Genomic DNA, 57,671 nt, shown 5'->3' with positions numbered 1-57,671 from the left:
ACAGCCAAAATCTTGGCGTAAGCCGAACCAAAAGAAGCACCTAAAAACATTGCTGGTGCAAACAAACCGCCGACGAAACCACTACCTGTACTAATTGCAGTCATTAGTAGCTTCACCACCAACAGCACCACCAACAGGTAGAGGGGAAATTCCACATCCTGAAGCATTGCTTCTACAGTTTCATAACCGACGCCCAGAATTTGCGGAAAGTGCAAAGCAACTGCGCCAATCATCACACCACCAATAATTGGATGAATCGGCTCAGGAATTCGTCCCAAAAAGTCAAAACCTGGAACCTTCCCAGCAAAGCAGGCTTTTGCTAAACGAATTGATTCAGTATAAGTGACAGAAACTAGGCTGGCCCCTAAACCCAAGCCAAGGTAAAGGGGTAATTCCAAGGGACTGCGAACTTGGTAAACAGGTAAATCAAAAGCAGGTTGTGCCCCCAAACCAATTTGGGCAATTAATGCTGCTACCACCGCCGCTAGCAGCACCACACTCACAGCAGAAGTAGCGAAAGATGTTGCTCCCATCACCACCTCTAAGGCAAAAAATACTCCAGCGATGGGAGCGTTAAATCCAGCAGCAAGTCCAGCCGCCGCGCCAGCGCCCAACAGCAAACGTTGCCGTTCTTGAGATACATTCAGGATCACAGACAACAACATCCCAAAATTTGCGCCAATTTCTACACTCGGCCCCTCTGGCCCCAAAGAAGCGCCGCTTCCCAAAGAAACAGATGCGGCCAGCATCTTGGTAACTGGTCGCAGTTGTTGCTTAATCTCTGTTCCTTGGGAGGCGGCAATGAGAGATGAAAGTCCAGGGCCAAAGTCTTGAGTGCGCCAGCGCATCAAACCAACGATTAATCCGCCAAGGGTGGGAACGCAGGCTAAAGTCCAAGCACCCCAAACGCCAATTTGACCCATTAAATTTTCCAGCATCAGCTGGTGAATCAACTGGATTAAATAGTGAAAGGTGACTACGCCCATACCAGTACCACCGCCAATGAGCATGGCTAAAAACAGGACAACGGTTTCTGGGGATGGTTGAAAACGATTAATTAAGTGAGCTAAACGAGCGGAAGGTGTAGGAAAGGCAGGTTGTTCCGTTACCTTCCTCAGTTGAGTGGGAGGCAAGAGAGTCATTGAGAGGCGGGGTAAATGTAAGAAAAAATTTAAATTTTTATCTGTTACTTCTCATTGTGAGCCATTATTTAGCAACCAGACAAGTAGACTTTATTTGCTTGATTTACAAAGCTTTAGCTAAAAATGTCATTGTGCAAAATTTTTGTGGTGAGAATGGTTAAATGGGAGACAATTGTTATTTGAGGGTTAAGGATACCTACGGTGGGCTACGCTTACGCTAGTGGGGTGCGAGTGAGCGCCAACGCTATTCTTTCTAGAGACAACAAGTTTTGTCGGCTGGGTGGACGCATCGGCAAACAAAAACTTGGAGTCATCCTTGCCTAAATCTAGCTATACTCGTGTTGCGACCATTGAGCCATCCTTGGTAGTAGTACAATGTATGTATGATTTATGGCTGATGTCAGACCATACTTGGAAGTCTGCTAAGTAGCGATCGGAATTCAATATAGCTATTGTTATAGAGCGAGTAAATGGACTAGGCGGACGAGGTAAATGAATATACACACCTTTGATAATCATTATGTTACTTGCCCAATTTGCCAAAGAAATGCTACGCCAAAACCAGTGAAAACGCGCATGGGCTTGTTTTGCTGTCCCTATTGCCAGGAAAGGCTAGTAGTTTGCCAAAGCGGTCATTATGTCCGCGATCCGTTTACTTGGAGACAATTGATGATGTCTTCGGCGTTACGTCGGCAAAGCCGACCTTTAGCTAGGATTATCAGAGATTTTGTCCTGCTGAAGCGTCCTATGGTAGCCTTGGCTGTAGGAAGTGCGATTTTCTTTGGTGCGATCGCCGTGACTCAAGAAAGGACAAACTACGATCGCCAAGGGTTTCCCCTAACAGAGAAAGTGAATAAACCAGAAAACAAAACTCAGTAAATGGATTATTTTGGTATAAATCAAATCTAACTTTGATTTTTGTAATATTATAACTAAATACTTTGTAAAACCGTGTCTTATTGCCCCAAATAGGACACGGTTTTACATTATGTACCCTTAAAGACCCATCCTGGTGTCTGAGAATTCAGGTCATGTGGAAAAATCCACAAAACACCTAACCTGATAACCCCTTCCCGACGCTCTAACGGAGAAAATTCAAAATCTCCTTCCTTATAGGAACCAATAACCTCAAGCAGCCTAACGACCAAACTGCGATCGTTAAAAGATTTAGAACAGGCGTTTGATGAGATGAAAGGGCCTAAAGTAATTAAGGTAGCGCTGACTCCTTAGTTCTTGCACCTTATCGATTAACCGAATTTTTATACAGCGGATTTTACTGCCTCATTGTCTATAGCTGCCAACATCGTGCAACAAGAATAAGACAACGATCTCCCATAAAAAGGTATGGTGCAAAACCACAATTTGAGTCATCATCATTTTCCATCTTGTAGAAGATAATTCCTTCTCCTAACCAAGATTGCACAGACTTGAGCCATATATTGAGTGCTTCCTCTTCTGACTCATCTGGACAGAATGTATCTTGCATCCAAATTGCAAAATCAAGCGGATCGAGCACCTCAGCCGCATTTTGCATATCTTCCTCAGTCCACCATTCAGGTAATTGGGAATAATGATAGTCATTTGGATAAAGATTTCGGCAAAGTGTCAATAAATCAATAATTTCGATTTCTGTAGTCTCTTCGTCGCAATCAAACAGTCTAAAGTCTTCAGGTTTTGTAAAAACTCGAATATCAACCACTCCGTGGTTCCAGGTTTTTCTGCCACCTAGCAGTAAATCTAGATAATTCTGCATTGCTGCATCAAAACCAAAGTTTGGAATTATGTATGTATCGCCAATTTGGATAGCCTCATTTGCATAAGATTTAGCAGCTTCACCATGCTGCTGAATTAGTTTTTTCAATTCTTCAGTACACATATCTACAACTTACATAAATTTTGCTTCAATTGTGTTAAAAGCTGATTCACAAAAGTTTCACCATCAATTCCTTCTCGCCTTTCAAGTGATGCTATGCCTTCATCAATTTTGGTGCGAGTTTCTTCAAGCGATCCTTGGTAAGAAAGAGTCTCTTCTGCTAAAAGGCGTAATGCAGTTTGAATTAATTCATCAACACTGTTAAATCTACCTGTTGCTAGTAAAACTTGAATTATTTGTTCTTGTAATACTCATAATGATTCCATTCCTTGGCTTTTTCTATGATAGAGCCGTGATAAGTAAGATCCCTGATGTTTAATTTGGGTTGATGCTTGAAATAATCTTGCTGAAAAACGGGAAGACTATGGTTACTCCCTAATGGGCAAATTTCCATGAAAATCCTGAACAGCAAAATGCTCAAAAAATCTCTATTTAACTGTTTGATTTTGCCTTTTTCTCTAGTGCCCTGGCTGTGTGTAGGAACGCTTTTTGATTCTCAAGCCAATGCTTTACCAGGGCAAAGTACAGAAGAAGTAGGCACCTGGATTCAAGCACATCCCACACTCCGTCCCAGGAGTGGGGAAAAATTATTTGTGCAAAAAACTGATACTGCTGCTCAACGATTTACTTTTCAAGCGTCGGTATTGCCTCCCGGTAGAGTGGAATTTTCCAAAGACCGTAGCACAATTCGCAGTGAGCGCATTTCTATGTATGATGCCATTAACGGCATGACATTTACGCGTCTCCAGGAATCTTTGCGGGTGATTTATGGCTTGGAGATTTATCAAGACTACGATCGCGCCCAAGTCGCGTACCAGTATCCCAACCAGAACGTCGTTAACTCGGCGCGTCTTGCCAAAACTCCAATTCGGGAAGCTTTAAAGGGAGAATTACGAGTAGGCGATCGCTATGTATATTGGGTGGAAATTGCCCAACCCAAGACTGGCAAAGCTTTTACAGGCCAAATGACGATTTTGCTCAAAACTGACCTAGACAAGTTAGAAAATGAATTGCAAACTCGTTAATGGGCATTGGGCATGGGGCATTAATTATTCTCCCTCATCTCTTCTCGTTCAAAGATGACTGAATTTGTGTTCTAGAGCTTCCCCAACCCTACAGGAGCTAGGGTTTGCCATATACCCGAAAAGATACTTTCAGATGCTAAGGAAATTCGTAGCAAATCTTCTTTCAGTAGTGGCGGCCAATCAACCCCGGCTTTACGCCCTGCGGCAAATAGCTGTTGTGCCTTAATGCTTAACTGATAAAGGGCCAAAGCCAGCTCTCGGTCTAGGCTCTTTGCATCTTTGAGGGCTTCAAACACTACTTTCAATGCCAATAAAATTGAAGTTATCTGACCGGGTACCGGTGGTTTTCCCTGTTTCATACGCGTCAACAGCGCATCTGGGTTTTCCTCGGTTGTGATTGTCTGATCTATGAGGAGTTTCCGAGCTGTTTCGTAATTCATGTAGTCAGTTTAGCGTACATTTTGCTTCAGCAGGAATACGTAATTAAAAAGTTATCGAACTGGCTTCTAGTTATTTATAGCAATCTCATTTGATTTGTGAAAAGATAAACTTGGGGAAAATATGCGGGATTTGCGATACTCTAGTTAACCAGATAGACTGACATATAATATCTTTGAAAAATACGCCACGCTTGGAATCAGAAGCAAAATGATCTCACCGAATTTACAAGAAATTGAACGCTCCGTCCGTGCCTTGTCTGTAGAAGAACAACTGTGGCTACTAGAAAGTATTGCTCGACAAATCCGAGAAACTGAGTATAAAAAAGATAATTTTGCTGATGCGAAAACTTCAGAAGATCAACTGCATGTGATGGCTAATGAGGTAAAAATGCCAACAGAAATTGCTGCGATAAATGATGAGTTTGCGATTTCTGAAATTCTCTGAAATGTAAAAGTAAAAATGATGAGTTTGCCAGATTTAAAAAGTTAAACATACAAGTTATCGGTGAGCGATCGCTTAAAATTGCTGACTGCGAACGCCTGTTGACAGCAACACGATCGTAAAAAGCAGTCTTTAAATTGCTCGTCTGTGGTGTTTGGCAGTAATAGCGATCGCATTCATCAGATTATTAGCACTATAGTTAATTTGGCAATTTTGATGGAAAGTTAACATTACATTATTGGTTTTATTTAACGATATATAGTTGCCAATCAATAACTACCATAGATAACTTCTGCATCTAGTCTTGTAGATTTACTTTTGTTTCATGTATATTTACGATTCACCCCAACTATGGTATACAACTGCGGTAAATACGCTCCAATGATGTTGCTAATTAATAGAGCAATAGGGACAATCTCGGAAAAACAACTTATCAAGGGTGCTCATTACATTGTTTGAAGTTATGTAGCCTTTTGATTACGGCCTATCAACCACTGCGGTAAACTATGCGTTGATTATGATTCTTTCGCAGAGAAGAACACCTCGAAAGGAGCGGTTTTTTCAATGTCTCATACTGTAAAAATCTACGATACCTGCATTGGCTGCACCCAATGCGTCCGCGCTTGCCCTACTGATGTACTGGAGATGGTTCCTTGGGATGGCTGCAAAGCTGCTCAAATTGCCTCTTCACCCCGTACAGAAGACTGCGTGGGCTGTAAGCGCTGCGAAACCGCTTGTCCCACCGACTTTTTGAGCATCCGGGTTTACCTGGGCGCTGAAACAACTCGCAGTATGGGTCTGGCTTACTAAAAAGCTCAGTGCTAAGTCACCGAACTTGCGATCGCAATGCAGGTCTACTGCCCAACCGTTCTTTCCAGAAGGGTTGCCTGGTGTCCCAAGGACACAAGGGAGAGGCGCAAGCCTTTGCTTTGCTCGGAGTTCTCGCTGAGTTCTGAGTCTTGAGTGCTGAGACAAAAGAAGTAAATCAAAAAAACAATTTCTTGATTCTTCACTCAGCACTCAGAACTCAGAACTCAGTGTTCAAAAGTTTTAAAGTTTCTTAATAGCAAGCATCTTTACAAATACCTAGTGGTAGAGGGAGTAATTTACTCCCTTTTTTCTTTGCAAAACGTCGAGTTTGTGCTAAGAACTATACTGGATTTAATCATCCTGAAAAAAAGTGGTGTGAACAATGTGCGGAATCGTTGGATATATAGGCACTCAAGCGGCGACAGACATTTTATTGGCTGGGCTGGAAAAACTAGAGTACAGGGGCTACGATTCTGCTGGAATCGCCACCGTTTGGGAAGGTGAGGTTAATTGTGTGCGGGCAAAGGGCAAATTGCATAACCTGCGTTCTAAACTGGAACAAATAGAAACGCCCGCCCAGATTGGTATTGGTCACACACGCTGGGCAACTCATGGTAAACCAGAAGAATACAACGCCCATCCCCACATGGATACGGCAAAGCGAGTGGCGGTGGTGCAAAATGGCATTATCGAAAATTACCGCGAGTTGCGCGAGGAACTCAAAGCAAAAGGTCACCAATTTCTTTCTGAAACTGATACAGAAGTAATTCCCCATCTCATAGCCGAATTTTTAAAGAATCTTCCCCCTTCATCTCCTTTATCAGCTTTGTCTCCCTTCCTAGAGGCAATTCGCCATGCGGTTAACCGCTTGCATGGGGCATTTGCGATCGCAGTTATTTCTGCTGACTACCCCGATGAATTGATTGTTGTTCGCCAACAAGCGCCTTTGGTAATTGGTTTTGGTCAAGGGGAGTTCTTTTGTGCCTCTGATACGCCTGCGATCGTTGCCTACACCCGTGCAGTGCTACCTCTGGAAAATGGCGAAATTGCCCGCCTCACACCTTTGGGCGTTGAGATTTACAATTTTGCTGGCGACAGGTTGAAAAAACAACCCCGGTTGCTCAACTTCAATCCGGCAATGGTAGAAAAGCAGGGATTCAAACACTTCATGCTCAAAGAAATCCATGAGCAACCAGGGGTAGTAAGAGCTAGTTTAGATGCTTACTTTAATCCAGGCGAATCTACTGAATCGCCAATCAATCTTGGTTTACCTGCGGATTTATACACTGATTTAGAACAAATTCAGATCGTCGCCTGTGGTACCAGTTGGCACGCAGCATTAATCGGAAAATATTTACTCGAACAACTAGCAGGAATTTCAACTCAGGTACATTACGCTTCTGAGTATCGTTATGCACCATCACCATTAACATCTAATACGTTGATCGTTGGTGTTACCCAATCAGGTGAAACCGCTGATACCCTAGCAGCTTTGGCAATGGAAAAAGAACGTCGCCAGGGGAAAGAACCCAAATATCAAGCGCGACTACTAGGCATTACCAATCGCCCGGAAAGCAGCCTTGGTGATATGATACCGCATGTCATCAGTACTCTAGCGGGAATTGAAATTGGAGTAGCCGCGACAAAAACTTTTACCGCTCAACTGATGGCGTTTTATGCTTTGGCATTGGATTTAGCAGCTCGTCGCCAGACAGTTTCAAAAGATATTTTAGAGAACATTATTAATGGGTTGCGGCAGATTCCTAAAGAAATTGAGGCAACTTTAGAAAGTCAGGAACGTTTAACCGAACAGCTAGCCCATGAATTCGCTGAAACCAAAGATTTCATTTTTGTAGGAAGAGGAATTAACTTCCCCATTGCTTTGGAAGGGGCATTGAAATTAAAAGAAATCAGCTATATTCACGCCGAAGGTTATCCGGCTGGAGAGATGAAACACGGCCCGATCGCGCTTTTAGATGCGAAAGTACCAGTAGTTGCGATCGCAATTCCTGGTAGTGTGTACGAAAAGGTTATTTCTAATGCCCAAGAAGCCAAAGCCAGAGATTCTCGCTTAATTGGCGTGACTCCCGTCAACGATGGCGAAGCTGCGGAAATCTTTAACGATCTTCTTCCCATCTCTCATGTAGAAGAATTACTTTCTCCGATTCTGACAGTAGTACCTTTGCAATTGTTGGCTTATCACATTGCCGCCCGTCGCGGTTTGGATGTCGATCAGCCTCGTAATCTTGCTAAAAGTGTTACCGTTGAATAGTATAATTATATACTTCAAAATGTGTTGTACAACAATAAAAAAGTCGTATAACAAATAAAAAAGTTATACAATATATAAAAAAGTTGTACAATTTATCCTCTAGGTGTATATGATAAGCATCTACAGGAGTTTTTATGGCTAGAAGCAAGCAAGATTGGACGCAAGCCAAGTTTGAGCGTTACTTGAAGGAAGGCCGTGGTCAGGGTAGCGGGAAAGGCTATCAACCTTGGATAAAGATTCAGGATTTTCCCTCAAAGGGTCGTGTTTCTAGACCTCCAGGTTGGAAAACAAACCGAGAACATCATCTGCTTTCTGATAACGAGAAGCGGCTGTTTTACGTCTTTGAGTGGTCAGATACGATTGTAGATATAAGAGAGCAGTTTCCTCTAATTGACCTTGACTTAGCAATAAGTATTGCAGATGAAATGGGTATTAACTATCCTAAAGATCCGCAAAGCAATACTCCCCGTGTTTTAACAACGGATTTTATGCTTTCTGTCAAGCAAGGCAAAACGATAGTCCAGCAAGCACGAACATTTAAGCTAACTAAGGATTTCGGAAGTAAGTCTGTAGCTGAAAAATTTGAGTTAGAAAAGCGTTACTATGCTGCCAAAGGTATTGATTGGGGAATAATCACAGAGAAAGAAGTCTTTAAGCAATTAGCAGAAAATGTTGAGTGGGTTCATACTGCTTATAAACTAGAAGAAAATGCAGATATAAATTTTGAAGAACTACGTAACATCGCCAACATTTTAAAATCCAGACTTCAGGAAAGTGATGCAAGCATCAATCGAATAACAACATCTTTGGATAAAGACATGAATCTAGAGTCTGGTACATCCCTCTATCTTTTTAGGCATCTTATTGCTAAGAAGGAAATCATTATGGATATGTTAGCCACAAAAATATCTAGTTGTCCTTCTTCCAGAGAAATTAAAAAAATTATTTTTTAGACAAAAATATGTGGTGCATTAAACTATATGACTAATGATTTATTTGTCAATGATCTGATTGAATGGATTGATGAATCAGGTAATAACTTCATAGAACGAGTTCTCTGGATTGATGAAGGCTATATTTTAGCATTTGTTTTTAATATAAATACTAAAACAGGGTTTCCAGAGCTTAAAAAAGTTTCGGAGATTATAGAAGCTTTTTCTGATGGTACCGCATTGAAACTTAAATCAGACCCGTGGGCAAGAATAGTAACAGAGGAAGATTTGTCTGAGAAAGAAAAGGAACTTAGAGATAGAGCTTGGCAAATAATTTCATTTATTGTTATTCAAGAACCCTCAATATATTATCGGGATTATAGAGGTGCTTTAGTTCAGCAGACTATTGAAAAATATAATACAGGTAGAAGTAAAGGTAAATTAGTAGAAATAAGTGTTTATAAATATTTAAGAAGATTTTGGCAAAGAGGTAAAAATAAAAATGCCCTTTTGCCTGATTATGTAAATTCTGGTGGTAAAGGAAAGCCTAAAGCCTCTGGAGAAAAGAAGAGAGGAAGACCAAGAAAATACGCACACGATCAAGAAATTGGTGTTGGAATAAATGTCACTGAGGAAGATAAAAAAGTATTTAGATTTGCAATTGCGAAGTTTTACAATAACTCCAAAGAAAATTTTTTAACAACTGCCTATGATTTAATGATAAAAAAATATTACTCCGAAGATTTTTATTACGATGAAAATGGAGTCAAAAAAAGTATTTTGATTCCTCCAGATAAACAACCTACATTTGCTCAATTTAAATACTGGTATGAAGTAGAACAATCGGATATTAGAAAAACCATCATATCTCGTAAGGGTTCGACAAAATACGCTTTAGAACATCGAGCCATTACGGGAACTTCCCAAATGGAAACTATTGGCCCTGGATCTAGATATCAGATTGATGCCACAATTGCGGATGTATACTTAATATCAATGTACAATCGCAACTGGATTATTGGTAGACCTGTTATCTATGTGGTTATTGATGTTTTTAGTCGCATGATAACGGGGGTTTACGTTGGATTAGAAGGGCCATCTTGGGCAGGGGCAATGATGGCTTTAGCCAATTCAGCCATAGATAAAGTAAAGTTTTGCAGAGAATATGGTATAGAGATTTCTGAAGATGAATGGCCATGCAGACATATTCCTGATGCTATTTTGGGCGATCGAGGTGAATTAGCAGGGATGAAGGTAGAAACATTAATCCCTAATTTAAATGTTCGCATTGAAAATGCTGCTCCTTATCGAGCAGATTGGAAAGGATTAGTTGAAAGACAATTTAGGACTATTCATGGGTATGTCAAACCATTTGTTCCCGGTTATATAGATACTGACTTTAGACAGAGAGGAGGGCATGATTATCGCCTTGATGGTAGGCTTAACATAGATGAATTTACTAAAATAGTTATCTTTTTCATTCTCCAGCACAACAATGATGATTATTTAACTAAATATGCTAGAGATGAACTGATGATCACTGATGATTCAATAAGTTTAACTCATCACATACCTCCGAAGATTATCTACTTGCTCAACTTGCACAAATAGCACATACTCATCATTTAGGTGTTGTAGTGATTGATGAAATACAAAATTTGGTAACGACTAGAAGAAGTAGAGATGAAATTTTAAATTTTTTAGTCAAACTTGACAATATTATTGGAATTCCAGTAATTCGTGTGGGTACAAATGAAGCCATTAGTATTCTTCAAGGTAATTTCAGAAATGCTAGGAGAAATACCGGAGAAGGAAGTGTAATCTGGGACAGAATGATAAATGATAATGAATGGTGTTTCTTTTTAGAAGGAATGTGGGAATACCAATGGACAAAAACCCCGGTTTTTTTGTCTGATGGAATAAAAGAAGTTTTTTATGAGGAAAGTCAGGGAATTATTGATATTGCTGTCAAACTTTACAAGATGGTTCAATGGAGAGCGATTTCAATTGGCGGCAAAGAAATTATTACTACTGAGCTAATTCGTAAAGTTGCTGAAGATGGATTATATTTAGTTAAGCCAATGCTGGGTGCAATTAGGTCAGGAGACAAAGAATGGATGATTAAGTATAAAGATATTGCTCCTCTTGATACTACAGAATATCAAAATAAATGTTTATCTGAGCTTGAATCTAAAGATTTACAAGAGATTCGGAGATTAGCTAGAAAGCAACAGACTTATCAGAAAGTATCACCGAAGCTAAATTATGTAATTCTTGAGCTTTTGAAGTTGGAAGTAGAACCTGCTAAAGCAAAGGAATGTGCTGAACAAGTAATAGTTTCTAGTGATGAAGATGCAGACATTACATTGTTAACAAAGAAAGCATATACTCTTGCTTTGCAAGGAGGACAATTAAATGAGAGCCTTGTTAAGGCAAATACAAGCAAGATTAAATTAAAGCCAAAGTATCAAGAAAATGACATTCGACGAATTGTTGAAAATGCCAAGAAGGAGAAAAAATCTCCATACGATGATTTGAAATTAGTTGGTATAATCAAAAATCCAGTCGAAGATTTTATAAATATTTAGCTTTTTGATGCTTAGTTTTTTCCCAACTTTGTATCCTGACGAGCTTTTGTATAGTACTTTAGCTCGATACCATATTCGGAGTGGTAATAAAAGTTTCAAACAAACTGACTTAGAGCTATTCGGTTCCAGTTCTCAACAAGTATGCAAGGTTACTTTAACTAATAATTTAAATTATTTAGTTAAAATTTTACCTTTACGTTCTCAGCAGACAGTTGATAATTTACTGCAAAATCATACTTTATATCCTTTTTACGCAACTTTCTTAATACCGCAGGAAGCTTGGTTATTAAAAGACTCAATGAGTAAAAAACTTAGTGGGTCTATTCTAGAGGTTGCTAAGGTGGCTACTGGTTCTAGTGGTGAGTCAAAAAAATTTTTAAAATTTTGCCCTAAATGTTTAGAAGAAGATACCCAGCAATATGGTGAGCCTTACTGGCATAGAACACATCAAGTACCAGGAATTTTATTTTGTCCAATTCATGGTGTCGTTCTTTGTGATAGTTGTGTAGCAGTTGAGTCGAAAGGTATACATTATTATGCTGCGAGCCTAGATAATTGTTTAGTAATCATAGATGTCAAAAGTTCTACAAATCAGGCTTTAAAAACGCTCTTAACACTGACAAATGACATTAATTTGCTAATCCATAGTAATTTTGCCTTTAAAGGTTTAGTTTGGCTTCGCACTCAGTACCAGCGTTACTTAGTTAATAAAGGACTGTTGCAAATCTTTCCTGGTGGAAAACTTAAGTTTGATGAGTATGCTTTTTCAAAGCTTATATTTGATTTTTATGGTCAAGAATCCTTAGAAGCCCTTAATCCAAAGTTAACCCAACATCAAGGTAAATATTTTTCTCATTGCTTGCTTGGATGTGACTTAAATCCAGCAATTGACCGCATCACTCATATCTTAATGGTAAAATTTTTAGCAAATTCTATAGAAGCATTTTTTCAGTAATAAAATTTCCATCAAAAAATTGTTACGAACATTAATATAAAGCAACAATAACTTCCTAAAAAGTATTATATTTGCTTGGTGTTTTAAAGTACTCTCACATTAATCACTAAGGTAGTCTAAATAATAATTAGTTGCCTCTATCGTATATCTGCTTAAAGATAGGGTGGTAAAGATGGTTGTTGATTGCAGCTTACCTACACAGATTCTCTCAGAGTCACCTTTAAATCTAATAAAGCCAACGGAGGTTTTAACACCTCAGTTACCATACATAAATTTAATTTTTAACCTGATTGGTGAGACAGTACCTCTCGATCACGGGTATGAGTTATTTTCTGCGATCGCCCACTTTGAACCTGAACTTCATAAGTTAAATACAGTTGGAATTCATACTATTGCAGGTATTCCCAAGGAAGGCGTAATTCAGCTAACTAAAAATTCTAGGCTTCGCATTCGGCTACCAGTAGATCAAGTGCGTTTGGTTTATCCGTTAGCAGGTAAGTCGCTGAAAATTGGCAGGCATACAATTCGCTTGGGGATTCCTGAAATTTATTTGCTTGAGCCTGCTGAGAGACTGCGATCGCGTATAGTGATTATCCAGGGTTATCAAGAACCGGAGTCATTTTTAGCAGCAGCACAGCGTCAGTTAGAAAAACTGGGTATCCAGGGAAAAGCCTTTATTACCAAAAATACTGATGGTAGCCCAAAACGTAGAAGTATCAAAATTAAGCGCTTTACGGTTGTGGGTTTTGGGTTAGAAATCATTAATCTCAGCAATGAAGATTCGCTAACATTGCTGAGATACGGCATTGGAGGAAAACGTAAGATGGGCTGTGGCGTTTTTGTGCCTGTGAAGAGAAAGAAAAACGCAAGTTAAAGCTGGTTTTGACTCCAATATAGGTTTGAGAGTATTTCCCAGAAATAAATAAGATGTCCGTAGTAGCTAGTGTTGTCAACCCCAAAATTCAGTTAAATTTGGGCGATCCAAGCATAACTTGGATACATCGTGCTGGCATAGCAGGACTTTGGATGACGCTTAGGCAACTAGAAAAACTATACCCACTACCTGCGGAACGACCTGGTAATTTAAGTTGGTTGCTGACTCCTCGCAGCATTAGCCTTGAATGGCAAGGGCAGGATGTCGTAGTTTTAGACTGGCTGCTAAAGCAATCTTTTCAGATTAATGAAGAAGGTCTAATTTTGCTGACAGGCTTAAATACGCATTCAATCAATATTGAAACTCAAATTAATATTCATTTGGGAATAACAGGAACGTTTCTCCAACATAACCAGGTTTTTAAATTTGACGGCGGTAAATCCTGGTCATTAATAGTTGATGGTATAGAAATCGATGTCGAGTATAAGAAAGCAGTTTCCTATGCTCATCAAGATTTTGCTAAACAACTGTGTGATAAACAAGGTCAATTATTTGGAGAATCAATTGGTGTAGCAGGGTGGCTATATCCGGGATCTGTAGTTCGTCATGTCGCTTTTACAAAAGAAACTAAGTTTGAAGAGAAACCACAATTGGCTTTTGCTCTTTTATATGCTCCTGTTGCTTGCCACTACTTTGTTTTGCGATCGCACATCAAACTGGAAAACACACAATATGCCCTAGTTATACCTGAAGTCATTGACTTAGAAATTTATGCCGAGGAATACTGGAATTTGGGAAACTTAGATTACAAGGATTTCTATGTATCTAGCTTAGGAGATGCTGCATTAAGATTCCTTACTTACGAAACAATTATAGAACTGACTATACCCGATCAAGTAAAACGATGCCAAGTAATATTATTTGGAACGGTAGTTTGGTCAAAGCAGCAAAAAACTCGCATAGAAATAGCAGTGGTAGAAGCGACTGAAATAATAGATTTTATCTATAAGCTTAGTCGGATTTATTTTCCAGAGTACCAAATTATTCAGTATAAAAATAAAAATTTTATCATTAGCAATATCTTTAGGGGAACAATTGCCGATAACTTAGTAAAGGGCTTTCCTTGGTGGGCTAATTTATATAAAATTTCTAAACATAAAAGTTTATTGAAACTCATTACTAATGATGGAGTTTATAAGATGATTCAAAATTCTGAATGGAATTTAGAAAGTCAAAAGCTATTTATTAAAGCTTGTCATGAGGCATTGAAGAAAATATACGCTAAAATTTATGGGCGAACAAATGAAGGTAAATATGCTCAAATTGAACGAGAAAACACACGTATTTTATCGCAGCTAGGACGTTGTACAAATGCTGAAAATTTTCGGAAATTTATTGCGGAGTTTTGGGCAAGAGCAGGTCAACTTTCTATTTTAGAAAAACACTGGGAAGAATTACTGCCATTAACTTCTGGGATAATGAATTGGAAAGTTGCCAGAGATTTAACTTTTATTGCTCTTGCTAGCTATCCAAAAAGCAATATGATTGAGAAACAAATATTGGAAATCTCTGATTCTAATAGTGAATAATTACACATTTTTTTGCTTAATAAAACACAAAAAATGAATTTAATAGGCAATTTTAAATGTTTCATTTATTCGGTAATATTTTGACTAGCTATGGAACGGCAGCTAATAATCGTGGGGGAAATGAAGGTAATATAACTCCCTTACAAAAATTAATTTGGAAAGGTGAAGTTCATACTACCATTTCATCTGAGGCGATTCGTTGGGCATTAAGGTACTACTGGCAAAATGTTGGCTATCCGGTGAATCGACGTTGGGATGAGAACGCTCAACCAGTAGCGGATCATGTTTGGCAAGACCCCAACTTTGATGATATTCGCTTCATTGATGATGATGTTTTAGGATTTATGCAGGCCGAAGCAGCAAAAGTGGAAGCGTTAGATGAGTCTGAAGGCGAGTCCGAAGGAGCATCTCAAGATGAGAACAAAAAAAGTTCTAAAGGTAAGGATAAACAAACTTCTCCACGTAAGGGCAAGCAAAAACCTAAAGGAAAAATAACTGCTAGACGAGGTGTATTAGAAGTTACCCGTGCAGTATCAATGATACCCTTTACGGGAGACATTACCTTTAATGCTGTCAGTGGAGTCAAAGGACGAAATTCCCTTTATGCCACAGAGATTCATGCTACTCGTTATCAATATGGTTTTGCATTGACACCCGATAGCCTCAAAGATAAATCTCGCATCCATGCTGTTCTAGATGGTTTGATTTCGATTGGTGAAGTGGCGGGAAATCATGCCCGTTTTTTGTATGATTTCTCCCCTGAAAGTATTGTAATGCGGTGGACACAGGATTTTTCTCCTCGTTTTTTATATTGCTTTGAGCAAGACGAACTGGGAAATATGTCAGTATCAAACTTAGTGCGACAGGTAGAAGTAGGAGATATTGACCCCAAAGAATTATGGATTGGAGGCTTAATTTCTCAGGGTTTAGAAGATTTGGGAGCAAATGTGTTTCCTGGAGTGAAGTCGGCAGTTAAAGCATTAAAACAGGTCATTGCTGAAGATTTGCAGTTGTCATCAGGGAGCGACTAACGTGACGACAATTGCTTTGAAAGTTGAAGTACCTATTGCTTGTTTTCGTCACTCCCGTGCTAGAGAATACGCTGAAACGTATCCAGTACCTCCACCTTCTACAGTGTACGGGATGTTACTTTCTCTGATTGGTGAGACAAATCGTTATAAGCATTGTGGAACTCAATTAGCGATCGCGCTCTTGTCTAAACCAGAAAAATCTATTGTAATTCGGACTTTTCGCAGGTTTAAAACAAAAGATATCCACGACCCTAAGAATACTAAACCTGATTACCAAGAGTTACTAACGAACGTTGAGTTTGTAGTTTGGGTGAAAACAGATAAAGCAAAGCCTACTTTACCAGAACTTTTGCAGCAGGCATTTGCGAACCCAGCTTCTATTAATCGATTTGGTGGACTGTGTTTAGGTGAAAGTCGGGATCTAGTCAATACCGTTACCCTTTTACCTGAGAAGTATCATGGTGAGTCTTTGTGGTGGTTAGTTAAAGATGAGGATGGTTCGCTAACCCTACCTCACTGGGTTGACCATGTTGGGTCTAAGAGAACGCACTGGCAGTGTTATGAGCTTCAAGAGTCCCAAGTCTGGCAACCACCGGATTTATCGTGGACTACAATTCAAACTAGTTGAAAAATGAGGATATTTAGATTTTGACAAGGATATCTGTTTGTGGCGTCAACACAAAGTGATAAAAAGCCGCTATTCATTACTGAATCAGCAATCTAGCGTTTTCACCATGACTTAGGATACTTGCAATTCCTCAAAAAGTTCCAATAATAAGCCTTTTGGGCGTTGTTAAGCTAGCCTAGCCTATTAAATTTTGCAAATTTAGTGTCTTATAATGACAGGGGCTTGTAAGATTATCTAGAAGACCTGATGGATTAATATGTTTAACCATCGCCATTCTTTAACATTAGATGTCGTCAGACGTTGAGCAACAGTCATTTTTTGAGGTAGTCGTCAGCAGCCCACACTGTTCTTTAACATTAGATGTCGTAAGACGTTAAGCAAGATTATGCTGCTCTTTATCATAGGTTATACTTCAACTACCCTTTTCAATGGAAATTTTGGTGCGGATTTGTTCCCATTGATAAATCTGCTTCTGTAGTTGCAATTTGCGATCGCACTCGAATCGCCAGCCCGTTGTGTCTAATTCTGTATGGGTATTCTTCTGTAATTCTAAATGTAATGACAGTGAGTTGAAGAAAAACTGAAGTGCGATCGCAGTATCAAAAAGTATTAATTGCCAAGAAGTCAAAATACCACGAATTAGTTGACTAAAAACTATACGTTGATTAGGATTCGAGTAATTTAACAGTTAAGCTTTCGGAATTAAATGTGATTTCATAAATATTATTTAAATCTATTACCTCATCAACAATCGGGGATAAAGGGCTACCAGATGACCATAATTCTGTACTTCCGGGATGTTGATCAAAGTAATCAGGTTTAGTAGTAACTCGCAAAGTTTCTTTCATTCCAGGCATAAAGAATTTATATTCGCCATCCTGCATTAATGGCAGTTTAAGGATATGCAGGGGTGTAAGCCGCATCAGTTAAGGTTATTGTCGGAGTGTCCTAATTGTGGAGCGAGATTTAAGATTCCGGCGTTGTGGGTAGATGGGTGGTGCCAGAGGTGTTTTATGACTTTTGCGGAAATGATAGAGTATGAGAAGCCTATAAAAACATTAAAAGAATAAATATTTAGTAATGCTGAGGATATATCTACCAATTTAGAGGAAGCTGTTTTGCAATTAATTTACAACCTAAACTTAGCTAATTTAATATAAATACTGATAATTAATTGTGAGTTTTGGATTTATACTGAAGATGTATTTGTAGGAACTGAAGCAATTATTTTTAATAGTAAATGATGACAACGAAATTCAGCAGGATATGATTTTCCTGATGGAACTAACCGATGGTGATCCGAAGTTTTGTGATCACGATTTGGAAAATCTGGATGTTCGCTTAATGTGCATGGTACTTTAGTTGCAATATTCGTAAAAGCGTTGTTTGAATCACCAGACAAAAGATAACCTAGCATTCCTCCTTGGCTAGAAAAGGGTGCATATCGGCAAGTTATAAAATTTTGATTTATCTCTTTTATATATTCACCTACTGCCCCATCTGATTTCAAAACCTTAGCTTCTAAAGGCCAGATAATCCTCTCATTAGAGATTAGATAAAATGCAATATCATATTGTGGTGGTTGTGCTTGTGCTGATTGACTACTTTCTATTTCGTAGACTTCATGTTGAACATCAAATGGCTCATCTCCCGTCATATTTCTGCGAATTCTGCGCTCAAGAGATTGAGTGATGCTCCTTTCTATTTGCTCCTCTGCTTCATCACAATTAATTTGTGATAGAATCTCGGCAACCAGCAAATCATATCCTTCCCAGACAAGTTTGACGAGAATTGTTATTGCATCATTGTTCCAACCTTTTGCTACTTCAACAAAGTCCGGTGTATCTTTCCAGCGTAATTCTGGAATTGTTTTACCTCTTCTACCCACTGTATGACTCCTGTATAACCGCTGATTCATTATCAAATGATGTCCGCCACATCATAATATCTGCGGCTACTTCATCAGCATCTCTTAAAGCCATAGAGCGAGTCCAGTAACGAATTTTGTCGGGTTTTATCAAATAAATAGTAGGAATTTTTAAACCATTTAATTGAACTGAATCATAAACCCTTGCAATACGTTGATAAAATATTCCACCATCTTCTGTATTCCCTTTTTTCAAACATAACTCATTTAATTTCTGTAAGAGTTCTACTAAATCAGGGGAGTCGATAGACTCAATATGAACACCTTGATGGTCGGATATGTTGAGATAAATTGCAACTAGACGGACAGGAAATTTAGTGTTACTTTGCTCCTGAAATATAGTGGCGCTAACTTGTTTATCTTGTCCAAATCCTGCTTTAAGAACTCGCAAGAAATACTCGCAATACATTGTCAGTTCTGGTTCAGTATTCTTTTCTAAAGAACCATCATCTCTACGGTGAGTTCTTTTGCGTCCTGGGGAAGCACTATCTCCTTGAAAATCTGGTAAAGTGTAATTAAAGAGATCATTAATTAGTACCCATTCACTATCTTTGAATTCAAAAGCTTGGCGTATGCGTTCATCTACATCATCAATTGTTTTTATATTTTCTAATACTCCAAGCTGGGCTTCAGGTATTGGCACACGCAATAAATCATCTACATTCACTTCTGGAATATAAGAAGCAAAACGTCCACTAGAAAGTAGTAAATAGTATACAGCTAATTTACTATTATATGCTAGACAAGCAGCATTTAATAGTGAAATATACTCTTCAGAAATATGTATGCTCACATAGCTTTCAGAGCAGATAATTCCTTCATTTGTATGATTAATTTCAATTATTACTGAACGAAATCTGCCAATATTTTTCTGCCAACTTAGTTTTAAAATCATTTGTGGCAATTGAAAGGCAGCAAAGTTAGTCGAGTCTCTGGAGTGAATGTGTGCATCATCATTTATAGGAAGTTCTTCAGCCTTTAGGTAGATCAAACTTTTATTGAGAAATTTAGGAGATTTTAGAATTCGCCTATTTTGGATATCAGCTTGGAATTTTGTTTTATCTCCTCTTACGACTCCTTGACGTGTTTTAGCAATACCACGCTCTTTAAGTTTTTCAATACTTAATTCCTGATTCAATCTTTTTATAAGTGATAGATCGCGTCTTCCTCCCCACATTAATGCTGTCCAAACTAAGGGATTTGCTATTGCTTCTTGTGGGTATATATGATTAATGTCATGTGGCTCTACAACTATGTGATAATCATCTTCATTAGTCATAACTGGCTTGGGACAAATGTATGTCAAAGGTTCACCGTCAGGAGGTGTTACTGACATTGTGATAATACAAGCTGGAGAAATAGCATCTTTGAACAGTCCAAAACGCAATGCAGATAAGTTAACTATCTCATCAATTTTAAACTCTGAAAAAAGCTTGGCTCGGAATTCTTGAGCAGTACTAACCTGATTAAAAATCAAGGCAAGTGCAGGCTGCATCATTGCTACTTGTCCACCTACCTTGGTCAAAGCAGCAGCTTTTGGCAGAAAAAGCGGCCCAATATTACCGTAGGTTATCTTCCAATTATCTCCAGCCCAAAATTTAGCTGCTGGAGTGACAGTGTTTTTTCCCCACGGTGCATTGCCAACAACTAAATCATATTTATTTGCATCCTGAATCGAACGAAAACCTTCTTTATCTTCCTGAAAAAAATCAGCAGCTACTAATTGACGTTCACGCAATCGGGGAAAGCGAAACTCATTCTCCCAATAATCTTGAGGCTGAACTTTATCAAGCATAGTTAGATAGAGACTAAAAGAAGCTACTCTTACTGCTTGAGTATCTACATCAACACCAAATAAATTATTTTCTAGTAAATATTTTAAATCGCTCGGCTTAATTGTTTTTGCATGAGCTTGTTCCCATCTATAAATTAACCGCTGGAATGCTTTTACGATAAAAATTCCTGAACCACAAGCAGGATCAAGAATCTTGATATCCCATTCCTGACTATCCCAAGGTAAAACACCATCTAGTACAAAATCAACTATGTGTTCTGGTGTGTAATGAATTCCTGTACCAGATTCCTTACTTACAAATTCTTCATATATACTGCTAATAAAATCTAAAGGTATAACGTCAAAGTGGTAATATGGCCAAAGGCTTATTTGTCCACTTTCCATATCTACATCACCACTGACGAAATCAGCAAGTATATTGAGATGATTCTCTTTTACTTTGTCTTCTTCTGTTTGCCATTCCGCTTCACGTTCTTCTTCGGTAGCTCCTTTACCTGGGAATAAATCACCATTGAACTTACCATTTAGCCAACGGAAAAATTTATAAATATCTCTATGATTTCTTAATATTTCAGGCAAATTAGAGTATCTAGCTGATAATTCTCCAATCCTATATAAATGATCCAGTAAGTTTGTATTTAGACCAGGATTTCCTTCAGAATCTTGGCGATCAAAAAGGAATTGAATAAAAATAATTCTTGCTAATAAATCATGAATAGTGTCGTCATCAAGTTCATTTTGTTGAACTTTCTGCCGAACACTTTTCAGGTTTCTCAATAGCATCTGGTCAGCGGCCTGGCTTCGTTGAAATCGCTGACTATGTTCTTGAAAAAATTGACCTGATACCAAATCAGCCCAGTGTAAATGCAGAGTTTCGGCAGCTTGTACTGAAAGAGAAGGCTGATTGAATAATTCAAGTTCCTGTCTAGAAACTTCAATTACTGGATTGATAGTATCTTCTGTTGTTGGTGGTTCTTCGTAGCATGTCCAAATTCTTAAACGGTTAGGTTCTGTTGTAATTAATGATGGTGTACGAGAAAAACTCCAAGCAAGTCTATAAGTTCTTCTCAATGTATCTTCTGATACTTCTTGTTGAAAGTCGCACACCAGAGCAATGGGTGCTTCTGTTGAGTCACCTTGAGGATTTGCAGCCAGCACTCCTATTTGCACACCATGACCATCTGAAAGCTTGCTGATAGTCCTGCCTAATTTTTCCCTAGCGATTCGTGCATAAACACTAGGCCCAGCACCAGATGGCTCCAAAATTTGTTGTGGAGTTGGCCAGTGAAGCTTTTCATGTGCTAGTTCAAGTAGTCCAGACTGTGACATTCGGTTTTTTAAGGTGCATTAAAGTGCAATTCCACATTTCAACGATCGCATTGTTATGAATTGATTGACATTGATCAACAGTACATTAGTATTACTGGCTGCTGCAACAATATTTAACTGGAGTTCACAAAATCTTTTTGAATGCGAACACAATTTCATTAAACGCAAGCGATGCTCATAACATACAACATAATATCGTGTGACTTCAGTTTTAATCAGCCAATCTAATAGTCAACTACTGATAAATCACGTCTAACCACACCGGAATCACTGGTTTACCTTCAACTAAGGAAGCGATCGCTTTTTCTCGGTCAAACTCCACAAGGGAAAGCATCAGCCCTGTTCCTCTTTTAGCAGCTTTTTCTCCTACTGCTCCCAACAACATAAAACGCTTGCCCTCACAGATTTAAACAACTCCGGCTCTTTGTCTTTCAGTGTTTTGAGCGTTTCACCACCCAAATCAAAACTCAACCCCGCAGATAATAAATATACCATCACAGCCAATTCCACGAAATTGGCTTTTGAGTAATAAATACTACGTCCAGTTCCCGTTTCACTGATAACAGGAACAATCACCCGCTTCTCTCGCCAGTACTGGAGCTGACGCGGGGTACAGCCTGTTATTTCAGCCGCTTGTTTGCTGTAAAAAATGTGTCCTGCATGAAATAATTTTACACATGGCTGTTTATAAGACAAAAATATTTTTATTAAACATACATGTTTTAAAATGCCATGAACCAAATCACTGTTCAGCGCCGTTTGGTGGCCAGTGCATCTACCCGCCAACACTTATGGAAGTTAATGGCAGAGCAAAACACGCCTCTGATTAACGAGTTACTGGAACAATTGGGACATCACCAGACCTTGAAAATTGGCGACAAAAAGCTAAAATCCCTGCTGATATCGTCAAGCAACTATGTCTGACAGTTAAAACTGACCCTCGCTACAGTGGTCAACCTTCTCGGTTTTATGCAAGTGCGTAGACGCGAAGCGGCTTGCCGAAGGCATCGCATTGGTGAATTACACCTATAAATGGTGGCTGGCTTTAATGAAGCGGTTACAGTCACAACTGAGCAGTAAAATCTACTGGCTGGAAATGCTCATAAGTGATGCTGAATTAGTCAAAATCACTGGCGCATCCTTGGATGAAATTTGCACCAAAGCAACTGAAATTTTGGATCAAATTAGCTTCAGTCGATACAATTAACACTCAACAGCCAAAGAGTAGCAAAGTCAAAAAGAGCAAAAAGTCTGCACTTTCACAGACTGATGATGTGAAGCACGCACTTCAAATAGGCGATCGCCATGTATTTAACACCTTATTTGAAACTTACCGCAATACCGAAGATATCCTGACTCGTTGTGCCATTAGCTATTTACTCAAAAATAGCTGCAAAGTCACTGATAAAGAAGAAGACTGCGAAAAATTTACTCAACGCCGACGTAAACTTGAGATTTAGATTGACCGCCTAAAATTTTCAGATACGCGTAGGCGTAGCCTGTTGTAGGCATCGCTTTTTTCAACAAGCCTCTATCAAGTTTGAGTTGAGTAAACTTCGACATATTAAGCTTTTAGTAGTTGTGCTAAAGCTTTGCTAGATTTATGGTGCGTTGAAAGGTAAGGCAGAGGTCTGCCATTGTGATAGTGTGTCTGTTTGTAGCTGTGACAAGCAATCTGTTAACAGTGACATCATTTTGTTAAACATGACATTAATCTGTTAGCAGTGACAAATAATTAGTTAATGTATATTTTCTAACAATACATTTGTTTCAAGTAAAAACCATTCAACTGAGTTTAAAGGGACGAAACCCCATCATTAATCCCCCTTCCTTTTATTAGTTGAGGAATTTTCGTTTTCCTCAGCGTCTAGCCATGCTCGAATTAACTCAAGTGCCTTCTGACTCATCGTGGTTCGATGCTTGGCACAGGCAACCTTGAATCTGGTTCTCTCAGGCTCCGGCAGAAAAACTCGGAAATTTACTGTCTTGTCTTCTTCTGACACAACTGCCCTATCAACACGAATTAGCCTCATTGTGGCATTTGGTTTGTTCAGATCAAATACGGCAGTTAGCGCAGTTGCGGCAACTGACCCAGTTGGTTTATCCTAATTTCCATAGTCTATTTGCAACATTTAGACTTCACTGCTGAATTGACTAACCAAAAAAAACACCAAAAGCCAGCGCCGAACTTTCCACGGCTGACGCTGGCTTATGGTTTCCCCATTCAAGGAGATTTTATCTATGGTAAAACCTGTGAGCGCTCAACGCGATCGCTTGGATACTTATCAACAGGCTTTAGATGACTTTGGCATTACAGAGCTACTATCACGGTTAAGCAATTTTTCCGATCCAGATTTTGATGCAGCATACTTGGTGGAGAAACAAGAGCTAGAAAACCTAGTAGCCATACTCATCCAAAGGCTAACTCATAGCCTAGAAGATAATCTAATTGCCAGTTATTTAAGTGCCATTCAGCAAGGCAAATCAGATTCACTGTTGAGCCAAATTAATGTAGAAATCCCGCCACAGTCGATTGATTTACCAAGCCATTTCCCAAACGTCGAAACACCTAGCTTTTTGTACGGCGACAAACTACGGTGGGTTTCGTCTGATGATCGCACAGATTGGGGGATTGCGATCGGGAGATTTTACAGTTTTGCACCTCATCGCTGCTGTTGGATGTGGCGCTACCTGATTTGGTTAGCTAAAGATAGCCCCAGCGTAGCCTGGACAGTTGCAGACACTGCTTGGGAAGAAGACTTGGAGCCTTTAGCATCAGAAAAAGATTTATGAAAAATGCTCGTCCTTTAACAGAGCGAGAGCAACAACTAATCCAACTCTACGCCAACTGTGAACTAGGAATGACTCCCCGACAGTTTTACTCCAAGTGGCAGGTGAATTACGAAATACTTGCCTTGATTTGTTCGCGATCGCTTCCTACGGTGCAACGCTGGTTTAGAAGAGGTCACAACTATCGGCCTCCGCTAACACTAGACTTACGTAATCTCGCTTTAATGGATTTCTTGCTAGAGCATTTTGAACAGATTCCTCCTAATCTCTTCAACAAACTTTGTTCCTCAAGTCAAACTCAGCAAGACTCTCATACAACTAACTCCCAAAGCTAGGTCAGTGAGGAAACTAGCCTCATATTTTAATCTAAATGTCAATATAATTCTGACATTTCTTTACTAGCCATTCTTAATTAGGATGGCTATTGTCTAATCCTAGTTAAAGAGGGATTTACTGTGGAATCCTCTTAAAACAACAGATTTACAGGCTTTTACAACAGAGAAATTAAAGATTAAAGTTTCTTATGCTTTCTAATCCTGGTGAACTTGTAGCAAAACTTCTAGACATAGATGAAAGAGAATTTTGGAGAGTATGCTTACCTGGAGCGCAGCTTCAAGGAAAAGACCTAAGCGGAGTAGACTGGTATGGCGGAAATATGAGCAAAGCCTGTCTAGATGGTGCAAATTTACAGAAAGCTGTTTTATTTCAATGCAAGCTGACGGAAGCATCTTTTAAAGGGGCATTACTCACAGAGGCGTGTTTCAGAGCCGCAGACTTGAGAGGAGCATTTTTTCAGGGCGCTGATTTGAGAGAAGCAGATTTTGTGAATGCAAATTTGACTAACGCCAACTTAGCAGGCGCTGATTTGAGAGGGGCAGACCTTTCTGGTGCAAAACTTAATGGGACTAACTTGTGTGGCGCAATATTGGATGGAGCAAAAATACCTGGAAAGGTTGTTAATAACCAAGGTATTACATTCAACCCAACTTGGCGAATTTACCATTGGGAAGGGCTAAGGTTTCGCTCGAAGAACGAAATAGAAATTGCAAAGGCGCTTGATGAGGCTGGTGTTCTCTTCTTACCCCTTTGCCTAACTCGGCTCAATACGCCAACAGGGAGACGTAATCTAGAACCTGACTTTTTAGTTTGCCATCACGGAAAATGGGGCCTTATGGAAGTTGATGGCCCCTACCACACTCCATTGACACGAGTAGATGAACAAGGGCGAGAACGCTTTTTTCAGCATCATGGTATCAGAGTAATTCAGCGCTTTGATGCTAAAAGCTGTGAGGATAAACCCCATGAAGTGGTTAGGGAATTTCTGCAATTAATTGAAAAAATGCACTAGTTATTCAATTCTTGGCGTTAATTAACCTGTAATTAATCAATAATCCTAACTGGGCAAAACTAAATATCTGAAATTTATAAAAATATTCTTTTCAGGTTTCAACATGAGAAAGAATTTATGCTAGGCTTTTTTCCAGCCCCTTATCCAGATGAAATTTTATACAGTATCTTGGCTCGTTACCACATTAGGAGTGGTAACACGAGTCCAAAAATAACTCTAAGGGAGCTATTTAATTCTCAAGATGTAATAGCTACTGTTGACTTACCTTCTAACCTTAATTCGTTGATTGAGAATCTACAATTTATCTCGAATTATCAAGTAGAAGATTTGATATATAAATATACCCTCTATCCTTTTTACAGTGTTTTCCTGCCACCGAAAAGAGCTAGTCAGGTGATGGAGTCTATGAAAGCAGATTTCGGAGGAGATATTCATACCAGAACCGGAATTATGGCGAGTTCGTTGAAGATGCAGAGGTATCTGCGATTTTGCCCAAAATGTTTGGAAGAAGATTTGCAAAACTATGGGGAGTCCTGCTGGCATAGACTACATCAAACACCAGGGGTTCTGGTTTGCCCAGTTCATGGTGTGACTTTGCAAGATAGCACAATTCCCATGCAAGGTTTTAACAGGCATGAATATTATGCTGCAAGCCAAGAAAACTGTCCTGTTGTATCGATACAAAAGACTTACACTCAAGAGACTTTAAAGAAGTTGCGACTGCTGGCTCAAGATATTTCATGGTTAATAAATAGTAATCTTTTCTCTAGAGAACTAGAGTGGTTTCAAAGAAAATATATAGCTTTATTGATTGAAAAAAATTTTGCAACGGCAACCGGGCGAGTAAACCAGAAGAGACTATTAGATAATTTCTTGTTCTTTTATGGTACTGAAGTGCTTGAGGCTGTTAACTCAATGGTGAATTACGAAAATGAGCAAAACTGGCTATTCACCATTTTTAGGAAGCATAGAAAGTCATTTCATCCCATCAGACATCTACTCATAATTAGATTTCTGACCAATTCTATCGAGGAATTTTTCAATACGGATTACCAGTATAAACCTTTTGGTGAGGGGCCTTGGCTGTGTCTAAATGCTGCGGTAGACCATTATCTTAAGCCAGTAATAACTAATCTTGTTGTCACTCACTGTTTGGATAATAAAAAGCCATTAGGCACTTTTTCTTGTTCCTGTGGGATGGTTTATTGCAGAACTGGCCCTGATGAAACTGATGAAGATAAGCAGCGAATTGGCAAAGTCTTGACATACGGTCAAGTCTGGGATCAAAAGCTAAAAGAACTGGTAGAAATCCAAAAATTAGGTCTACGAGAGACAGCAAGACAACTCAAGGTCGATTCCAGAACAGTAAAACGCTATACTGCCATACTTAAGCTAAAAACTTTTTGGAAATCTTCAGAGGAAAATCAGTTAGTAGACTTCGAGGAAGTTTTAGACTCTAATCTAAATTTAGCCAATGATCACAAAATCAAATACAGGGAAGTTTGGAAAGCTTTACAACAGCAGTACCCAGAAGCGTCAAAAACTACTTTGAGGGGATTAGCTAAGGGAACGTATATTTGGCTATACAGAAACGACAAAGAGTGGCTTAACAAAAATTCGCCTTCTTTAAAAGTACCTCTCCCCTGCGTCGGTAAAGTTGACTGGATAGAAAGAGACAAGCAAGTTCTCGAAAAGGTGAAAACTGCTGTGCGAACATTTCTGAGTGCAGAAAAACCCGCGAGAATCACTATTTGCAGGATAGGGAAAAGTATTGGCTTACTTGCACTACTCGAAAAACATTTGACAGGAATGCCACTGACTAAGGTTTATTTAGAATCAGTCACAGAAACTGTAGAGGATTTTCAGATTCGGCGTATTCAGTGGGCGATTAAGCGGCTTGATGATTGCGGAGAGGAAATTCAGCCTTGGAAGGTGATTAGACTGGCTGCGCTACGAGAAAATTGCTCTGAGAGAGTACAAGCGGTTCTAGAAAGTGAGCTTTATAAGCAACCGGATTATAATAAGATTAGAGAAAAATAATTAACTAATGCCGGAGCATTACCATATTTTCATCAAGACCTTGACAGAAAAATTCTAGTCTTTGATTTTTCTCTAAATCTCTAAGGTTGATGGAACTGACAATAAATGGAAACAATGCAGGTGTTTGGCTAATTACGCCTAAAGCTTGGGAATTAGAATTACTTGCTATTAAAACTGCTTCTATTAACCATGCTACCAGTCTCCTGTTATCGACTAATTGCACTGATGCTGGTTGATATATACCTTTTTCATTAGTATCTTGCAAGACTCCCCAATCTACAAAACAGCGCATTAGACGTTGAGTTGCGCGTGATACTGTTTCTCGTTCGCCTAATTGTTCTTTTATGCGTCTTTGCACAGAAGCTGCTGCAAATAAACCCTGTAATCTTATTAATCGCCCAACATTTTCTGCAACAGTCCCGAAAAATGGGTAAACAGCCATAGCCATACCCCAATGGATAACTATGTGTTGATTAGATGGGCTGATCCTTAAAAGTTCCAAAGCTTCATTTCGCAGAGGCTCTAGGTTTGTTGGCACTCCAACCCAGATTTTCAGCAGTATCGAAATGGTTTTTCTGCGGCCACTAGATTTACTTTGACTGCCAACTGAAACCTTATCTTGTAAAAATTCATTAAGTGCTGTTTGAATTTCTGAGCGTGTAGAACCAGCTAAAAGAAGGTTGGCTGTAAGTTCCAACCAATTTAATTGAATACGCTGACTAAAACCAACTTCTACCCGCCTGCTCATTTGGATCAAACTGAAACGCTAATAAATGGTACTACTAACTCTTCAACAGAAATACCACCATGAGCAACAATTTGTTTCCCTTCTTGAATAAAAGCTTGCCGACCCGGTGCTAGAAGCGGTAAATATTTTTCTGGTAATCCCAAAGGTTGCCACTCAATTGCATTGGGGAATTCACTTTTAACTTTTGCCCTCAAAATAGAATCTGAGTATATTCTTACTCTTTCTCCACGTAAATCAGCGATCGCACCTTCTCTAGGCTGTCCGATACCTGTTGCCTCAATGTTACCGTGGTCAGATGTCAGAAAAATTTTAAATTTTTGCGCCAGTAGAAGGTCTAACAAATTCGCCATCCAACCCAGTTCTGCCCATTGGCGTACTTGGTTATGCATCCCCGCAGTACCAAGTTGCATCCCATGCATGATTTTATCGACTTTATCCACCACCAAACCTACTACCCGTAATCTGGGGGATAGTTTCTGTTCTACCAACGAAACACTATCTGCTTCGCCTAGACCTTTAGCATAGGCAACTTCAGCCAGATTTAAGCCCTGATCAGTCCAAAATTGTTTCCAGAGAAATTCTTCCTTAGCTGTGGTTTCTAGGCTATTGGGAAAAAGAATTGGAGGTTTCCCTGCAAATATTGCTTGCCTAGAAACGGAAGTGATTGTAGGTAGCCATGCAAATACTGTTTCTTCGCGGAAATTTAACTGAGGACGTTGTGCAAGCAGCACATCTTTCAGGACTAACCACTGGTCTAAAGCTAGACCATCTAATACTACTAATGCTACTTTATTGGTTTTTGATGCTTCCAAATACCGTGCTAGAAAACGCGGAATTTGATGTAACATTACAGGCACAATTGGTGGCTGATTGTAAAGTGTGCCATAGCGCGAATTTATCCAGCTAAAAAAGGCATTGTCTACCTTTTCTTGCAGGGTAAGAAAGTGTTCATGAAAATCTGATATCTTCTCTTGATGCCACAAAACTATCAATTTTGCCCAAGCTTCACCAAACTTCAGCCACTCTTGGTGCTTGGCATCACTGGGAGGAATGGATGAATCTAGAGATTCTAATAAACCTTGTAAGCGTCTGTGTTGGTAAGCTTTTGGGTCAAAACTCAAACCTACTTTTATCCAAGAATTTGACTCCAAGCTTGTGGTTGTTATTTTGAGTTTGTCAGCGTCTATAGGCTGGAGATAACCTTCTAAGAAAAGATGGTTGATGTAGATGCGAATATCTTGATTGTCGAAAGGCAATTTAGTTACAGTGGCGTAAGTACCAGTTGCTTCAGAAACTTGGCTTGACTTTACTAGGTGCTGACGAACAAATTCTGGCCAAGCTTGCTGCAAAAAGGCAAAGAAAGCTTGACGATCGCAAATGATCGTTTCTAGGGGTAAGGTGGAAAATAATTGGCGATCGCGCAGAGTTTGAATGAAGCGATCGCATAAAATCTCTGGTAGTCGTTGTCCCCGATAGTGCCAACGCAAAAGAATTAGCAGTAAATCAGATGTTTGCTGGATTAAGTCGGGATCAATGTTGTAAACATAGCGTATAATAAAATCCTTAGTAGCATTTTCACCTAATTGTTCTGGCTTATGTTGTGCCTGTGCTTTATATAGTGCATCAAAATTGCTGCGGTCTAGGGAATTAACTACGCTGTAGCTGAGATGGGGAAATAAACTGCCTATATTGAAAGCAAGCTGCCGTCCTGCTTGTACTAAGTCATAGGGCAGCAAGCGTACCTCTTGTGTATCCTTGTTGACAACAACAATTAAATCTAACGCTGCACCTTGTTGTTGCTGGGGACGATATTGGGATTCGTAGATGTAGCGGAAGGCGATCGCATCTTCAAAAGGGACTATTTCAAAACCTCGTGCTTGTATTGTTTGCAGCATCTCTGCTTCCGTTAGCAAGCCGTCTGGATCTGCAACTAACGTCAGATTTGCTACCTGTGGTGTAAATTCTTTTAAAATTTGATTACGCCAGTTCACGAATAATTCTCCACGCGCATTAGCAACAAGGGTATTAATTCCGGTGTGATTTCAGATTTTTGCTGCATCGCTTTACGCCAAGTTTGTTCCTCTTGGGCCAGCTGCGTCAATCTGTAATCTCTCACTTGAGGTAGTCCAATACGTTCTATCGCACGTCGTCTTGCTGCAAAAGCGTACATATTTTTTTCACGTTCTTTCTCAAGCTGTTGGTGATGTTTCCGTAGCAGTTCCTCATAAATGCCCTTACCTTGAACTAATGCCGTTTCCCAGACTATGCCAAATGCTTTTGTTGCTTCTTCTCCACAGAGGTGTTTTTGAATCTCCACTTCCTCTGTTAATAATTGTTCCCAAATATAACGGGCTGTAGGTAAGAAAACTCGCCCATCATCATTAAGAAATAAGGGCATCATCCTTTGCTGATTCCAATCTTCGGTATAAATGGCTATTCGCCACAGTGACCAAAATCCTTGGACATCTTCTGGTAAGCCTGGGATGGAAATACAAGGGATGGGTTGCCCTTCGGCGAAAACTTGTTTCGCCATAACCATGCCTCGAATTTGAGAATCTTCTAAGGTTAAGTGTTGGGCATTGGCTGTGACTGTTGCTTGTGTTGCATTAAACACAGTGTTTTTTAACTGTTCACCTGTAGGTAAAGTTAAATTCCAAGTGTCACCTTGTTTTTCAGCTATGCCACCATGCGATCGCAAATAATTGATCGTCATCCGTTCAACCCAGTGGGGAATGGGATGATCTATTAGTTGTTGTGCGGCGGTAGGATCTAGTTCCTCGTTTGTTTGGTAAATTGCTGTACTTTCTTTGGCTACTACAAGCTGTTGTTGTACTCGACTAACAACTTCTTGGACTTTGGTATCTAAAATTTCTGGGTTGATCAGAGTTTCGATATACAAGTCGTCAAATATCAGTCCGGCTTGTGCTGAATCAAGGACATCGCCAGTTTTGTCTACACCAAATTCACTAAGAATAACTGCCAGCTTTTCTTCCAGTACCTCACGGACGCGGTATTCTACCGTGTCTTCAAACACGAAGTTCAAAGCGCGGACGGAAAAAGTTTGTCCAATTCGGTCTACCCTACCAATGCGCTGTTCCAATCGCATCGGGTTCCAGGGAATATCGTAATTAATGACTACATGGCAGAACTGTAAGTTTAATCCTTCTCCACCAGCATCAGTGGAAATTAAAATGCGAACATCTTTGGCAAAGGCTTCTTGAACTTGTTTGCGTTCCTCCATACCCATTGAACCGTTGAGACAAACTACAGAGATACCGCGCTGAGTTAAAAATTCCCGCAGCATTTTTTGGGTGGGGACAAATTCAGTAAAAATCAGAACTTTGATGTCAGGGTCGCTTTCTTCCTGTTGCAAGCGATAAATCCAGTCTAGTAACTCTTCCGCCTTGGGGTCTGCACCTGCGGCTTCTGTAAGTTTGGCAGCTTCTAGTAATAATTCCACCTCGGCTTTTTCGTTTTTAAATGCTTTGAGTCGGGTTGTCAGGAGTGAATCAACCTGTTCCTGTCCGTCCATTTCTGACCATTCCTCTGCCGCAAACATGGGGAAGAGGGTTAATTGTTCTTCTGGTTCGCGCAGGACTTCTAACCGCCTTTCTAAAGTGGTGCGAATGGCATGGGTGGAAGATGTTACTAACCGTTGCATTAAAATCATTAAAAAGCCAACATAACTTTTTTTCTGTTTTAGTGCTTGGTTGTAACCTTCACGCACGTAGTCGGTAACTGCTTCGTAAAGTTCGCGGTGCTGGCGATGTTTTCCTGACCACGAAACTGGTATAAGCTGAGTTTGTCTTGGTTTAAATAAAGGTTCTCCTTGGGCGTTTATGGCACGGCGTTTTTCGGTGCGGATGACGTAAGGTTGTACCCGTTCCCGCGTGACGCTGGAGATATCGGGGAAGGCAACAGGATCTAACAGAGAAATGAGACGATAAAAAGCATCGGTTTTGCCTTGATGCGGTGTGGCAGAAAGGAGTAGAAAGTAAGGTGCAGCTTCCGATAGTCCTTGACCGAGTTTATAACGGGCAACTTGGTCGCTACTACCGCCTAAACGATGGGCTTCGTCTACTATGACTAAATCCCAAGCTGCGGCGATTAAATCTTCAAAGCGATCGCGGTTATATTCTGCTAGTTGTTCTTTTGTCCAGCCCCGGCGTTTATCCATTGGTTTTACTGAGTCCATTGGACAAACTACTTGGTTAAAAAGACTCCACGGATTTTGGTTTTCTGGGTTGCTATACAGACGCTGCAAAGTTTTGATGTCTTCGGGAAGGATAAGCTGAAATTCTTCGTTAAAATGCAGCCGCATTTCGCTTACCCACTGGCTGACTAAACCTTTGGGGGCAACTATCAGGATACGTCGCACCATTCCCCGCAGTTTCAGTTCCCGCATAATTAGCCCAGCTTCTATGGTTTTGCCCAGTCCAACTTCATCAGCTAGCAGGTAGCGAACGCTATTACTGGAAACTGCTTTTGATAATGCTTTGATTTGATGCGGTAAGGGAATAACAGCAGATTCAATTGGTGCTAGGAGTACATCTTGAGTTAGTGCATCTGCTATGCGGGCAGATGTGGCAATGTAGGCAATACCTGCTGGAGTGGTGATTCCTGCAACAGATAGGGGTTTTAGTGTGTCTGCGCGAACGCGAACTACAGTTTCTTGGTTGGGTAGCCAGATGCGATGGAAGGTATTCCCCCAAAGGGTTTGGGTTTCAATAACTTTGCATAATTGGCGATGTTCTTCACTCCACAACCAAGCACCATCCATCATGGTGCCTCTCTCGCTAAATCTTGTAAATGAGGTTTGAGATGGTACACCTCAGCTTCAAAGTCAATCAGCATATCTTTTTGGAGAGATTGACACATTACTATTACATCTTCGCTGTTAGTACCTGTCCCTGAACAAATAGCGGCAAGAGTCATTCCCGCAGGAGCATTACCCAAAAGTCCCAGAATTTTTGCAGCTTCGGGGGTAACAGTAGCTCCCAAACGCTGTTTCCAAAAAGTATCGGCGATAATTTTTAACGGACGAGAATCAAGTTCGATACGGAAGCGGTTGTGTTGTTCATCTGTTAGCACAATTGGAGGACGGCGTTTAGCATTGCGCCAAACACGGGAGACTTCCCGCAAACCAGAACCACCAAGTTCGGCAAAACCTATTAATTTCAAAGCACGAGCAATTAGTGGGTTACGGGCGGTGCTAGTTCCACCGTTCATCAGGTCTTTTTCTGATACTAGTGATGCACCTGCATTAACCATAATTGTACAATGTGGTACTAGTTCGATTTGTGCAACTGTGCGTTGGTCTGTGTAGTCCTGGTGAATAATTAGGTTGATCAAAGCTTCGCGGACAGCAATATAGTCAGCAGAACCGGTGGGTGTCTGGAGATTATCTGTAGATAACCCTTCAATAGGGTTGTGCTGGGTAATAAAATCAATAGCTTTCCGCAGTGATTGGAGTAAGTTTTCAGTTAATTCTTCTCGTTTATCCCAACGTCCTTCAGTTGTTAATCTTGCGCGTAAGTCGAGAATTTCCCGTCCTATTTTGCGGTGAATTTCTTTACCATTGCCAAATAGCAGCGTTAACTGGTGCAAATCGTCGGGTGTAACTTCTCCCCTTCCATCAAGTAAAGTTTGGCGAATTACTTCTATTGGGTTGTTCCAGTCAATTTCTATTCCCTGCTCATTTAAGATTTCTAAGTTAAGCTTTGCCTTTAAAATCTTGCTGTACCAGTGCAGAGTTTGCTGGTCTAATTCCGTCCAACCCACGTTCCGGGAAACGTTTGTTTTACCTGTAATAATAAGTTCTTGCCGTTCTTTCCAAGCCTCTAAAAAGCTTCTGCCATCATTTAGTGTTATCGCCTCAATCGGCACAGGTTCACCTTGCAGTACTCGCAACAAATCATCTGGTATTGGTGGTTCTGTTGGTGGACTGACAGCAGCCAAGGATTTATACGTAAGTTTTTCTGTAGCAACTTTATCTATCAGGTAAATACTTTGGGCAGCGCGATCGCGTTCTAAACCCCACACCAACATCGGGTAAAGTAAAAGTGCGCCCTCTTTTGTACCAACATATAACCTTTTTTCATCTGAAAACCACTCACAAATAGCAATCTCCTCTGGCATAGGTTCGCTTTGTTCCCCCATCAGCAGCAGCCGAACCATGTGCATAACCCGGCGAATTGGCTTTTGAGTATCAACTAAAAATAGAGGTAACTCGCATAGGCTAAGAATTCCTTGTAGTAATTCTTCGAGTGTTGTAAGTGGGTCTTGTGAATTTAAAATTGTAGTGGCACTGGTTTCATTTAAGCCTCTTAAGTCGTGACCAACATCGTTTCTCAGGTTTAGTAATTTTTCTAATTTACCTTTGGCGATACTCTTTTTATTCTGAACGCACTGGGAAAATAGAAGCTGTAACGGATGGCGAGTACTAAGGCTAGAAATTGCTTGGACAACACTGAGAAAGTGACCAAAAGCTAAATTGCCACGAAATTCTGTTAAAGCCGGAGGTGGTGAAACTGTTGTATCTTCTCGTGCGGCAAAGGATGCTATGGCTAACGCACAGAGGTAACGGGTAGTAACTTCAGCACAACGGAGAATTTGGTCTAATTTTTCTGCTTGAGAACGGGTACGGTAGATGTTGGCATAAGCGTAAGCGATAGGCTGGGGGTAAGTTTGCAGTACTTGGGTGAGCATAGATAATAAGGTTTTACCCGGAAAATACTGCTACATATTATACGAATATACCTCGTAATTAGGGTGGAGCAGACACATATAATGTAGTATTTTTTACTATTTATTTGCATTTATCCATGAAAGGGCAGGTAATACCCACCGAATAAGAGATATGATTTCTCTGCAATAACTTACAACCCAGAATCCAAAATTATCTTATTCCTCTAATCTGTTAAGAGCGTTGTCATACAACATAATTAATTTTTGGTCTTCTTGCAGTACAGTTTCTGGTATTTTCTTGGCTACATCAACAATTAGTTGATAATTTCGCTCCTGCCATGCTTTTTTAAAACCTACACGTACAGCTTCTAAACGAAATACTTTGAGTTTCTTTTGCTTACTTTGACGATATTCCTCGAATTCTTTGAGTAAAGCTTTTTCACGTAACTTTTCTAAATCTATTGCTCTGTTTGGGTCAGGGACATACCATCTATCTTTGGCAGCACTGATAAGAGTCAGGTGATCTGTTTCCAACCCATTTCCTGAAAGTACGGCATTTTCTTCGATTTTGTTGATTGTATCGCGGTGGAGAGATGAAAGTTTTAACCAAGAGACAATTTGGTTAGGAATTGCGTCTTTCCCTTCGTAAAGGATAAAGTTTTGTTTGAGAATTTCGGATAATTCTAAGCGTTGTTCTGCTTTCGACCATGCGGCTGTTACTTGCATGAACTGGGGCTGAATTTCTTGGAAAGTTTGGGGTTTTTTAATAAGTTGTTGTTTTAGCCACTGAACGGCAGTTTCTTCATTAATGATAACTAGTTCTAGTTGAAGAATTTCTTTTACTGTCATGCGTTTTTTATCGTACTCCGCTATTTGTTCTTGCAGAAAGTACATTTCATCACGTTCATTAAAACGCTGTGTAAGTCCAGCGTAAAATTCAGAAGCGGAAAGGGGAACAGTAAAACCGCGTTGTATATGGAAGGCTACCATGCGGTCAAATAATAAATAATTTTGGCGTTCAGCGATGGTTTCAGCTATTCCGTTTTTAGCGACGAATACAGGGAGTTGTTGTAAATGGTTACGGATAAATTCCCAACAAGCTTCTTCTGTTCCAGCTTCTAGTTGGAAGCTTTCTTCTAGTGCAGTAGTAGGTTTATAGGCAGAAATAATTAAATCTTGTTTTACTGCATTACTGTTATTTACTTGCTTAAAAGTACCTTGCTGTTTATCTAAAGTACGTACATCTGCAATTACAAAACCTGCTTGTTGTAGAGATTCTTGAATAATATTCCATACATTATTTTTTGAATTGTGAAATTCAACAGTTAGCCAACGTCCAGGTTTTAATAAACGATAGTACTCAAGAAAACATTGAAACATCAGTATTTGATAATCTCCAAGGCTTTTTCCTTGGATTTTATTTTCAATGGCTTCTGCTTTATTATTTGTAAAAACTTTCAGCCATGCTTCTAATAAAAAATTTAACTCTGAATACATTAAATTCCCTCCAAATGGAGGATCTGTAAAAATATAGTCAACAGAGTTATCAGGAATATTTTTAATTTTAGAACTAGATGAGTTATTAATTAAGCAGTTACTATAAGTTTGTAATCTTAAAGAACGAGAAAATGTAGATAAACGGTTTTCTAATGCAAATATTGCTCGTTTCTCAGCAGATAAACTGGAGATATAAAGAGTACCTGCTAACCCCGGAATAAAAGGGCCACCTCCTCCCTTAAAATAGTGGCTTACTTGGACTCGTGACATTTTAGATATATCAGATGCAACTGCTGTCAATAGTGCTAAATATCTAGAATTTTTAACTAATTGATAGAAGAGAGCAGCTGTAATTAAATTACGGCTACTATAAAAATGATGTACGTGAGTGATACCATGTGATATTTTAGGTTGTTCAGTATTATATCCATCAGGAATTTTATTAACTGGATATGTATTAGTAAAATTGGTATTTTTAATGTGTTCTATATTTGCCAAATCATAAACATCTGGTATTTTATCAAACCGTTTATTACCGTATATATAATTAATAATAACTGGTACTTGTTTAGCCTGTTTAATAGGTTCATTAATAATGGAATCAAAACTATTTGACCATGCTCTTTCAAGGTGACGTTTTGTTACCTGAGCCTTACAATGAGGGCAGGAAAAATTATCTAAAACTTTGCCAGCTACTTTATCTATAGCTGCTTCCCAGTAAATTATTTCTCCTGTACATTCAGGACAAATAAAAACATCAGACCATACTGTATAGTTAATTTTACCAAAAGGCAAACATGACTTATTAAGTTCAGATTTTGGGTTGGCAGATTTAAGAAGTGAAACTGCCATTTCTATGTTTGCAAAATTCGGATTGTGTAGAGTCAAATACATCCATCCGCATTGTTTTTCTAGTTCTGCTAAGATTTGCTTTGCTTGTATTTCAAATTCCACCAAGTCAACAGGTGTATTATAGTTATAAGCAATAAAAGTAGCTACTGGTGAAATATCATTTAAAATTGCGCGTCGTGTACCTATTTTAGAAAAAACTTTCCCATCAGTATCCAAAATATTGCCATTACCCAGTACCTTATAACCCAAAGATTCAATTATTGCGGTATCTCCAGATAACTGGGCTGCCACACCTGTCATTCCAGAACCACAAAAACCGTCGAAAATAAGATCGCCAGGTTCAGTATAATGTAACACATAGCGCATAATGGCTTTGTGTGGTACTTTCGTAACGTATGAGTGCGTATTATAAATTGGATCGTTTCTTCCTTCACTTACATCTGCGGCAAAAGGTTCACGGTGATAACGATCAGCTTCAACTACTGAATTATTTTGTTTTATTTCTAGATTCCAAGAATTAATAAAATCTTCAATAAACGGATTAGGACAGGCAGTATAGTAAGGTGGATCAGAAAGTGCCAAAATATCTTCATCTTCACCAATAGGAAATCCCTCTATCTGGCGAAATTCTGGGTCTTGTAATTTCTCTCGCAACTTTTCTGTAAAATAAGCTCGGCGTGCCTCATCACTTTCAAAAGTCATACCAAGGCACTCAACTGCACCTTTTTCTTCAGAATTTGTATTAAGTTGAATATCTAGTGGTAATTGCTGTCCTTCCATTTGATGACTCTGCTTTGGTTTATATTGTCTTCTCTCAAGCACTCCCAATTCCTAGAGAAAATTCTCTCAGAATAAACTCCCCCTACCAGGAAGCTAGAAGGGAGTTAAGCCTGGGGTTATTTTATTCAACAACAATCCTGACCTTACTTAAATCCTTACCTCTTGCAAGGTCGCCAAGATAATCATCAAAACGCTTCTTCATTTCTTGTACAGTACAAGGTGAACCACCTGCAAGTAAAACTTTTTGTAAGTCTTGCGTGTTCACTACCACTTTCGCCAAACCGGAAAGGACTTCCTTAACCGCATGAATAAACTCCTTTGTCAATGGATTAGGTAGAATCCGTGATGCCAAAAACTCATCAACTAACCGTCTTTGCTCAGTTTTGAGCAAATTCAAATTTTCTCGCGTTGTCGGGTCTTCTAAATTTGCCAGTAGTGTCTGCGTCCAGTTAGCCAAAATTTGGTCTAGCTCTGTTTCAATCTCCCCTAACCCACTGCTAGCAGGTATGTCTATTGCCTCAGTTGCTGGTTTAAACTGACAGTGGGGACAAATCGCTGTGGCTTGCAATTCCTGTTCAGTCAATACTGCACAAGTTTTCAAACTTGCCAGATTATTTTGCCAATCTCGGAACTGACTAGCCGGCATTAAATCTATTGTCGTCAATTTCTGTAAACTTTGCGATCGCACATCCTGAAGCAATTGTACTTTGAGCCTGTCTTCATTTACACCCAATCGCGCACTGGTATGCAATGCCATGTAATTTTGGATGTAATTCTGCTTCAGGTCTGTTAGTTTTTGCAAGCTTTGCTGGCGAAAACTAACCCCAGAACGCTTCTGGGAATTTAAGATATCTGTCAGAATTTCTCCCTGTATCTGTCGCATTTTAGCTAACCAAGGATGTTCACTCGGTAACACTGCCTCGGCTATTGTCAGGTAAGATGCAATTGCTCCCAAATTAGTGAGTAAATCTTGCAGTGCGGTAATTTCTGCCAGGGTTTGCAAACCACTACGGTGTGTAGTGATTTCTTGCTCTTGATAGCGGAAGTTTTTCAGCTTACCTGGAGTAGTAAAAGATTGCAGTGACTCCAGAAAAGTTTTAGTTCGGTCTAAATTAGAGCGATATTCATTCTGTAATACATCAGTTAAAAGATTCCGTCCCCAGAAAATTAACCCAGTTTGTAATTTCTGCCGTGCTAATACAATTTGATTAACTGTTTCAGTAACAGCTTTCTGCAATTCTTGAACTGCTTCATCTTTACCCTGAGTTATCAACTGAGCCATTCCTGGTGTCAGTCCCAATAGCTCAAATAATGCTCTCAGTGCAGGTAAATTCCAATCTTTCGGTTGTTCAAGGTGCTTAAAGTTAATTAGTTCCTCAACAGAAGTAGTTACCAAAGTATCCAAATTATTAGCATCAAACTTATTCCCTGGAACTGCTAATACTATATCCCCGTTGTAAACTAATGCCGCAGACAAAACCACAACCCACTCCCGTTCTAGGCGATATTGACCAGGAGCCATATACTCCACACCCAATACATCCTGAATAATTTCTACACGGTTGAGAACTTGACCAGAACCCTTTTGCTGTAGAAGAGACAAAATATATTTGGCATATTTGGAGCTATGAACGTCGAGTCTATCGCCATCAAGTAATTCTAAAGCATCAAGAACTGCGATCGCTTGCTGGGTTTTGCTGCTACCCTTAATAAAACGCAATGCGTCCTGTGCAGCTTGGCTTCTGTTCGCACTGGTAATCAGCACATTAAAAGTAGGATATTCTGGTGCTTGATCGGTAAAATGACCAGCCAAACAGCCAGAACTAATTGTATTGAGAAGATCGCGTACATTTGCACGCGCACCACTCGCTGTTTTAACACCCTTCATCCATTCCAAAAAGTATTTAGTTTTTCCTTGGTGAGTAACTTCAAAGGCTGTTGTTATATGTTCTTGCAGCCAATTAACCAAATTACGTAGAAAGCCTTTTGCTTTATCTTCATAACTTCTCTTCGCTTGTCCCGATGAAGTTGAACCTAACTCTAATGCAGCAGCATACTTGTTCAAATTCTGTCGAAAGGTATCATCAGGCTTTGCTAATTCAAAGAAAACCTCGTCAGCATTTTTTTCTTTTTTATAAGATGGCGGTGGCGGGTCAAAAGGTGGAATAAAGTACAGATAAAAATCTCTTGATGGAGTTGCGGTAGAACGTTCATTTGGCGCACCAAAAAACAAATAGCCTTGGCGAGTAGCTTTTTTGGTTGTCCACTCTAACTCATGCTCCCAAATGCGATAACCAGTGACATAAGTTTGGTCTGTGCATTCCAGCACCTGCTGGAGTGCTAAAAAATAATATTTGTCTAACTGTGAACTATCCAGACTCTCAGATCGCTTCTCAATCAAAGCATCATAATCATCTGTTTTCTTTAAATCAATATAATATTGACGATTATTAGTGTTAGAAGAAATAAACTGCCCACTGACCGTTTTATAAATTTCCCGTAATACCGTTTCAATTTGGGAGAGCAAATCATCCGCAGGCTCACCCCCTAACTCTGCTACTACTGGGTCATAGAGACATAAACTATCTCTTAACTCATCTGGTGTTGCACCCAAAGGTGAGTAAATATCTCCTACAGTTAAACGATGTACTGATAGCGCGGCGATAATTCGCAATGCTATTGGTTTATAAATAGGACGAGTCAAAGCTTGCTGAATGCGTCCTTCTAGCACCTGGGAACAATCAATCACTGCGCGAATATCGGGAACTGCGCGGAAGGAAGGGTTTTCTTTGAGGGTATCCCAGTAGCTATCGTAAGCAATTAAACCCGGTGCATCTTGCGGCATATTTTGGTTGACCAATTTCCGCATCGTCAGAGACAGAGTTTTCAGCACTTCTCGCTTTTCAGCAACAGTAATTCGCTCAAATGTATCAATATAATCCGGGTGGATGGGAAACAGCCTGACAAATTCATCCATCCGCTCGTTCATATTGCCGTAGAACTTTGCGAAAGGAGTTAAATGCTCTCGAATTTTTGTTAGTTGGTCTGCGGTTTTCTTTAACAGACGTTCTGCAACTACATATTTAATATCTCTACGAGCAATTAATATTTGCTCAAAACGGTCTTTAACTCGGCGAATTGCATCAGCTACAAATCCAAAACGAGGATTATCAAATAAAGTTTCTTGCAAACCTGCAATAATGCGAAACCTTAAGTCTTTGCAAACTTCGCCCAATTCTCGCAAAAAAGAGAGGTCGAGAATTAACGCTTGGTCTTTGCGACTGCGTAAATAGTCTAGGAGTTCATCCACCACAAACAGCAAACCTTGCTCAGGAAACTGCTCCTGAAAAAGCGCCATCATATCTTCAAATGCACCTTTATGATTAGAGATTGTATCCCTTGGGGGAAACTGAAATTCAATCCCCCAATTTAAGAGTGCTGCTTCTAGCTGGGAACAGACAACTTCTCGCAAATCCATTGTTGTCGAACCCAGTTCTATGCGAATCACCTTGAACTTACCAGCAATAGGACGCGCACTTTCAGCAACTTGAGGATTTTGCAGATAGCTAGAAAGTTCTGTATATTCTGCGATCGCACTTATCACCGACATTAAATGCGACTTGCCAGTACCGTAATTTCCTACAACCAGAATACCTTTATTATCAGCAGGCTGCTCAAATTGCAAATTCGGAAAAACTACAGATGCTAGACGATCTGCCATCTCTTGAGAAATTACATAAGTGGAAACCAGTCGCTGTGCCTCAGCTAATTCACTAGCATCCTGTAATTGAATTACAGTCTCAATCGGCTCAAATTGAATTAACTCACCGTATTTCATAGCACCATTTTTACTCTAGTTATTAGCTTTAGCTGGCTTCCATCTGTTCGAGGTTAACGATTAAAAAATCCTTTACAGGATAACAACGGTACTCAGGATGTGCTGATTCAGCATAAATTAAGTTATTGTTCTTAATATTACCGTGCCATCTAGCCACAATGGTACGATTGCGGGCTAATTTCTGGAGACACTGTAATGGGTCAAGCTTGAGAGAAGTATCAAACAGAATCTCCAAGTGTTCTAAAAAAATTACCTTATTATCAGGATTCCCAATTATTTTTCTTAATAACTCTTCTGCTTTTAAAGAACGCTGCCCTTGTGTCAACTCTAGTAACTCTCGACTTAATTCTAAGTTGACATTTATGTATCTATTGTTACCGAATTCGGCAATTTTTTGAAAGTTGATTTTTTGAGTGCGATCGCTTTGCCTGCCGCAGGCATCACATGGAACTATAATCAGCCGATAGTACAATTCTGCGGCTTGGGGAAAGTAGCTGCTAATTTTTGTGGATATTAATTCATATTCAGCAATATTTGGTTGTTCAGGCTGCGTGTTCACCTCAGACGATAACTTTGCGGATGAAGAAGAATTTTCATTTGTTTCCCTGTCTTCCTGATCCTGAGTTTCTGTGTCTGCCATTTGAAAGGCAGTTGACTCTGCTGCGTCATCTGTTGCTTGATAACGTTCGTCGCAAATTTCCTGATATGCACAAAAGCCGCAATTAGTGTGGGAAGAATTAGCCAGGAAATTTCCATCCAAAATCTGTTGAACTAAAATTTCTGCCTCTTGACCAGTGTTTTGCAATTCCTCAGTGCTAAATGAGTGCAAATAATCATGCCGCAGGTAAGCTATGTGAGCATTAGTGCTTCCTGTTGCTTGTGCATAAGCCCAAAGCTGAAAGCGGTGATGTTGTGGGTCTATTTCTTGGTCAGTTTTGAAATCTAGAACCCAGTCTTCTCCTAATAAATCAACAATACCGTTAAAGGTCAAGCGCCCAATATTCAAATTTACAGGCAACTCCCACTGCCCTTTTTGAAACAAGGCAAAATCTGCCACCCGATCGAATCGCTGTGCTAGCTGCAAAGCCTCATCAACATATTCTTTTGCCAAACTAACGTCAAATCCTGCTAATGTTTCTAAGTCGCGGATATCCCGTTCCAAAGCCAAGTGTGCCAAAGTTCCGACTCGCCTTGCCCTTCCAACGCCTGAGCCAATCCCTGGATGACCTTGTATAAACCGATAAGCAAACCGTTTAGGACATAGGGCATACTCACTTAAAGCAGTGACAGGTAATTCACATAAACCTGCTCCGACAGAATTGATTAGTAAACTATGAGGTTCTGGTGGTAAAGGTGGTTCTGGTGGCACTGGAGGTTGTGCTAATTCTAGATCAAAAGGAATAGTATTTATAGAAATTCCCGCAGCAGCTAAACCAAGTTCTAGCTTATTTAAACTACCTCTAGATTCATGGGTTGCAGTCAGAATTAGTTGATCTCGCGCACGGGTTAAAGCTACATACAGTAACCGCAAAGCCTCTGCTTCTTCCCTCTGTTTCCGCAAATGCTCCAAACAGACGTATAGCACAGGCTTTTGAGTTTCACCTTGCTCGTCCTCTAGCTTCAAAGCAACACCGTATGTGGGGTCAAAGTAAACTGTTTCGCTGGGATGGGATTGGGAACGAGCTAAATCAGGAATAACTACTACTGACCACTCCAAGCCTTTAGCAGCATGAATACTCATTAAAGCCACTGCATCATTAGCTGATAAAGGTAAACGGGGTATTTTTATTTCTGCTGCTGCTAACCGCTTAAGACGACGGACTGCGGCAAACACATCACTACTGCCATGTTCTAACTGCTGTACTAATTCTACAAAACCTCGCCAGTCAGCTTCTCGCCGTGCTGCACCCGGTAAGTTAGTAATGACAGCAGTGTAACCAGTTAGATGATTTGCTAGTTGCAGAAGGCGAGTTGGGGGTTCTAAATTGCGATCGCGCAACAGTTGACCCAATACTTGTACTGGTCGCTGCAATTCAGGAATATCAGATGATTTTAGTTTTTGCCACCAGTTAGTTTTCGATTCTTCATCATTTTCTGTGGTCTTATTTTCCTCTTGGCTTTGAATGAAAGTAAACAGGACTCTATCACTAACTGCAAAAAACGGACTACGCAGCACTGCCACTAAAGCTAAATCGTCACTGGGATCAGCCAAAAAACGCAACAATGCCCAACCATCTTTAGCTTCCCTTGTGGCCAGTAAATTACCACCGCCAGCCAAAGCGACAGGAATTCCCACACTTTCCAAAGCTTCGCCGTAAACTTCCAACGGTTCCCATGTGCGAGACAATATTGCAATATCCCCAGGCAGCATTGGACGCAGCATCTGAGTTTTTTTATCGTAAACCGGAGTTTGGTCATCTAGCATTTGTTTGAGTAGTTCCGCTATATGACAAGCTTCTACTCTTAAACGCTGAGGTTTATTGATGTCTGACTCGGCTTGTACTGTATAAACTTGTACTGGTGGGTAAGAATTAGGGCAGTCTGCGCGATGAGCATCTAAATTTTGGTGTATATTACCTAACAATGGGGCAAATATATTATTGATATCATCCACCAGTAGTTTGTGAGTGCGGAAGCTAGTGGTTAAAATCTCTTCATTTCCACCACAACTGGTAATGCGATCGCGCCAACTATGAAATACTTCAACATCAGCACGGCGAAACCCATAAATTGATTGTTTAGCATCCCCGACTATAGTCAGTAAAGTATTTTGCGTGAGTAATTGTAATATCTCCGACTGAACAGGGTTAGTATCTTGAAATTCATCGACTAAGAAAGCCTGCCACCGTTGAGCATAATAAAACTGTACTTGCTCATCTTGTAAAGCTCGCAGTGCGCCAACTTCCAAATCTGCAAAGTCCAAAACACGAGAACGGTGTTTCTCTTGATTGATATGTTTTTGTACTAAACTAAACGCTTCTTGCAGTGCTGGTAGCATAGTCTTTAACTGCTCATCAGCCACACCAAATTCTAGAGTTACTAAACCATCTTTAAGAGATTTTTGGACTAAATCTCGCAGTTCACTGATAGTTTTTTTAACAATTTCTAAGACTCCCTCCGGCCAATTCTTTTTACTACCAAAATTAATTTTGAGTCCTGCTATCACCGATAACGATTCTGTAATATTTTCTCCCGACTCTACAGCATTCATTGCTTGCAAAGCTGGTTGACGGCTTTCTACTTCCAAGCGATCGCTTGCTTGTCCTACATAAGTTTGTAAAGTGATGCGTGCTTGTTTCCAAGTTGGATGCTGCAACAACTCACGAAGAGCTTTTTCTTGTAACTCCTCTGCCAACTGCTGCCATTTTTCAGTACCCTGTGCTAGAGCTTTCTCAGCAGCAATTGGGTCTTTCAGCAATGTCTGCAAAGTTTGGGACATCAAAGAATAAGGAATTTTTTCGTAAAGCTCTACAGGTAAAGAATCCAATGCTTCATCTAACCACTGGCTAACCCAAAGAATTCCCTCTAGTTTATCTAAAACTGTAAAATCAGGTGGCACATCCGCAGCTTGGGGATGTTCCCGACAGATTCGCATTGCTAAAGCGTGGATAGTACTAATTTGAGCCGCCTCAAGTTCTGCCAATAAGTCAGAACGTTCTGGTAATTCCTGACTAACCAAAAGACGAATGCGCGATCGCAACTCCGCAGCCGCTTTTTCTGTATATGTAACTGCAACAATCTCTAAAGGTGAAAACTCACGCACCCGCAGATGATACAAGTAGCGTTCCGCAAGCATATAGGTTTTACCAGTCCCCGCGCCTGCTATGACTGCAACATTACCATTGGCATAGGCTGCTCTTTGTTGTTGTTCAGTCAAACTCATAGGTTAATTCCTTTGCGGCTTTGGCGAGAACCTTTACGACAAACTAAGTCGTAAGGACAATACTGACAGGCATTTTGATCGACATCCGGTTCAACTGCGTAATATCCTGTGTGCAAGAAAGTTTTGATTTTTTGAGCGATCGCTTCTAATGTTTCTTGGCTGGGTTGTTTATTAGAAAGCTTTTTGCCCTTGGTTACAGAGTAATAATAAGCTTCATGTACTGTTTCCCCAGGAAACAAAGTTGTACTAGCAAAGTGAATATATAGAGGGAGTTGAATATCTACATTAGTTTTACCAGATTCATCTTTGATACCCGGTGGTGCTTGGGAACTAGTTTTGTAATCTAATAAAACTAAACCTTGAGGAGTGCGGTCTATTCTATCAATTATACCTTTAATATTTAAGCCATACCATTCTCCAGTAAACTCTTTTTCTACATGGAAAAACTCTGCCTCTGGTTGACAAAAATCAGGTTGCACACAGGCACGTTCTAAAACTTTTAAATGTTCTACTCTCCGGGCTTCCCAGGCTGACAATACAGGTAACTGTAAGTCTTGTTCTGCTTGCACAAAAGCATTTTGTAAATTCTTTGTAATTTTGGTTAAATCTGAACTATTTAATAAAGCTAGTTCCAAGCTACGGTGATAGAGAGAACCTCTTAATCCTGCACTTAATTCTTCTTCTGCTTCTTCCAAGTCTGCCAATTTTAAAACTTTATTAGCAAACCATTTAAAGGGACATTGACCTAAAGCAGTTAGCTGCGATGCACTAAATACTCGTCTATCCGGGTCTAATGGCAAACCAATGACTCCATCGTACTCATCATAAGGGTTTGCTCCTTCTCTTCGTTTTTCCACATTCCAAGCATGAACTGCCTGTGGTAAAACATCATCGTCTGGTAAAGTCTCACGTCGGAGATAAATTTGTCGTGCCTCTTCCAAACTAGCAATCGGTAAAGGTAGCGGTTGCACAACTTCCAGTTTTAATCGTGACAGGTAAGGACTGGGTAAAGTGACTTCTTTACCAACCATCTGCGGGTAAGAAAAAGTCAAGCTTAGGGTAGGAGTTTGTAGTAAAGCGTAGAATGAAATTACCTCTCTTCGGGCTGCTTGTGCCGCATCCTCAAACTCAAACCCCTGTTGGCGCAGTAGCTTACGTTCAAAGAAATCCAATACTGGGTCATCTTGTACTGGTGCTGGTAAAATGCCTTCAACTGTACCCAAAACAAAAACGTGCTGAAATTTGGCTCCAAATAATGACAGGGGTGTATGTAATTCCACTCCCCCTCTACCGGGTTGGGCAGGCACAGTTATCAGTGTTAAACTGCCTATCACATCCGCAGCAAATTCTCCTAAACTGATGACTTCCTCTTCAGGTTTCGACAAGTCCACCAGCACTTCTTGAAATTCATAATAAGCAACAATCTCCCTAGCCCAACGTCCTGCACCTTGGCGCAAGTTAAATTTATTCAATACATCTTGCATCCGTTCTACCCAATTAGCGCGACTATCTTCGTGCGGCGAATCAAGCAGGGACAGGTTAACGCCCAAATTTTGCCATGCCAAAAGGTCAGATGGATGCTGTTTACGGGCTTCTTGCAAAACTGGAGCAGATATAGCAGAACACAAAGGATGCCTCAGCAATCTGGCAGTTGACTCAAAGGGAAATTTTTCTTGGATAACCTCCAATAGCAACTGTACCCAAGCTCCCAACCTAGTGGCGTTCAAGGGTACTCCATACAGAGCGCGTACTGGTAATTTGTACTCGTAAGCTACATCTAAAACTGTTGGCCCATAAAGTGTATCATCCCTAGCTACAAGCACAATTTCATTTGCTGGCGTTCCTTGGCTGAGAAGATTTTTTACCTGGGCTAACGCGCCACGTACCTCTGATTCCAAGTGTGGATAAATGTAGGCTTTGACATCAGGAGGAACTATTGTTGTATTAAGGAAACAATTTTGCAGTTGCTCACCTAATGAAAGAGTAGTTTCTTCCAAGGCTTGTACTTCCCAGCCCTGCTGCTGTAACCATTCCACAGCTTTTTTAGGATCTACAAAGTTGCTAGACTCTGGACAAGGCAATACCATCACACTGTCATCATCTGCGATCGCATTTAAAAAGTTAAGTTGGTCAATGCGGGGATGAAAGTAGCCATAAATCAGAACTGGTTTATGTTTAGTAATAGCACCGCTAGCCTGCCACAGAACTTCAGCAGGATCTATCATGCCCCTTTCTCTGAGCAAACTTACGTATGTTTGAGCTAAAAGAGCTAGTTTTTGGGTACGATTACTACTAACAGCAGCAAGTGATTCTGGATTGATTCCGGCACGCAATATAGCTTTGACGGCAGAAGACAGAGCGCGTGTAGTTCCTTCAACATCAGATGTTTGAATAACTGTAGCTACTGCTGTATGCAGCAAGCGTAATGCGATTAGTATTGGTGCAACTCGAATACCTGCTTTTAGCAGACTTTGTTTTCCCAAAGTTTCTAAGCTTTGGTGTGGTACTTTTAATGCTCGTGCTGCAAGTGAAGTTGGGGTAATTACCTTAACAGAGGGATACTTAGCTAACTGCTGGATTAAATAGCTATGAGGTAGGCTGAAGTCAAAAAGTCGCTTCATTTAATTGTGGTTGCCAATTTTTGAGGTTTAGTTTTGGCTTCCCTATCATGAAAGTCCATCTTCCTTGAGTTATAACCTCAGTACTCATAACTGTCTATACATCTCATACTGAATCATGAGATGCGATCGCTTAATCTGGCGATCGTGATTCTGATTTGCGTATATTGCACACTATGGAAACAAAATTGTGCCTGTACAAATGCTGCGATCGCAGCTTTGTGTGAACCAGATGGCTATAATTTACAGTTTTACAAGGACTTTAAAGATTGTCGGCAGTTTAATAGCTGCAAATATACATTAGATTTTATTTAATGTTGTTACTTTTTAAAATTCCTGAGTTCGTGAAGACATTCGCTGTAATGTTAGCAGAGAGTGGACGCAGAAATAAAATGTCAAACCCAATCTGAGACGGCTATGGAGTACTTATATCCTTCAGAAGTTGGCGGTAGTCAGCGTATCCTAATCTCTTAGCAAGACTGATCGCATAAAGCTTGGCTCTTTCGATTTTCTGAGTCTCTATTGCTTCTGCCAGTTTTTCAGTCAAGATTAATGTGGATTCTTGATCGAGCTTTTCTTTCTGAGCTATAGCTAAAAGTTTTTGAGATTCCGCTTGCGTGTCTTCAGCCTCCTAATTGAAAAACAATTCCAGCATCACTCTGACTCCCGTAGGGAGTAGTTCTGAGCATTATAAAACCACACCATTCCTTGCTGCATGAAGGCGGTGTGAGAGGATTAGAAAAACCATTAAAACCATTAAGTTGTACTCCGTTTTGCTGGATGGAAGTTGTATCTTGGAATGCGGTGTTTGAGCCATCAGTCAGCGTTGGTGCAGAGCTAGTTTCAGAGTCAGCGATCACTGTGCCTATTCCCACAAAAGAGCATAAATAAATCACTACCATTGATCCCAGTTTTCCAAGGATATATTTATTCATAGTTGCACTTCTTCAGAAAAGGGAGTTAGGCAGGTTTTGAAATAGGCTATAAATGCTTCTGTTTTTAAAGTAAAAGCCGCAAAGATGTTTTTGCGGCTTTTACTTTAAAAGTTTAACGGCTTGCACGATCGCATAACTGAATACCGCCCGACGACGCAAAACAGGATGTACGCATTTTCGCCGCATCTCCGTCTGCAATCGGCGATAGAGAAACAACGGTATAGTAGTAAACTCCTTTGAATGTGTCGCCGTCTCCATCAAGGTTACGCAAGGTCAACGAATTGCTTGTTGCAAGCTGTTGTCCTTTCCAGGGTTTAGGGGGTAAATTCCCAACTGAACTGCGATACATTCGCCAATAAACTGTGCGACCAGACAGGTTTTTTGCCTGAACAGTTAAGTCAACAGAGGCTACAGAAACGCTCAACTGACTAGAAGGAGATTGGAAAGTAGTAGCTTGTGGTGGCGTAACTGCACCGTTGCTAGAGGTAAGCAGAGTATTTAAAGCAGGAAGTATTGTAGTAAAAAGTATACCATCTACTACTTCGTTCTGGGTAGGCAAACCAAAGTGAAGGTGAATTCCCTTGCTTACCGCACAGCTAGGATCATTAGGTTTGTCAGCAGCAACAACACCAATCTGTTCACCTGCACGAAACTGACGGTTGTTATAGATATTTTCAGAATTCCCTTGAACATGGAACAAAGTGTATTTTCTAGTACTATTAGCCTGTTGAAGCATTATTGCGTAGTGGTTAGAAGTCCCTTTTGCAACACAATTCCACACCACTTTTGAATCAATAGGCGCGAGGACTGGAGTACCTGCTGGAAGGGCAATATCAAATGCTGACTTGCCTAAACCATCGATGTGCAATGTCTGGGATACTTTAGCGGAGACTCCTGCTTTCCAAGGAAATTTGCCAAGAGTATTTACTTGTGCTTGGGCAGCAATAACACTTGTTAGAATGATCGCAGCAGAGGTTATAGTTGCATAGGTAAATTTTTGAAGTGAAAATTGCATATTTGCTCTCCCAATGTTTTGTAGATAAAGGTGTTTACTTTTTGTCTTAGCTTGATTCCCTTGACAACACCTATCAAATCACCACTGCCAAATCGTCGGGATGCAATTAACTATTTTAAGTAAAGTCCCTGAGTAATAATCCTCACACTAGTGCCACAATTGGTGTTGGCCATTCTCTAAAAAAACCGAACTTAGCAATATCGCCCCTAAGTTCGTTAAATTAGTCTTTTTTTTAAATAGGGTTATGGGAACGCAAAGAAAACGAGGCTACCTGCTGACAGAGGTTGGTGAAGAAAAAATAATTGATGCCCTCACTCAACAAGAAGTGATACTTCGTAAGTGGGCTAGTTGTTTAAAAAAGGCAACGGAAAAGATTGGTGAACCCCTCAATGACGATACAATCCGCAAGATTTTAAAAAAGCAAAGTGTTGATGAAAGGTCGATTCAGTCTGTCTTTAAAGCGTTGAAACTACGATACAACCGTGATACTGATAGTATACAAGCTTCAAAAGATATAAATATTAGAAACAGTGAAATTGCTGAAAAATGCCCATATAAAGGCTTATTTGCTTTTGAGAAGGAGGATGCACGATTTTTCTTTGGGCGTGAAAATTTTATTCAAACTTTAGTAAATGTAGTAGAAGAAAAGCCGCTAGTGGCAGTAGTTGGTAATTCGGGAATTGGTAAATCATCGGTAATTCGTGCTGGTCTTATTCCTACATTAGAGGAATCGGGAACATGGAAAATAGCAATTTTCAGACCAAATAACAATCCTTTTTACGGGCTGGCTACGGCATTAATTGAATTATTTGAACCAGAAATGGGTTCATCAGAACGAATCAAAGGAATAAAAAAATATTTAGAAGATTTTAAAAAAGAAAATTTAACATTAAAAGATATATTAGAATATAAATTAAGAAAAATTTCTTACAAAGACCGATTTTTAATAGTCATCGATCAATTTGAAGAACTTTACACACTTTCTTTAGAAAATGAAAAAAATATTTTTTTAGATCAATTATTAGAAGTAATAGAACTAGAAAGTAAGAAACGAAGACCTGACGTTATTTTAGTTATTACCTTGAGAGCAGATTTTTATGGAGATGTTTTATCTCATCCAGCTTTGGGCAAAGCTTTGCAAACATGGAAGCCAGAAAATCTCCTAGGAATGAGTCTCGATGAATTAAAAAACGCTATTGAACAACCAGCACAAGTAGCGAAATTAAAAATTCAAGATGGATTAACGCAAATTATCTTGGATGCTATAAAGAACAATCAGGGTGAATTACCCTTGCTAGAGTTTACTTTAGAAAAACTATGGGAAAAGCGTAGCAATGGTCAATTAACAATTTCTGCCTATGATGAAATCGGGGGACTAGAGAAAGCTTTAGCTAATCATGCTGAGGATGTTTATAACAAATTAGACAAAAATGAGAAAAAGCAAGCCCAATATATCTTTACTCAATTGGTACGTTTTGGAGAAAATACAGATGATACTCGCCGCCTAGCTACCTATGATGAAATTGGAGAAGAAAACTGGAAGTTAGTGACTAAATTAGCTAGCTCAGAGCGCGAACTAGAAGCTCGTTTGGTAATTACAAGCTACGATGAGTCTAAAAAACAATCGACTGTTGAGGTAGTTCATGAAGCTTTAATTAGAGGATGGAGTCGTCTGCGAAATTGGATGGAGGAAGATCGAGAATTTAGAAAATGGCAAGATCGGTTACGTACTGAAAAGGATATCTGGGAAAATAGTGATAAAGATAATGGTGCTTTGCTTCGAGGAGCATTACTAGTAGAAGCTGAAGAATGGTTTAAAAAAAGAAGTGACAGTATTACTAACCCAAAAGAAATAGAATTTATCCTAACCAGTTGTCAGTATCAAGAGCAGGAAGATATTGAAGGTATTCAAGAGTTATTGAATTTATCTCAAAAGGAATTACAGTTAAAACAACAGTTAAGCTCCTTGATAATGGCTATTAAAGCAGGAGTAAAATTACGCAATATTCGAGAGCCTGCCGAGGCATTAAAAAGAAACGTTATTGAGAGATTACAACAAGGAAGCTATGAAATTCATGAGCAAAATCAACTTATTGGGCATACCCAGGGAGTAGTTGGTATTGCTTTTAGTTCAAATGGTTCAATGATCGCTTCAGCTAGTGACGATCGCACTATTAAACTCTGGGACTTAGAAGGTCAGCTTTTAAGGACTTTGAAAGGGCATACTGGCCAAATCTATGGGGTAAGTTTTAGCCTTGATGGTCAACTTATTGCTTCTGCTAGTGGTGACTCAACCGTGAAATTATGGAAAGTTGATGGCACACTCCTGAGAACCTTACAAGGACATACTAATTGGGTACGGGGAGTAAGTTTTAGCCCCAACGGTCGAATGATTGCTTCTGCTAGTACTGACTCAACTGTGAAATTATGGAAAGTTGATGGCACACTCTTGAGAACTCTACAAGGACATACTGATTGGGTCTATGGAGTAAGTTTTAGCCCTGATGGTCAAATGATTGCCTCTTCTAGTGTTGACTCAACTGTGAAACTATGGAACGTTAATGGCACACTATTGAAAACCTTACAAGGACATACTGATTGGATCTTTGGAGTAAGTTTTAGCCCTGATAGTCAAATGATTGCTTCCGCTAGTGGTGACTCAACCGTGAAATTATGGAACATTAGTGGCACACTCTTGACAACCTTACAAGGACATACTGCTCAGGTACGGGGAGTAAGTTTTAGCCCTGATAGTCAAATGATTGCTTCTGCTAGTTTTGACAAAACAGTGAGACTATGGAAAATTGATGGCACACTCTTGACAACCTTAAAAGGACATACTAATTGGGTACGGGCAGTAAGTTTTAGCCCTGATGGTCAAATGATTGCTTCTGCTAGTGATGACTCAACCGTGAAATTATGGAACATTAGTGGCACACTCTTGACAACTCTAGAAGGACATACTGCTCACGTCTGGGGAGTAAGTTTTAGCCCTGATGGTCAAGTTATTGCTTCTGCTAGTGGTGACTCAACCGTGAAATTATGGAACATTAGTGGCACACTCTTGACAACTCTAGAAGGACATACTAATTGGGTGCGGGGAGTAAGTTTTAGCCCCAACGGTCAAATGATTGCCTCTGCTAGTACTGACAAAACTGTGAAACTATGGAACATTGATGGCATACTCTTGAGAACCCTACAAGGACATACTGATTGGGTCTATGGAGTAAGTTTTAGCACTGATGGTCAAATGATTGCTTCTGCTAGTGTTGACTCAACTGTGAAACTATGGAACGTTAATGGTACACTCTTGAGAACCCTACAAGGACATACTGATTGGGTCAATGGAGTAAGTTTTAGCCCTGATGGTCAAATGATTGCTTCTGCTAGTGCTGACAAAACTGTGAGACTATGGCTCATCGATCCTGAAGATTTAATTTTAGACCTAGATGTTAAATTAAACAATTTACTCAAAAAAGGTTGTAATTGGATTAAAAGTTATCTCAAAACTAACCCTAATATTAGTGAAAATGATCGCCATCTCTGTGACGATATTTGCTCTTTTCAATAAACGTCATAAAGATAACTAACTGATACACCAGAAAATATTTCTCCCATTGATTATTTTATCCCCCTTAGCTATCCGCTTATAAACTTCCCCAACTAGCTAATCTGACACCACCTTCTGGAAATCATGGTCATTCATGTAACGGGCGAAAAAGGCTTCATTTTGATCAACTCGGTCAGGGGCATCGGGCAATGGACGCAAGCTAAAGAAAGAGTACTACATATCGTCTAGAATATCCTAATTCTCCTAGAGCATTGTAACGACGAGCTATTTTACCGAGGAAAGGAAAAGGGCAAAGGGTTCGTGAGTCAAGGAAGTGCGATCATAAGCCTCATACCTTACAACAATAGGTTAAAACCTTTGCCTATTAAGCTTTGTGGAAGTTGTACAACTTTTTTATTTGTTTTTAGATGGTAGCATGATAAAATTGTACAACTTTATTTTTTCAAAAATCTTGAGTAGCTAACGATAGAATAGTGCTTGTAGACGCTTAAATTGTACAACTTTTTTATATGTCTACAATAAGCTGCACAAACTGCCCTTGAGTCTATTTTTACTCATATAGTTGTGTATTTTCTTTTACTTGATATTGAATGCCTTGCTCGTCTTGCACGTAGTTCTGATTTTGACATTTATATTTCTAAGTGCGAGATGTGAGTAAATAAATATTTTAATGTTGACTAAATACGCGTATTTACCGGAGAATAAATCTTACTTATATAAAATAGGGAGATAAACCTTGAGTAACACAAATTTGGCACTCAAGAAGATTACCACTGAGATTAGTGGGACAGTGTTCTCTTTGCCTTACCACGTAGCTCGCGATCGAGGATATTTTGCTGACTTAGGAATAGAGATAGAGTTTGTCAAACGCAACTATGGCGATCGCCCAGCCAATATCACACTAATTGACGATCATCGCCAGGTAAGTTCTTTCGGAGGCCCTTCTCTGTTTGAGCAAGGACAAAGCACCCTTTACCGCGCTTGTGAGTGGGGACAAGTACGCCGTACATACGATAGTTCCCGTGGTGGACAGGTGATAGCCAAGCGGGCGGCGATCGCCAGCCAAGCGATCGTTGTGCGTCCAGACTCACCCTACAACATCCCCCAAGACTTAGCTAACGTACCTGTTGGTGTGAACTTTCACCACGGTTCTCACTACATCGCTATCCAAACCCTTGAAGGCTTCTTAGCTCCAGAGGAGATTAAAATAGTACACATTGAAGGCGGTGGACAAAATAAACAATTTAACCGCTTTGTCGCTTTGCGTGATGGGCTAGTTGATGCAGTTGCAGTCATGGAACCCTGGATTACAGTCGCCGAAAAACTGGGCTACAAGATTATCGCCGAGGCTCACTATGTAGGTCTAGAAATTGCTAGTCCCGATCTAGACAAAGAAAGTTTCGAGGCTATCAATAAAGCTATTCGTCGCGCTGTTAAAGATTTACAAGCAGATCCCATCCGCTATACAAACTATCTGATTGATGACGTATCAGAAGAGATTGTCAAACTCGAACCATCAGACTTCCGGCGCAACCGCCTGCGCTACATCGACCCAGCACCATACTCGGAAACTGACTTCCACCGCACCTACAACTGGATGGTGAAGTGGGGACTCATTCAACCTGATGCAACTTTCCAGCAGATTGTTGATAACCGAGTCATTTCAGCTAATCGAACAACCGAGAAAAGTGCTGAGTGAAGAGTAAGACTAATTATTCAAGTAGTCTGATTTCAACCTGCTTGAGTAGTTATTGAATCAGGTTTGAAAGTCGGCGTTGTCTAAATTTGGGATGAATTGTCTCGCGCACAGAGAATAATAAGTTTGACATTTGATTACCTGAGATTTCATCCCTAATTCAGCAACGCCTTAAATCCAATTCCCACATTAATATTACTTGCTTGTAATTTAAATAAATCTTGAATAAGCAAATGCACACACGCAGAGACTTTTTAAAATATTCTTCTTTAGGAGTAACAACTGCTTTAGTTACACAAGCGTGTAATAACATAACGAAACCTGCTGCTAAACAAGGAACTATCAGCATTAAATTGGGGGCAGTAAGTGGTATTAACTCCATTGATGTTTGGATTCCCCAGGATTTAGGTTATTTTGATGCGGCTGGTTTGAATGCTGAAGTCATTACTTTTCAAAGTAGTGCCAAAATGAGAGATGCGCTAATTGCAGGAGAAATTGATTTCAGCGCCCAAGCACCTTTGCACGTTTATCTTTCTCGGTTGAAGGGAGTGCCGTTAAATGTCGTCGCCAATCGTCGTAATCTGGTTGATACTTCCTTAATTGTCCGTTCTGATTTACGCTCTCAAATCAAGAGTGTTACCGACCTCAAAGGTAGAAAAATTTCAGCTGGTGAAATTGGCACTTGGAGTTGGGCAGTTTTTGTCAAATATCTGCGGCAAAATGGTCTGAACGATAAAGATGTTGAGTATGTTCAAAGTACAACTGCTTCTACTTATACATTAATCAAATCTCGTCAGGTTGATGCTGCGATCGCAGGTGCGCCCGACCTCCACAAATTACTCAAAGAAGGCACAGTTTTTCAACTACTGAATGCTTTAGATCCAAATGTGCATAAGAAATATTTTGGTGCTAACGAGGCGATGACTCGTGCTTGGCTCAGTCATGAACGCGTTGCTTCCCAAAAGCCGGAAGCTATTAAAAGATTGGTGACAGTCGTAAATCGTACTTTTACATATATGCACCAAACTGCACCAGAAGACATTCTTAAAGTAGTCGGTAAACATTTTGATAGTCAAAATTTAGACGCTATCCTCACAGGTCTGAATACCGAACTAAAACGCTCAGTGCCGAAAGATGCCTCTATCAGTGAAGCTGCTTATTTAGCTGACCAAAGAGTATTCTTTGATACGGGAATTATTAAAAAAATGGTTCCTTATGCTGAAGGGGTATTTGATAAATTTGCCGGTTATCGAGCTTAAGGAGCAGCACAATATGTCAGTCCCGACGATCGCTACTCAAAATTTGAGCATTTCTTATTGGAATAAAAATAAGCGAATTGACGCGCTACAGAATGTCAGCTTGACTATTAATCGTGGTGAATTTGTTAGCCTAATTGGCCCTAGTGGTTGCGGTAAGAGTACTTTATTAAATGTGATTGCGGGTTTAATTAGTCCGGGTACAGATGTCAATGGTAGTTTCAATACCAGTGGGATCAAAGAAATTGGCTACTTGTTCCAAAAGCAAACTTTGTTACCTTGGCGGACAGTCATCGATAATGTGACAGCACCTCTAGAAATTCGTGGCATACCTCGAACTGAAAGAAGAAAAAAAGCTTTAGCCATGCTCAAAAAATATGGCTTGTCAGGATTTGAAAATAGTTTTCCCAGAGAATTGTCGGGAGGAATGCAGCAGCGTGTGTTACTAATTCGCACGCTGATTTA

The 57,671-nt window shown here is 39.9% G+C and carries 47 protein-coding genes (2 of these 47 cut by a window edge); 26 read left to right on the top strand and 21 right to left on the bottom strand.

The features are described from left to right. Window positions 1-1,142, bottom strand: the 5' portion of a protein-coding gene (locus V7L01_RS11550) for a chloride channel protein (RefSeq protein ID WP_335034807.1). It extends 763 nt beyond the left edge of the window; 1,142 of the gene's 1,905 nt are visible here — the first part of the coding sequence; it begins with the start codon at window positions 1,140-1,142; its stop codon lies off the left edge, out of view. 201 nt (window positions 1,143-1,343) lie between these two features. Here V7L01_RS11550 and V7L01_RS11545 point away from each other — a divergent pair, with 201 nt between their 5' ends. Both V7L01_RS11545 and V7L01_RS11540 read left to right on the top strand, forming a co-directional pair. Next, the gene (locus V7L01_RS11545; protein WP_335034805.1) at window positions 1,344-1,466 is read left to right on the top strand and encodes a hypothetical protein; all 123 of its coding nucleotides are present in this window, start codon (window positions 1,344-1,346) and stop codon (window positions 1,464-1,466) included. 168 nt (window positions 1,467-1,634) lie between these two features. Further along, window positions 1,635-2,021, top strand: a complete 387-nt coding sequence (locus tag V7L01_RS11540) for a hypothetical protein (RefSeq protein WP_335034803.1) — start codon at window positions 1,635-1,637, stop codon at window positions 2,019-2,021. A 409-nt stretch (window positions 2,022-2,430) separates the two neighbouring features. Here the strand turns inward: V7L01_RS11540 and V7L01_RS11535 are convergent, their stop codons facing one another. Continuing rightward, on the bottom strand, window positions 2,431-3,018 hold the full coding sequence (locus V7L01_RS11535) for a hypothetical protein (RefSeq protein WP_335034801.1): 588 nt from the start codon (window positions 3,016-3,018) through the stop codon (window positions 2,431-2,433). 410 nt (window positions 3,019-3,428) lie between these two features. On the opposite strand from V7L01_RS11535, the gene V7L01_RS11530 reads away from it, so the two are divergent. Beyond that, the gene (locus tag V7L01_RS11530) at window positions 3,429-4,040 is read left to right on the top strand and encodes a hypothetical protein (RefSeq protein ID WP_335034985.1); all 612 of its coding nucleotides are present in this window, start codon (window positions 3,429-3,431) and stop codon (window positions 4,038-4,040) included. Window positions 4,041-4,111: 71 nt separating this feature from the next. On the opposite strand, the gene V7L01_RS11525 is transcribed toward V7L01_RS11530, so the two are convergent. Continuing rightward, window positions 4,112-4,480 carry a Dethiobiotin synthetase gene (locus V7L01_RS11525; protein ID WP_229465560.1) on the bottom strand — a complete coding sequence of 123 codons (369 nt, stop codon included), beginning with the start codon at window positions 4,478-4,480 and terminating at the stop codon, window positions 4,112-4,114. Between the two features lie 208 nt (window positions 4,481-4,688). Here V7L01_RS11525 and V7L01_RS11520 point away from each other — a divergent pair, with 208 nt between their 5' ends. From V7L01_RS11520 to cas5, 12 genes are all read left to right on the top strand, one after another. Continuing rightward, a complete protein-coding gene (locus tag V7L01_RS11520; protein WP_335034798.1) occupies window positions 4,689-4,925 on the top strand; it encodes a hypothetical protein in 237 nt (78 codons plus the stop codon). A 561-nt stretch (window positions 4,926-5,486) separates the two neighbouring features. Beyond that, the gene (gene psaC, locus V7L01_RS11515; RefSeq protein ID WP_012411495.1) at window positions 5,487-5,732 is read left to right on the top strand and encodes a photosystem I iron-sulfur center protein PsaC; all 246 of its coding nucleotides are present in this window, start codon (window positions 5,487-5,489) and stop codon (window positions 5,730-5,732) included. An 8-nt stretch (window positions 5,733-5,740) separates the two neighbouring features. Continuing rightward, entirely contained in the window at window positions 5,741-5,878 is a 138-nt protein-coding gene (locus V7L01_RS11510; protein WP_335034796.1) for a hypothetical protein, read from the top strand. A gap of 236 nt (window positions 5,879-6,114) precedes the next feature. After that, window positions 6,115-8,004, top strand: coding sequence for a glutamine--fructose-6-phosphate transaminase (isomerizing) (gene glmS, locus V7L01_RS11505; RefSeq protein WP_335034794.1), 1,890 nt, complete (start codon window positions 6,115-6,117; stop codon window positions 8,002-8,004). Between the two features lie 134 nt (window positions 8,005-8,138). Continuing rightward, the gene (locus tag V7L01_RS11500; protein ID WP_335034793.1) at window positions 8,139-8,957 is read left to right on the top strand and encodes a TnsA endonuclease C-terminal domain-containing protein; all 819 of its coding nucleotides are present in this window, start codon (window positions 8,139-8,141) and stop codon (window positions 8,955-8,957) included. Between the two features lie 27 nt (window positions 8,958-8,984). After that, window positions 8,985-10,547: a hypothetical protein gene (locus V7L01_RS11495; RefSeq protein ID WP_335034791.1), complete on the top strand. Its 1,563-nt coding sequence runs from the start codon at window positions 8,985-8,987 to the stop codon at window positions 10,545-10,547. Further along, entirely contained in the window at window positions 10,544-11,524 is a 981-nt protein-coding gene (locus tag V7L01_RS11490) for a TniB family NTP-binding protein (protein WP_335034983.1), read from the top strand. Before V7L01_RS11495 ends, V7L01_RS11490 begins: the two co-directional genes overlap by 4 nt. Window positions 11,525-11,531: 7 nt before the next feature. Further along, window positions 11,532-12,479, top strand: coding sequence for a TnsD family Tn7-like transposition protein (locus tag V7L01_RS11485; RefSeq protein ID WP_335034789.1), 948 nt, complete (start codon window positions 11,532-11,534; stop codon window positions 12,477-12,479). Between the two features lie 172 nt (window positions 12,480-12,651). Continuing rightward, window positions 12,652-13,353, top strand: a complete 702-nt coding sequence (gene cas6, locus V7L01_RS11480) for a type I-MYXAN CRISPR-associated protein Cas6/Cmx6 (RefSeq protein ID WP_335034788.1) — start codon at window positions 12,652-12,654, stop codon at window positions 13,351-13,353. A 53-nt stretch (window positions 13,354-13,406) separates the two neighbouring features. Then, the gene (cas8a1, locus tag V7L01_RS11475; RefSeq protein ID WP_335034786.1) at window positions 13,407-14,942 is read left to right on the top strand and encodes a type I-MYXAN CRISPR-associated Cas8a1/Cmx1; all 1,536 of its coding nucleotides are present in this window, start codon (window positions 13,407-13,409) and stop codon (window positions 14,940-14,942) included. A 56-nt stretch (window positions 14,943-14,998) separates the two neighbouring features. Beyond that, the gene (locus tag V7L01_RS11470) at window positions 14,999-15,973 is read left to right on the top strand and encodes a DevR family CRISPR-associated autoregulator (RefSeq protein ID WP_335034784.1); all 975 of its coding nucleotides are present in this window, start codon (window positions 14,999-15,001) and stop codon (window positions 15,971-15,973) included. A gap of 1 nt (window position 15,974) precedes the next feature. Further along, window positions 15,975-16,601 carry a type I-MYXAN CRISPR-associated protein Cas5/Cmx5/DevS gene (gene cas5 / locus V7L01_RS11465; protein ID WP_335034782.1) on the top strand — a complete coding sequence of 209 codons (627 nt, stop codon included), beginning with the start codon at window positions 15,975-15,977 and terminating at the stop codon, window positions 16,599-16,601. A 412-nt stretch (window positions 16,602-17,013) separates the two neighbouring features. Here the strand turns inward: cas5 and V7L01_RS11460 are convergent, their stop codons facing one another. The 6 genes from V7L01_RS11460 to V7L01_RS11435 form a co-directional block, all read right to left on the bottom strand. After that, entirely contained in the window at window positions 17,014-17,229 is a 216-nt protein-coding gene (locus V7L01_RS11460) for a hypothetical protein (RefSeq protein ID WP_335034780.1), read from the bottom strand. 37 nt (window positions 17,230-17,266) lie between these two features. Further along, window positions 17,267-17,524: a hypothetical protein gene (locus tag V7L01_RS11455; protein WP_335034779.1), complete on the bottom strand. Its 258-nt coding sequence runs from the start codon at window positions 17,522-17,524 to the stop codon at window positions 17,267-17,269. Window positions 17,525-17,790: 266 nt separating this feature from the next. Then, window positions 17,791-18,489 carry a hypothetical protein gene (locus V7L01_RS11450; protein WP_335034777.1) on the bottom strand — a complete coding sequence of 233 codons (699 nt, stop codon included), beginning with the start codon at window positions 18,487-18,489 and terminating at the stop codon, window positions 17,791-17,793. Continuing rightward, on the bottom strand, window positions 18,482-21,652 hold the full coding sequence (locus V7L01_RS11445; RefSeq protein WP_335034775.1) for an HsdM family class I SAM-dependent methyltransferase: 3,171 nt from the start codon (window positions 21,650-21,652) through the stop codon (window positions 18,482-18,484). Before V7L01_RS11445 ends, V7L01_RS11450 begins: the two co-directional genes overlap by 8 nt. A 235-nt stretch (window positions 21,653-21,887) precedes the next feature. After that, window positions 21,888-22,037 carry a hypothetical protein gene (locus V7L01_RS11440; protein WP_335034773.1) on the bottom strand — a complete coding sequence of 50 codons (150 nt, stop codon included), beginning with the start codon at window positions 22,035-22,037 and terminating at the stop codon, window positions 21,888-21,890. Then, window positions 22,019-22,348, bottom strand: a complete 330-nt coding sequence (locus V7L01_RS11435; protein WP_335034771.1) for a MerR family transcriptional regulator — start codon at window positions 22,346-22,348, stop codon at window positions 22,019-22,021. Before V7L01_RS11435 ends, V7L01_RS11440 begins: the two co-directional genes overlap by 19 nt. Window positions 22,349-22,384: 36 nt before the next feature. Between V7L01_RS11435 and V7L01_RS11430 the strand changes: the two genes are divergently transcribed. Together V7L01_RS11430 and V7L01_RS11425 are read left to right on the top strand one after the other, a co-directional pair. Next, window positions 22,385-22,576 (top strand): hypothetical protein, encoded by a 192-nt coding sequence (locus V7L01_RS11430; protein ID WP_309245611.1) that lies wholly within the window; start codon window positions 22,385-22,387, stop codon window positions 22,574-22,576. 221 nt (window positions 22,577-22,797) lie between these two features. Continuing rightward, the gene (locus V7L01_RS11425) at window positions 22,798-23,112 is read left to right on the top strand and encodes a hypothetical protein (protein WP_335034766.1); all 315 of its coding nucleotides are present in this window, start codon (window positions 22,798-22,800) and stop codon (window positions 23,110-23,112) included. Between the two features lie 357 nt (window positions 23,113-23,469). Here V7L01_RS11425 and V7L01_RS11420 read toward each other — a convergent pair whose 3' ends face one another. Next, window positions 23,470-23,685 carry a plasmid partition protein ParG gene (locus tag V7L01_RS11420; protein WP_335034764.1) on the bottom strand — a complete coding sequence of 72 codons (216 nt, stop codon included), beginning with the start codon at window positions 23,683-23,685 and terminating at the stop codon, window positions 23,470-23,472. A gap of 208 nt (window positions 23,686-23,893) precedes the next feature. On the opposite strand from V7L01_RS11420, the gene V7L01_RS11415 reads away from it, so the two are divergent. The 4 genes from V7L01_RS11415 (at window position 23,894) to V7L01_RS11400 (ending at window position 27,830) form a co-directional block, all read left to right on the top strand. Then, on the top strand, window positions 23,894-24,445 hold the full coding sequence (locus V7L01_RS11415) for a hypothetical protein (protein WP_335034762.1): 552 nt from the start codon (window positions 23,894-23,896) through the stop codon (window positions 24,443-24,445). Further along, window positions 24,442-24,777 carry a helix-turn-helix domain-containing protein gene (locus tag V7L01_RS11410; RefSeq protein WP_335034760.1) on the top strand — a complete coding sequence of 112 codons (336 nt, stop codon included), beginning with the start codon at window positions 24,442-24,444 and terminating at the stop codon, window positions 24,775-24,777. Before V7L01_RS11415 ends, V7L01_RS11410 begins: the two co-directional genes overlap by 4 nt. A gap of 188 nt (window positions 24,778-24,965) precedes the next feature. After that, the gene (locus V7L01_RS11405) at window positions 24,966-25,790 is read left to right on the top strand and encodes a pentapeptide repeat-containing protein (RefSeq protein WP_335034758.1); all 825 of its coding nucleotides are present in this window, start codon (window positions 24,966-24,968) and stop codon (window positions 25,788-25,790) included. 117 nt (window positions 25,791-25,907) lie between these two features. After that, entirely contained in the window at window positions 25,908-27,830 is a 1,923-nt protein-coding gene (locus V7L01_RS11400) for a TnsD family transposase (RefSeq protein ID WP_335034756.1), read from the top strand. A gap of 4 nt (window positions 27,831-27,834) precedes the next feature. Here V7L01_RS11400 and V7L01_RS11395 read toward each other — a convergent pair whose 3' ends face one another. The 8 genes from V7L01_RS11395 to V7L01_RS11360 all read right to left on the bottom strand — a co-directional run bounded on the left by V7L01_RS11395 (window position 27,835) and on the right by V7L01_RS11360 (window position 48,736). Then, a complete protein-coding gene (locus V7L01_RS11395; protein ID WP_335034754.1) occupies window positions 27,835-28,578 on the bottom strand; it encodes a hypothetical protein in 744 nt (247 codons plus the stop codon). Between the two features lie 5 nt (window positions 28,579-28,583). After that, window positions 28,584-30,569 carry a BREX-3 system phosphatase PglZ gene (gene pglZ / locus V7L01_RS11390; protein WP_335034752.1) on the bottom strand — a complete coding sequence of 662 codons (1,986 nt, stop codon included), beginning with the start codon at window positions 30,567-30,569 and terminating at the stop codon, window positions 28,584-28,586. Then, window positions 30,566-33,361, bottom strand: a complete 2,796-nt coding sequence (locus tag V7L01_RS11385; RefSeq protein WP_335034750.1) for a DEAD/DEAH box helicase — start codon at window positions 33,359-33,361, stop codon at window positions 30,566-30,568. The genes pglZ and V7L01_RS11385 overlap by 4 nt, the downstream gene beginning before the upstream one ends. Beyond that, complete coding sequence (locus V7L01_RS11380) at window positions 33,358-35,286, bottom strand: hypothetical protein (RefSeq protein ID WP_335034748.1); 1,929 nt, start codon at window positions 35,284-35,286, stop codon at window positions 33,358-33,360. Before V7L01_RS11380 ends, V7L01_RS11385 begins: the two co-directional genes overlap by 4 nt. A gap of 195 nt (window positions 35,287-35,481) precedes the next feature. Beyond that, window positions 35,482-38,394 carry a DNA methyltransferase gene (locus V7L01_RS11375; RefSeq protein ID WP_335034746.1) on the bottom strand — a complete coding sequence of 971 codons (2,913 nt, stop codon included), beginning with the start codon at window positions 38,392-38,394 and terminating at the stop codon, window positions 35,482-35,484. A 121-nt stretch (window positions 38,395-38,515) separates the two neighbouring features. Then, a complete protein-coding gene (locus tag V7L01_RS11370) occupies window positions 38,516-42,232 on the bottom strand; it encodes a DUF6079 family protein (RefSeq protein ID WP_335034745.1) in 3,717 nt (1,238 codons plus the stop codon). A gap of 28 nt (window positions 42,233-42,260) precedes the next feature. Further along, window positions 42,261-46,115, bottom strand: a complete 3,855-nt coding sequence (gene brxF, locus V7L01_RS11365; RefSeq protein ID WP_335034743.1) for a BREX-3 system P-loop-containing protein BrxF — start codon at window positions 46,113-46,115, stop codon at window positions 42,261-42,263. Continuing rightward, window positions 46,112-48,736 carry a PD-(D/E)XK nuclease family protein gene (locus V7L01_RS11360; protein WP_335034742.1) on the bottom strand — a complete coding sequence of 875 codons (2,625 nt, stop codon included), beginning with the start codon at window positions 48,734-48,736 and terminating at the stop codon, window positions 46,112-46,114. The genes brxF and V7L01_RS11360 overlap by 4 nt, the downstream gene beginning before the upstream one ends. A 120-nt stretch (window positions 48,737-48,856) precedes the next feature. On the opposite strand from V7L01_RS11360, the gene V7L01_RS11355 reads away from it, so the two are divergent. Then, window positions 48,857-49,048 carry a hypothetical protein gene (locus V7L01_RS11355; RefSeq protein WP_335034740.1) on the top strand — a complete coding sequence of 64 codons (192 nt, stop codon included), beginning with the start codon at window positions 48,857-48,859 and terminating at the stop codon, window positions 49,046-49,048. A 100-nt stretch (window positions 49,049-49,148) separates the two neighbouring features. On the opposite strand, the gene V7L01_RS11350 is transcribed toward V7L01_RS11355, so the two are convergent. The 3 genes from V7L01_RS11350 to V7L01_RS11340 all read right to left on the bottom strand — a co-directional run bounded on the left by V7L01_RS11350 (window position 49,149) and on the right by V7L01_RS11340 (window position 50,683). Further along, window positions 49,149-49,280: a hypothetical protein gene (locus V7L01_RS11350; protein ID WP_335034738.1), complete on the bottom strand. Its 132-nt coding sequence runs from the start codon at window positions 49,278-49,280 to the stop codon at window positions 49,149-49,151. Between the two features lie 76 nt (window positions 49,281-49,356). Then, window positions 49,357-49,668 (bottom strand): hypothetical protein, encoded by a 312-nt coding sequence (locus V7L01_RS11345; protein ID WP_335034736.1) that lies wholly within the window; start codon window positions 49,666-49,668, stop codon window positions 49,357-49,359. Between the two features lie 112 nt (window positions 49,669-49,780). After that, window positions 49,781-50,683, bottom strand: coding sequence for a M23 family metallopeptidase (locus tag V7L01_RS11340; RefSeq protein ID WP_335034734.1), 903 nt, complete (start codon window positions 50,681-50,683; stop codon window positions 49,781-49,783). A 244-nt stretch (window positions 50,684-50,927) separates the two neighbouring features. On the opposite strand from V7L01_RS11340, the gene V7L01_RS11335 reads away from it, so the two are divergent. From V7L01_RS11335 to V7L01_RS11320, 4 genes are all read left to right on the top strand, one after another. Next, window positions 50,928-54,254, top strand: coding sequence for a WD40 repeat domain-containing protein (locus tag V7L01_RS11335; RefSeq protein ID WP_335034732.1), 3,327 nt, complete (start codon window positions 50,928-50,930; stop codon window positions 54,252-54,254). A 736-nt stretch (window positions 54,255-54,990) separates the two neighbouring features. Continuing rightward, window positions 54,991-55,953, top strand: a complete 963-nt coding sequence (locus V7L01_RS11330) for an ABC transporter substrate-binding protein (protein WP_335034730.1) — start codon at window positions 54,991-54,993, stop codon at window positions 55,951-55,953. A gap of 230 nt (window positions 55,954-56,183) precedes the next feature. Then, window positions 56,184-57,209 (top strand): ABC transporter substrate-binding protein, encoded by a 1,026-nt coding sequence (locus V7L01_RS11325; protein ID WP_335034728.1) that lies wholly within the window; start codon window positions 56,184-56,186, stop codon window positions 57,207-57,209. Between the two features lie 13 nt (window positions 57,210-57,222). After that, window positions 57,223-57,671 carry the 5' portion of an ABC transporter ATP-binding protein gene (locus V7L01_RS11320; RefSeq protein WP_335034726.1) on the top strand. It continues 349 nt past the right edge of the window, so the window shows 449 of its 798 coding nt (coding positions 1-449); the start codon lies at window positions 57,223-57,225; its stop codon lies off the right edge, out of view.

The sequence above is a fragment of the Nostoc sp. genome, from assembly GCF_036917095.1.
Lineage (GTDB): Bacteria > Cyanobacteriota > Cyanobacteriia > Cyanobacteriales > Nostocaceae > Nostoc.
Note: the sequence above shows the minus strand (reverse complement) of the source record. Positions and strands in the feature narration are given on the sequence as shown.

Excerpts from the sequence above, each read along its gene's own strand:
- V7L01_RS11540 (WP_335034803.1), top strand. The coding sequence starts at position 1,635 with ATGAATATACACACCTTTGATAATCATTATGTTACTTGCCCAATTTGC.
- V7L01_RS11535 (WP_335034801.1), bottom strand. The coding sequence starts at position 3,018 with ATGTGTACTGAAGAATTGAAAAAACTAATTCAGCAGCATGGTGAAGCT.
- V7L01_RS11530 (WP_335034985.1), top strand. The coding sequence starts at position 3,429 with ATGCTCAAAAAATCTCTATTTAACTGTTTGATTTTGCCTTTTTCTCTA.
- V7L01_RS11525 (WP_229465560.1), bottom strand. The coding sequence starts at position 4,480 with ATGAATTACGAAACAGCTCGGAAACTCCTCATAGATCAGACAATCACA.
- V7L01_RS11520 (WP_335034798.1), top strand. The coding sequence starts at position 4,689 with ATGATCTCACCGAATTTACAAGAAATTGAACGCTCCGTCCGTGCCTTG.
- psaC (WP_012411495.1), top strand. The coding sequence starts at position 5,487 with ATGTCTCATACTGTAAAAATCTACGATACCTGCATTGGCTGCACCCAA.
- glmS (WP_335034794.1), top strand. The coding sequence starts at position 6,115 with ATGTGCGGAATCGTTGGATATATAGGCACTCAAGCGGCGACAGACATT.
- V7L01_RS11500 (WP_335034793.1), top strand. The coding sequence starts at position 8,139 with ATGGCTAGAAGCAAGCAAGATTGGACGCAAGCCAAGTTTGAGCGTTAC.
- V7L01_RS11495 (WP_335034791.1), top strand. The coding sequence starts at position 8,985 with ATGACTAATGATTTATTTGTCAATGATCTGATTGAATGGATTGATGAA.
- V7L01_RS11485 (WP_335034789.1), top strand. The coding sequence starts at position 11,532 with ATGCTTAGTTTTTTCCCAACTTTGTATCCTGACGAGCTTTTGTATAGT.
- cas6 (WP_335034788.1), top strand. The coding sequence starts at position 12,652 with ATGGTTGTTGATTGCAGCTTACCTACACAGATTCTCTCAGAGTCACCT.
- cas8a1 (WP_335034786.1), top strand. The coding sequence starts at position 13,407 with ATGTCCGTAGTAGCTAGTGTTGTCAACCCCAAAATTCAGTTAAATTTG.
- V7L01_RS11470 (WP_335034784.1), top strand. The coding sequence starts at position 14,999 with ATGTTTCATTTATTCGGTAATATTTTGACTAGCTATGGAACGGCAGCT.
- V7L01_RS11455 (WP_335034779.1), bottom strand. The coding sequence starts at position 17,524 with ATGCGGCTTACACCCCTGCATATCCTTAAACTGCCATTAATGCAGGAT.
- V7L01_RS11445 (WP_335034775.1), bottom strand. The coding sequence starts at position 21,652 with ATGTCACAGTCTGGACTACTTGAACTAGCACATGAAAAGCTTCACTGG.
- V7L01_RS11440 (WP_335034773.1), bottom strand. The coding sequence starts at position 22,037 with ATGTTGTTGGGAGCAGTAGGAGAAAAAGCTGCTAAAAGAGGAACAGGG.
- V7L01_RS11430 (WP_309245611.1), top strand. The coding sequence starts at position 22,385 with ATGAACCAAATCACTGTTCAGCGCCGTTTGGTGGCCAGTGCATCTACC.
- V7L01_RS11425 (WP_335034766.1), top strand. The coding sequence starts at position 22,798 with ATGAAATTTGCACCAAAGCAACTGAAATTTTGGATCAAATTAGCTTCA.
- V7L01_RS11420 (WP_335034764.1), bottom strand. The coding sequence starts at position 23,685 with ATGAGGCTAATTCGTGTTGATAGGGCAGTTGTGTCAGAAGAAGACAAG.
- V7L01_RS11415 (WP_335034762.1), top strand. The coding sequence starts at position 23,894 with ATGGTAAAACCTGTGAGCGCTCAACGCGATCGCTTGGATACTTATCAA.
- V7L01_RS11410 (WP_335034760.1), top strand. The coding sequence starts at position 24,442 with ATGAAAAATGCTCGTCCTTTAACAGAGCGAGAGCAACAACTAATCCAA.
- V7L01_RS11405 (WP_335034758.1), top strand. The coding sequence starts at position 24,966 with ATGCTTTCTAATCCTGGTGAACTTGTAGCAAAACTTCTAGACATAGAT.
- V7L01_RS11400 (WP_335034756.1), top strand. The coding sequence starts at position 25,908 with ATGCTAGGCTTTTTTCCAGCCCCTTATCCAGATGAAATTTTATACAGT.
- V7L01_RS11395 (WP_335034754.1), bottom strand. The coding sequence starts at position 28,578 with ATGAGCAGGCGGGTAGAAGTTGGTTTTAGTCAGCGTATTCAATTAAAT.
- V7L01_RS11385 (WP_335034750.1), bottom strand. The coding sequence starts at position 33,361 with ATGATGGATGGTGCTTGGTTGTGGAGTGAAGAACATCGCCAATTATGC.
- V7L01_RS11380 (WP_335034748.1), bottom strand. The coding sequence starts at position 35,286 with ATGCTCACCCAAGTACTGCAAACTTACCCCCAGCCTATCGCTTACGCT.
- V7L01_RS11375 (WP_335034746.1), bottom strand. The coding sequence starts at position 38,394 with ATGGAAGGACAGCAATTACCACTAGATATTCAACTTAATACAAATTCT.
- V7L01_RS11370 (WP_335034745.1), bottom strand. The coding sequence starts at position 42,232 with ATGAAATACGGTGAGTTAATTCAATTTGAGCCGATTGAGACTGTAATT.
- brxF (WP_335034743.1), bottom strand. The coding sequence starts at position 46,115 with ATGAGTTTGACTGAACAACAACAAAGAGCAGCCTATGCCAATGGTAAT.
- V7L01_RS11360 (WP_335034742.1), bottom strand. The coding sequence starts at position 48,736 with ATGAAGCGACTTTTTGACTTCAGCCTACCTCATAGCTATTTAATCCAG.
- V7L01_RS11355 (WP_335034740.1), top strand. The coding sequence starts at position 48,857 with ATGCGATCGCTTAATCTGGCGATCGTGATTCTGATTTGCGTATATTGC.
- V7L01_RS11345 (WP_335034736.1), bottom strand. The coding sequence starts at position 49,668 with ATGAATAAATATATCCTTGGAAAACTGGGATCAATGGTAGTGATTTAT.
- V7L01_RS11340 (WP_335034734.1), bottom strand. The coding sequence starts at position 50,683 with ATGCAATTTTCACTTCAAAAATTTACCTATGCAACTATAACCTCTGCT.
- V7L01_RS11335 (WP_335034732.1), top strand. The coding sequence starts at position 50,928 with ATGGGAACGCAAAGAAAACGAGGCTACCTGCTGACAGAGGTTGGTGAA.
- V7L01_RS11325 (WP_335034728.1), top strand. The coding sequence starts at position 56,184 with ATGCACACACGCAGAGACTTTTTAAAATATTCTTCTTTAGGAGTAACA.